Below are 57,671 nucleotides of genomic sequence, written 5' to 3' on the forward strand. Positions count from 1 at the left end.
GCCGAAGCGCCGAAGCGCCGAAGCGCCGAAGCGCCGAAGCGCCGAAGCGCCGAAGAACGAGACACGAAGAGGGCCGGCGGGAGAAGATCCCGCCGGCCCTTGCCGTTGTGCAGAAGTGCGAGGTGCAGCAGTGCGAAGTGGCTACGCCTCCGCCTTGACCAGGGGTGGGGGTTCGATCAGGGGGCGTTCGGCGGGTTCGGGGTTGAAGACGCCGCCGTCGGGGTCCTCGCCTTCGTAGGTGTCGCGGACGACGTCCATCTCCGGGTGCCTGATGTCGCGGATGACGTAGCCGACCAGGACCGCGAGGGTCACCAGGCGCAGGATCGAGGCGAGGACGAACACGCCCTCCGGGAAGACCTGACGACCCGAGGCGCCCATGAGCTCGCCGTAGAACGAGACGAAGTACAAGACCTCGGCCGCTTGCCAGGCGAGGAAGGCACCCCAGCGGGGCCGGGCGAGGACCGCGAGGGGGATGAGCCACAGGACGTACTGCTGCGACCACACCTTGCCGGTGAGCAGGAACGCGGCCACGATCAGGAACGCGAGCTGCGCGAGGCGGGGTGTGGTCGGGGCGGTGAGGCCCAGGACGAGGATGCCAACGCAGCAGATCAGGAAGAGGCCGAGGTAGAGCACGTTGAGGGTGGCGTGCTCAGGATCGGTGTCGAGGTTCTGGAAGTAGGGGAACCCGTACTGGCCGGAGCCGCGCGGGAAGTGCGCGCCGATGTACCAGAGGGTGCCCCAGTCGATGCCCCGCTGGGAGTTGAAGTCCCAGAACTTGATCCAGGAGTCCCAGTAGAGGGCCGCGATGGGCACGTTGACGGCGAGCCAGGTGCCGGCGCCGACGCCGAAGGTGGCGAGGGCCTCCTTCCACTTGCCGGTGCGCAGGCAGAGGACCAGGAGGGCGCCGAGGATCAGGACCGGATAGAACTTCGCGGCCGTCGCCAGGCCGAGGAAGAGACCGGCGAGCAGTGGTCTTCGGCGGGCCCAGCACGCCATGGAGATGGCGGCGAGGCCGACGCAGAAGAGGTCCCAGTTCACGGTCGCGGAGACGAACAGCGCGGGTGCCGCGGCGAACATCGCGGCGTCCCAGGGCCTTCGGCGCCGGACGGCGAGCGTGGCGGCGACCGCGGCGATGCCGAAGGCGCTGAGCACGACCGCGTTGAGGTCGTAGAAGGTCTGGCCGGGGTTGTCGAGCGCCCCCTGCTGGCCGAGGGAGTGCACGGGCAGGCCGAGCACGCCCATGAATGCGCCGGTCAGGACCGGATACTCGACCTGGTGGTCGGCGTAGGGGACCTGGCCCTCGTTGAGGCCCTCGGCGTAGTAGAGGGCCAGCACGTCGGTGTAGCAGAAGTACTTGTACTGCTTCATGTCCGCCCAGGCGCCGTCGCGGCAGGGGGACTTCTGCATCCAGGAGAAGCTGAGCATGGCGCAGATCAGCAGCAGGACCACCCGCGCGGGGGTCCAGAACCGGTTCGGTGTCCGCACGGCGTGACTGCCCAGGGGCCCACCGATCGACTCGGAGAGGCCACCGACGAAGCGGTCGGAGGTGGCGGGCTCGTCATTCAGGCGGTGCTCGGGTCGCACAGTCGGCGGCATCGCATCACCGTACCGTCGCAACCTCCGGGGCGGGTGCACCACCCGACGTGGTTTCCTCGCCGACCCGCCGGATCGGCATCGCGAACAGCAGCACGACGGCGAGCAGGACGTACCAGTTCTCGATGAAGAATCCGAGGACGCCCTCGCCCCACGGGTCGACGGGCAGGCCCTGGTCGTACAGCGACACCATGCCCACACCGACGGTGACAGCGATCAATACGGCGAGCCATCGCCGGCCGGCGTCGAACAGGACGACGATGGCGGGCGCGAACCAGTAGATGTGGTGGATCCAGGTGATCGGGCTGGCCAGGCAGCCGACGAGGCCTGCGATGGTGAGCCCGACGAGCTCGTCGCCGGCGAGCGCGGCGCGGCGGGCCCGCCACAGGCCGACGCCGACGACGGTCAGCACCAGCAGCACCCACAGCCAGCCGGGGGCGTCATACCGGGCGAGCAGCCCGCGCAGCGACTGGTTAGGGATGTACGCCGTCTTGCCGATCCCCTCGCCCTTCCACAGCGTGTCGGTCCAGAAGTCCCACGAGGCGCGGGGCGCGACCGCGGCGGCCAGCAACGTGGCGGCGGCGGCGCTGACGATCGCCGTGATTCCCGCCCGGTACCGGCGGCTGACCAGCAGATACACGATGAAGATCGCCGGGGTGAGCTTGATGGCGGCGGCGAGCCCGATGAGCACACCCGCCCACCGGCTCCGCCGCGGCAGCAGCACCAGCAGGTCGCCGAGGATGAGCACGATCAGCAGCACATTGATCTGGCCGAAGCTGAACGTTTCACGGATCGGCTCGAGCGTGGTGAACACGACGGTCGACAGCACCAGCGCGAAGGTCAGCGACCAGCCGTGCCGGCGGGCCGCCGGGGCGACGAGCCAGTACGTGGTGATCAGCAGGCCGGCGCAGGCGAGGATCGCGTAGACGGTGACGGCGGCGTTCTTCGCCAGCAGCGCGAAGGGGACCAGCACCATCGCGCCGAACGGCGGATAGGTGAAGCCGAGCTCGCCCTGCGTCATGTCGGGTTTGGTGAACGTGTAGAGGTCGTGCCCGTCGAGCCACCAGTCGACGGCCTGCCGGTAGATCTTGAGGTCGTAGAAGTGGTGCCGGATGCCATACCACCAGTGCGCGTAGGCCACCAGCGCTATGAGCAGCGCGAGCAGCCCCCACCGGACGGCCTTCAGCCTGCCCGCTTCCAACGGACACCCCCAAACGACAGCGGCCACGGTCCCGGCGAACATACCGCCGTTACCGTGGCCGCACATCTTCGGCCTACCTTGATCAGCGTCTTCGTGTCGGCGTGGGGAAGATGCCGCCACCGATGCCGCCCGGGCCCGGGCTCTGCGTGTCACCGGGGTTGCCGCCGTTGCCGTTCCCATTGCCGTTGCCGTTCCCCGGACCGCCCGGGAGGCTCGGTTCGACCGGGAGGCTCGGCTGCGGCGAGATGCCGGTGCCGACGTCCTGGTTGCCGACGTGCTTCGGACCCGGGAAGTTGATCTTCGGCTGCTTCATGATGGCCTCGGCCTTGTCCATGAAGTCCTGCCAGATCGGGCCGGGCAGGTTACCGCCGATGACGCCCTTGCCGCTGCTGTCGACGATCTTCTGCTCTTCGGCCTTGTTGCCGACCCACACCGCGGTCGCCAGGCCCGGCGACTTCTTGCCCGGGTCGTAGGCGGTATAGCCGACGAACCACGCGTGCGCGTTGGCGGTGGTGTCGCGCAGCTGCCAGGTGCCGGTCTTGCCGGCGATCTGGCGGCCGTCCTTGAGCTTCAGGTTGTAGTGCTTCGGCACGCCCTGCAGGACGGTGTTGAGGTCGTCGGCCATCTGGTCGGTGAAGCCCGGGATGCGCTTCGGGTTGATCACCTCGCCGTAGGTCTTCTTGCCGTCCTCCCACACCTCCTTCAGGAAGTGGGTCTTCGCCGCGACGCCGCGGGCGGCGAACGTGGCGATGCCGCCGGCGTGCTCCAGCACCGTCACCGGGTACTGACCGAAGGCGACCTCGGTGTTGAAGTACTTCGGGAACACGTCGGAGCCCTTGTTGGCCACGAGGTCGATCTTCTTGGACTTGTTGTCGACGTTGGCCCACATGTCGGTGATGCCGGCCGCGCGGGCGGTGTCGATCACCTTCGCCGGGCCGACCTTCTCGGCGAGCGCGAAGAACGGCACGTTGAGCGACATGACGGTGACCTCTTCCAAGGTGCACCACTTGCCGTCGCCCGACTTGCACTTCGGCGACGAGACCGCGCCCTCACCGGCGTTCTTGACCGGGTTCTTCGCGGTCCGGCCGCTGGCCGGGAACTGCTGCGGCGAGTCGCCGTTCCAGTAGGAGTCGATCGTGTAGCCGGCCATCAGACCGGTGGCGAGGGTGTAGACCTTGAACGTCGAGCCCGGCGGGTGGCCGCCGCAGCAGCTGTCTTCGCCGTTGCTGAGCACCGGGTCGTTGTAGTAGCCGGCGAAGTCGCCACCGTTGCCACTGTCGCCGCCGTAGTAGGCCTTGACCGCGCCGGTGCCCGGCTCGACGGCCACGAGCGCGGCCTGCAGGTTGCCCGGGTACTTGTTGATCCGCGACTCGGGGTTGCGGCTCGCCTCCTGGACCGCGGCCTGCTGCAGCTTCTGGTCGACGGTCGTGACGATCTTCAGACCACCGTTGCGGATCTTGTCGAAGTTCTTGCTGCCGTCGGGGTCGACACCCTCATACAGCGGGGCGTTGGTCTTCGGGTCCTTGAGCGCCGCGACCTCGTCGAGCACGTGGTGCACGATCAGGCCCTCGGGCTTGTCCATGCTGCCCTGCGTCTTGACCGCGTTGGCCCGGGCGACGGCCGGCGCGATGACCGTCGTCGGGTAGGCCATCTTCGTGTCCGCCTCTTCGGGCTTCACGAACTTGAGCGAGAGCATCTGCCCCTTGATGTAGTTGAACCGATCCGTCGCCTGCTGCTTGTCGATGTTCGGATCGAAGGGGCTGCCCTTGGCGTTGTTGCCCTCGGGGTTCTTGATGATGCCGGCCAGGACCATGCCCTCGGCCATGCTCAGTTCCTTCGCGGGCTTGTTGAAGTACGCGATGGATGCCGCCTGGATGCCGTACGCCCCTCGCCCGAAGTAGACGATGTTGAGGTACATCTCCAGGATCTTGTCCTTCTCGAACTCCTGGTTGAGCTTCAGCGCGATGACGGCCTCGCGCAGCTTCCGCGCGTAGGTGACGCCCTCGAGGTCGGCCCAGTGGCGCGCGTACTGCTGGCTGATCGTCGAGGCGCCCTGCCGGTCGCCGCCGGTCACGTTGTTCCACGCCGCGCGGACGACGCCTTTGTAGTCGACGCCGTCGTTGGTGTAGAAGCTGTTGTCCTCGGCCGCGACGACGGCGTGCTGCACGTCGAGCGGGATCTCCGTGATCGGGATGACCGTGCGGTTCTTGTCGCCGATGCGGCCCATCGGGGTGACGCCGTCGGCGTAGTAGATCGTGGTCGACTGCTCCATGGCCAGGTCCTCGGGCAGCCCGACCTGGTCGAAGTAGTAGGTGCCGCTGACCATGCCGATGCCGGCGATCATGATGAACGAGGCGATCGCGGCGATGACGATGTTGCGGCGGCGCCGGCGCTTGGCCTTGGCGCTGCTGCTCCGGCCCCGGCCAGGGCCGCTGCCGCCGGCACCACCGGGGCCGTCGGGGCCACCCGGGCCGCCTGGACCGCCCGGCCCGCCGGGACCGTCGCCGAAGCCCTCGGCACCCATCGACACCGACGCGCGGCCGACGGTGGCCCGGCCGACCGTCGCACGGCCGGCGGAGGAGCCGGGCACCGACGCGGACCCGGACACGGAGGCAGAGCCAGACACCGAGGCGGAGCCGGAGACGGACGCCGACCCGACCGACGCCGACCCGGACGCGCCGGACACCGGCACGGACGCGCGCCCGGTGCGCGGCTCGTCGCCGCCCGGGCGCCCTACGCTGGCGCGGCCGACCGTTGCCCGGCCTGCGGCACCGGCGCTCGGCGCGGGTGGCGGCAGGGCAGGCGGCGGTGGAAGGGGCGGCACGCCGAAGTCGTCACCGTCTGGTCCCGGAAAGGATCCAGGAACCTGCGCCCGGCCCGAGGGGGAGTTGGTCGGGTCACCGTAGTTCATTCGTCCCACCTTGCCGGTTGCGTCGTTGTCGCATGCTCCGTCGCCACCATGTCTGTGAGCTGAGGCACTCGTCGGTCAGGTCTCAAAGTCTGCGGTCCCGGGCGTCAAGCGGCCGTGAGGCCGCGAGGTCACCGCTCGTCAGGGCATCGATGCAAATCGGCCCGCAGCGATCGCGGGCCAGGTTCACTCGGCCGCCCCTCCTCGGGCCCGCGTCGTTGACCGACCGCCGGCTCCATCGTCCGATCCGGCCGTCAGGCCGTCGCGACCCAGAAGATATTGCTCCACGAGGTGGTTCCAGCCGCAGGCGCGACAGACCTCCACCACGTAGACGTGAAACTCACTCAGCGTCATCGCCAGGAGTGGCAGCTCGGTCAGGCGGCGAGCCTGACCCGACGACTGCCGCAGCTCATCCCCATAGATGTAATGCACATGGGTGAGGTTCTCCCGGCGGCACACCGGGCACAGCTCCTCCGTCGGCTCACCGTGGAACTTCGCTGCGCTCTTCAGGTATGGCGACGCGTCGCACACCTCATAGGTGCCGACACGCCCGGAATGCACCTCACGCAGCAGGGCGCGTCTCCGCAAGGAGAAGTCGACCACCTGACGCTGGGTACGCATGCGCCGAGGGTACGCGGTCCCGCGCCGCTCGGCGACATCGGTCACGATCGGTAACCGTCGGATAGACGATCAGAGGTGTGGTCCAGGCCACTTGGTCACGCGCGTTGCATCCGTTCGGCTGGGGGCCTACCGTTGCGATGTATCGGGCCGATACATCGGATCGGGTAAACGGAGGGAGGCCGGGAATGCTCGAACTGGCGATCCTGGGTCTCCTGCACGAGTCCCCGATGCACGGTTACGAGCTGCGTAAGCAGCTCACGACCAAGCTGGGCGCGTTCCGGGCCGCGATCAGCTACGGCTCTCTCTACCCCACACTGCGCCGTCTACAGACGGACGGCTGGATCACCGAAGGTGCCCCGCCGACTGGCATGCCGGCGTCACCCGACGAGGTCCCGTTGCTCACCGGCAAGCGCGGCCGCGTGGTCTACACGATCACCGCCGAGGGCAAGGAGCGCTTCCAGGAGCTGCTCACCGCCGCCGGCCCCGAGACCTATGACAGCGAGGCCGGCTTCGGCGTCCACTTCGCCTTCTTCGCACGCACCGACCCGGCGACCAGGTTGCGGATCCTCGAGGGCCGCCGCCGCCGGGTGGAGGAGCGTCGCGAGGGCATGCGCGACGTGCTGAGCCGGGCCGCGGAGCGGCTCGACGCCTACACCCTGGAGCTGCAACGCCACGGCCTGGACGCGTGCGAGCGCGAGGTCCGCTGGCTCGAAGAGCTCATTGCGAACGAACGCAATGGCACCACCCCTCAGCCGCCTTCGGCAGATCCGGAGCGGTCATCGTGAACAACAAGAAGGAGGCATCCGCGATGGGCTCCGTCCGCGTTGCCATCGTCGGTGTAGGCAACTGCGCCTCGTCCCTGGTCCAGGGCGTGGAGTATTACCGCACCGCCGACCCGAATGACCGGGTACCGGGTCTCATGCACGTCAAGTTCGGCGACTACCACGTCGGTGACGTGCAGTTCGTCGCCGCGTTCGACGTCGACGCGAAGAAGGTCGGCCAGGACCTCGCGGCCGCGATCAGCGCCAGCGAGAACAACACCATCCAGTTCTGCGACGTGCCGCCCACCGGCGTGACCGTCCAGCGCGGACCGACCCTCGACGGCCTCGGCCAGTACTACCGCGAGATGGTCGACGAGTCCGACGAGCAGCCGGTCGACGTGGCCGCCGCGCTGCGCGAGGCTCAGGTCGACGTGCTCGTCTGCTACCTGCCGGTCGGCTCGGAGCAGGCCGCCAAGTACTACGCCCAGGCCGCCATCGACGCGGGCGCCGCCTTCGTCAACGCGCTCCCGGTGTTCATCGCCTCCAACCCGGAGTGGGCGCAGAAGTTCACCGACGCCGGGCTGCCGATCGTCGGCGACGACATCAAGAGCCAGGTCGGCGCCACGATCGTGCACCGCGCCCTCGCGAAGCTGTTCGAGGACCGCGGCGTCGAGCTGCTGCGCACGTACCAGCTCAACTTCGGCGGCAACATGGACTTCATGAACATGCTGGAGCGCACCCGCCTGGTCTCGAAGAAGATCTCGAAGACCCAGTCGGTGACCTCGCAGATCCCGCACGAGATGGCGAAGTCCGACGTCCACATCGGCCCGTCGGACCACGTGCCGTGGCTCGACGACCGCAAGTGGGCCTACATCCGCCTCGAGGGCAAGTCCTTCGGCGACACCCCGCTCAACGCGGAGCTGAAGCTCGAGGTCTGGGACTCGCCCAACTCGGCCGGCGTCATCATCGACGCGCTGCGCGCCGCGAAGATCGCCAAGGACCGCGGCATCGGCGGCCCGATCCTGTCCGCGTCGAGCTACTTCATGAAGTCGCCGCCGGTGCAGTACAACGACCACGACGCGCACCAGTCGGTCGAGCAGTTCATCGCCGGCGAGATCGAGCGCTGAACCACTCCTTATAACTAGGAACGCCCCTCTCCGGACCACCGGAGAGGGGCGTTTCTCATGACAGGCCGAACTCGCGCTCGATGCGGACCTTGGCCTCCAGCTCCAGCAGCACCTTCTTGCGCCAGATGCCGCCGCCGAACCCGACCATCTTCCCGTCGGCGCCGACCACGCGATGGCACGGCACGATGATCGGCAGCGGGTTGCGGTTGCAGGCGACCCCGACCGCCCTGGCCCCGTCCGGCTCGCCGACCGCGGCGGCGATCTGCCCGTACGTGCGCATCTCCGCATACGGGATGGCCCACAGCGCCCGCCAGACGGCCCGCTCGAACTCCGACCCGCCGCGCACCGACAGCGGCACCGTGAACGGCGCCGACTCCCCGCCGAAGTAGCCGGTCAGCTCCTCGATGGCCCGCTCCAGCACCGGATCGCCGGCGGGGGCGAGCGGACCGGCCGCGCCTCCGAAACGCACCGAGCACACACCGGTGTCGTCCACCGCGATTCCGACCGAATCGATCGGCGCCTGCATCTCCGCCCAACGCACGCGTCAATTGTGCCCGAAAACGCGAGTGTCAGATTTGCGTCGGATGGATACCCTGCTAGTTCCAACGGGGAGGGGGCGCGATGGATGTGGTGTTCCTGGTCGTCGGCGGCCTGGGCGTCCTCGTGCTGGCCTTGTCGCTGTTGCTCGGCGACCTTTTCCATTTCGACGTCGACCATCCGGACGCCGGCGGCCTGTTCTCATTGCCGGCGATCGCCGGGTTCATCGGCGCGTTCGGATTCGGCGCGGCGATCGTGTCGGCGCTCGGCGTCCCGGGGGGCTCGGCCGTCGCCGCCCTCTGCGGCATCGCGGCGGCCTTTCCGACGGCCTGGTTCGCGACCCGGCTCGCCCGGATGGCGATGAACATGCGTACCGACGCGACACCGACGCAACGGGACATGATCGGCACCATCGGCGTCGTCGTCACCCCCATCTCCGTGAACGGTTTCGGCGAGGTGCGGATCTCCCTCGGCGGACAGCCCGTGAAGCTCAGCGCCCGCGCGGACCATCCGATCGCGCTCGGCGCGCGGGTCCTCGTGGTGGAGGCGACCAGTTCCACCAGCGTGATCGTCGAAGAAACCCCTTTGTAGGTCGAGTAAACCCTTTTTCAAGAAGGGACGTACATATGAATACGGTCCTGCTCATCGCGATCGGCGGCGGCGTGCTGCTGATCCTCTTCCTGATGCTGTTCATCGTCGCGCGGATCAAGGTCGCCGGCTCCAACGAGGCATTCATCATCACCGGCCGCAAGGGCAAGTCGGTGCAGGCGCTCGACGGGTCGCGCTCCACCGACCTGTCCGGGCAGAAGGTCGTCATGGGCGCCTCGGTGTTCGTGGTGCCGATCGTGCAGAAGCTCCAGGTCCTGGACCTGTCCAGCCGCCGCATCCACGTCGAGATCACCGGCGCGGTCAGCAAGCAGGGCATCCGCGCCAACCTGCAGGGCGTCGCGATCGTCAAGGTCGGCGGCACCGAGGACGCGATCCGCGCCGCCGCCCAGCGGTTCCTCAACCAGCAGCAGGGCATCGACCTGTTCACCAGCGAGGTGCTCGCCGGCGCGCTGCGCTCGATCGTCGGCCGGCTCACCATCGAGGAGATCATCCGGGACCGAACCGCGTTCGCCAGCGCGGTCGCCGAGGAGGCGGAGCACTCGCTGACCAACCAGGGTCTGGTGCTCGACACGTTCCAGCTCCAGGACATCCTCGCCGACGGGTCCTACCTGAAGGACCTCGGCCGCCCGGAGGCCGCCCGCGTGCTGCGGGACGCCGCGATCGCCGAGGCGCACGCCCGCCAGGCGGCCGAGTCGGAGCGGCTCAAGGCGGAGGAGGCCATCGCCGAGGCCAACCGCAACCTGGCGCTCAAGCAGGCCTCCATCCAGGCGGAGATCGACGCCGCGAAGGCCCGGTCCGCCGCGGCCGGCCCTCTCGCCCAGGCCGAGCGCGAGCAGGTCATCCTGGCCGAGCAGCAGAAGGTCGCCGAGCGCAACGCCGAGCTCAAGCAGCGCCAGCTCGACACCGAGGTCCGCAAGCCGGCCGACGCCGAGCGCTACCGGGTGGAGCAGGAGGCGGAGGCGGCGAAGAACGCCGCGATCTTCAAGGCCGACGCGCAGCGGCAGTCCGTCATCGCCGCGGCGCAGGGCTCCGCCGAGCAGGCCCGCCTCACCGGTGAGGGCGAGCGGTCCCGCCGGGCCGCGCTCGCCGAGGCCAACGCGATCGAGGGCGCCAAGGAAGGTGAGGCGGAGCAGCGCCGGCGCGTCGCGATCGCCGAGGCCCTGGAGCGGGAGGGTTCCGCCGAGGCGTCGGCGATCCTGGCCCGCGGCCAGGCCGAGGCCGAGGCGATGAAGCTCAAGGCGGACGCGTTCGCCGCATACGGCGAGGCCGCGATCCTGGACCTGCTGGTGCGGGTGATGCCGGAGGTGGTCAAGGCCGCGAGCGAGCCGATGGCCAACATCGACAAGATGACCGTCATCTCCACCGACGGCGCGTCGTCGCTGACGAAGTCGGTCGCCGGCAACGTCGCCCAGGGCCTGCAGCTCAGCACCGACCTGACCGGCATCGACCTGGCGAAACTGCTCGGCCGTCTCAGCGGCATGGTCGCGGACGAGCCCGCCAACGGCCGCGCCGCGGTCGAGGCGCCGAAGCCCCGGCAGGCCTGACAGACCCCGTCGACGGCCGAGCCGCCGTCGACGCGCCGGAGCCGTGGGTGAGCCCGCCGACCGCGGGCCCGCCCACGGCCGAGGTGCGGTCAAGCCGCCAAAGGGCTGAGCGAGCCGTAGGCTTTTGGCGTGTCCACCGCCACCGCAGCCGCTCATCCACAGTCCCACTTCGTACGGGCGGTCCTGCGGCAACGTGGCTTCCGCCGCCTGCTCGGCGTGCGGATGGTGGCGCAGATCGGCGACGGCCTGTTTCAGGGCGCGCTGGCCGGCACGGTGTTGTTCAACCCGGAGCAGCGCGCCGGCGGCATGGCCATCGCCGCCGGCTTCGCCGTCCTCCTGCTGCCGTATTCGCTGATCGGGCCGTATGTCGGGGTGTTCCTCGACCGGTGGCGGCGGCGCACGATCATCCTGCGGGCCAACCTGCTGCGCGCCGTCCTGGTGCTGCCGATCGCGCTGTACATCTGGCAGGGGCACGAGTCGCCGGTGCCGTTCCTGCTGGCGCTCGTGGTCACCGGGTTGAACCGGTTCTTCCTGGCCGGGCTGTCCGCGGCGACCCCGCATGTCGTCGACGACCACATGCTGGTGACCGCCAACTCGTTCGCCGCGACGCTCGGCTCCCTCAGCTTCTCCCTCGGCATCGGCGTCGGCGCGACACTGATCAAGACGGTGCTGGCCACGTCGTTCCACGGCTATGCGCTGGTCGCCTCGATGGCGGCCGCCTTCTACCTGGCGTCCGCGCTGATCGGCCGGTCGTCGTTCGCCGCCGACGAGCTGGGGCCCGACGCCGCGCAGCAGACCAAGAGCTCGATCCGGCAGGCGGTCGGCGAGGTCAACCGCGGCACCGTCGCCGGGGTCCGCCACCTCGCCGCGAAGCGCGGCGCCGCCTATCTCGTCCTGGTGCAGGCGGTGTTCCGGCTGCTGTACGGCGTGGTCCTGCTGGCCTGCCTGCTGCTGTTCCGCTCCGTGTTCAACACCGGCAGCGAGGTCAGCGACTCCTTCGGTACCATCGCCAACGCCTTCGCCGCAGGCGGCGTCGGGATGCTGCTGGCGTCCTTCGTGACCCCGCCGGTGGCCCGCCGGATGGGCGGCTGGCGCTGGGTGACGGTCGTGCTGGCGGCCACGGGCGCGGCGATCCTCGGCTTCGGGCTGCCCTTCGACCCGGTGCTGCTGCTCGGGGCGGTCTTCGTCACCAGCCTCGCGGCCCAGGCGATCAAGATCGTCACGGACACGTCACTGCAGCACGAGTGCGCGGACGAGTTCCGCGGGCGGGTGTTCAGCATCAACGACACCGCGTTCAACATCATGCTGGTCGCCGGCATGTACATCGGCGCGCTGACCCTGCCCTACACCGGCCAGTCGGCGGTGGTGCTCAGCGGGGTGGCGATCTGCTACGTGCTGACCGCCGTGGGCTACGCGGTGCTCGGCGGCCGGTGGGCCCGCCGGGTCGGCGACGACATCGCACAACCCGGCGGGAAACAGCTCACGTATCCGTAGCCTCAGCTGTCCTTCTTCGCCTGCACCTGGGTCGTCGTGTTCGAGAACGACAGGATGCTGCCGCTGCACGTGTACTTGCTCGGCGTGTCGTCAGCCTCGAACTGCTGCTCCTCGCTGTTGCCCGTGGACGGGACGGCGACCACCATCTTGCCGGTGGCCTGCACGTCCTCGTACACGATGCTGCCGCTGGTGGTGTGCACCGTCGCGGTGACGGTCGCGTTGACCGTGGCCGTGATCGCCACCGTTGTGCCGGAGATCGTCGGGTTGGCCTTGTAGACGCTGTCCTTGTAGGTCTCGGTGTAGGTGCCGTCGGCGTTGAACTTCAGCTTCGAGCCGTTCTTGTCCAGCGTGAGCTTGAGGCCGCCCTCGACACCATCCATCGGCGTTGTCGAGCTGTAGCTGGTGGTCGTCCAGGAGCCGATCAAGCACGAGTCGATCGCCGCGCTCGGCTTGGCGCTCGCCCCGGCGCTCGCACCGGCGGTGGTGGTCTTGCCCGGGTCGGCGACGTTCTTCGGGTCCTCGTCCTTGCCGCGCAGCGCGACCACGGCGACGATCGCGATCACGAGGACCACGACCACGCCGGACAGCGCGATCAGCGGCATCATGAACTTGTTGCGCCGCGGCGGGGTCGGCGACGCGCCGTACTGACCGCCGTAGGTCGCCGGCGGGAACGCCGGCGGTCCGCTGACCTGGCCGGGGTAGGCCGGTCCGCTGACCTGGCCGGGGTAGCCCGGCTGGCCGCTGACCTGGCTGGGATAGCCCGGCCCGCTGACCTGCTGGTCGGGGAACGAGGGTCCGCTGCTTTGGTAGCCGGCATAGGGCGCGCCGTACGAGTCGCCACCGTAGGGCGAGCCGCTCACCGGCGGTTGCGGCGCCTGCGGGACGCCTCGATAGGTGCGGCACTGCGTGCAGTAACCGTTCGTATCAATGCCCATGCCGCCGCAGGTAGGACACGGCTGCATGTCTGCCTCCAGAGTTTTTCAGGGGTGGCCGGGCCCACAACCGTGGGTGCGGCCGAAAAGGGGGGAACGTGTAGCGACGGTAGCTGACCCGGTCTACGTGCAGAACCGGCTGAATCGCCACATGCACGACCCAACCGGGGTCAGAGTTCTGACAGCGTTGAACCTGCCCCGAGTCCTCCAGGAGAATGTGAGCCGTGCCTCAGCCGCTGGTCGTCGTCTTCGCCGGAACGTCGTGGGACGGGGTGACCGGCTCTGACCGGCTGCTCGCCTCGGCGCTCACCTCACATGCTGACATTCTCTGGGTCGATCCGCCGATCTCTGCGGCGACTCCGGACCGATACCGTTACGGCGCCTCCCGCCTGGGCGTCTCCCCGCAGATCCGTCAGGTGTCCGACGGTGTGACGCGGCTGACGCCGCGGGTGCTGCCGCTGCACACCCGCCCCTACATCAAGGTCAGCACCGCGGCGCTGATCCGCTCGCAGACCCGCTGGGCGCTGCGCAAGCTCGACCGCCGGCCGGCCGCGGTGATGGCGTGCAACCTCGTCGACGTCCTGCGCAGCTGGGGTCCCGGGGTGGCCAAGGTGCTCTACGGCACCGATGACTATGTCGCCGGCGCGGAGCTCATGGGGCACGACGCGGCCCGGGTCGCCGAGGACGAGCGACGCCAGCTGGACAACGCCGACCTGGTCGTGGCGGTTTCCACGGTACTGGCGGAGCGCTGGACGGGACTGGGCGCCAAGCGCGTCGAGCTGATCCCGAACGGCGTGCAGACCTCGGCGTACCGGACCCCGGGCGAGCCGGCCGAGCTCCCGAAGCCGCTCACCGGGCCCGTGGCGGGGGTGATCGGCCAGTTCTCCGACCGCACCGACTTCGAGCTCCTCGCCGCCCTGGCCGACGACGGCGTGTCGCTGCTGCTGGTCGGGCCGCACGACGCCCGCTGGGAGCCGGACCGTTTCCCGGCGCTGACCGAGCGGCCCAACGTCGTCTGGGTCGGGCGGCAGCCGTTCGAGTCGCTGCCGACATTCCTGCGGCATATCGACGTGGGCGTCACGCCGTACCGTGACACGCCCTTCAACCGGGCGTCGTTCCCGCTCAAGACGCTGGAGTATCTCGCGGCCGGGAAGCCGCCCGTGAGCACCGACCTGCCGGCGGTGCACTGGCTCGACACCCCCCTCGTGCGGATCGCCGGCACTCCGAAGGCGGTGGTCGCCGCGGTACGGGAGGCGGCGGCCGAGGCGCACGACCCGGCGCTGGTGGCCCGGCGGCAGGCGTTCGCCGAGCAGCACTCGTGGGCGGAACGGGCGAAGGCAATGGCGGTGGCCCTGCCGCTTTGAACCGTTTGTAATCGTATGATCACATAATGTCATCACCTCCACCGCCTTTGTCCGCTTCGCCGCCGGATCCCGATTCCGGGCACGACCCTCGAGGCGCTCGCGACCCTCGCGGCGCTCAGGACCCTCGCGGTCCACGCCGGTTCGAGCTGGAGTCGGGTCCGCCGGCGCGGCCGTCGCTGCCGTCCCGTGCGCACGATCCCGACGCGTACGAGGAGTACGAGTACCGGGAGCCCGTGTACGGGTTCCCGTCCTTGGCGTCGGCCGCCCATCAGCCTTCGTCCGAGCACGAGGTGCCGGACTACGAGCCGCCGCGGCCCGGTGCGCCGCGGCCGCAGGAGCTCGCCGAGCCGTTGCCGCCGTCGGCGCCGGACCCGACCCTCCCCGCGTGGCTGCGGCCGGCGTACACCGCCGATGACGTGCCTGACTTCCATCCACCGGGCGAGTCCCGGCATGGTGCTTCCCGCGGCCCTTCGCAGGGCCCCTCCTTCGATCAGCAGCCACCCGGTCCCGCCGGTCCCGCCGGTCCGGCCGGTTCCGGCCCGGGATCCGGCCCTGCTTCTGGTGGCCCGCCCGGGCAGCGCAAGCGGCGGCGCTGGGTCATCCCCGTCGTCGGCGGGGCCGCCGCGCTGCTGATCCTGAGCGGGGCCGCCACCGTCCTGCTGTACGTACGGGCCAACGACTCGGTCGACACCACCGCCGGTCCGGTCGTCTCCGTGGCGGCGTCGACGGCCGAGACGGGCACCCAGAGCGCACCGAGCGCCGGCGACGGCACGAGTCGCGGTCCCGCGGCCGGACCGAACGGCGCGGCATCCCCGTCGGCTCCCGGTGCGGGCGTGACGTGCACGTACTCGCCCGCGGACCGCGGCGGCGGCGAGCCCCGCCTGGTGGCCACGCCCGCGCCGCGCGCGACGCTCACCGGCAAGCCGAACGCCACGCTGGAGACCAACCTCGGTGCGATCGGGATCCAGCTGTACGCCGACCGGGCGCCCTGCACGGTCAACTCGTTCGTCCACCTGTCCCGCGACGACTTCTACAGCGACACGCCCTGCCACCGGCTCACGACCGAGGGGCTGTGGGTGCTGCAGTGCGGCGACCCGGGCGGCACGGGGACCGGCACGCCCGGCTACCAGTTCGGCGAGGAGAACCTGCCGACGACGCTGCCACCGTACCCGCGGGGCACGCTCGCCATGGCGAACGCCGGGCCGGGCACGAACGGCTCGCAGTTCTTCATCGTCTACAAGGACAGTGCCATCCCGCCGGACTACTCCGTGTTCGGCCAGGTGACGAGCGGTCTGGACCTGCTGGACCGGATCGCCGCCGCCGGCACCACCACGGGGGGTGCCGACGGCGCGCCGAAGCTGGCCGTGAAGATCACGGAGATCAGGGTTTCGTGAGGCCCTCGGCGGCAGCCCAGCGCAGCAGCTCGGCCTCGGCCTCGTCCCGGTCGAGCGGGCCGCGCTCCAGCCGCAGCTCTTTGAGGTGCCGCCAGGCTCGACCCACGAGCGGGCCGGGCGGCACCCCGAGCAGTTCCATGATCGCGTTTCCGTCGAGGTCGGGCCGGACGCGGGCCAGGTCCTCCTCGGCGGCGATCCGGGCGATCCGGGCCTCCAGCGCGTCGTAGTCGGCCGCGAGCTGCGCCGCCTTGCGCCGGTTGCGGGTCGTCACGTCCGACCGGGTCAGGCTGTGCAGGCGCGACAGCAGCGGCCCGGCGTCGGTCACGTAGCGGCGCACCGCCGAGTCGGTCCACTCGCCGCGGCCGTACCCGTAGAAGCGCAGATGCAGCATGACCAGCTCTGAGACGTCCGAGATCACGTCCTTGGGGAACTTGAGCGCCTTCATCCGCTGTTTGGTCAGCCGCGCGCCCACGACCTCGTGGTGGTGGAAGCTGACGCCGCCGTCCGGGCCGACCGCCTTGGTCGCCGGCTTGCCGACGTCGTGCATCAGGGCGGCCATGCGCAGCGTGAAGTCCGGGCCGTCGCTCTCGTGGCCGATGGCGTTGCGCACGACGATCAAGGTGTGCTCGTAGACGTCCTTGTGCTGGGCGTGCTCGTCGATCTCCAGCTTGAGACCGGTCACCTCCGGCAGGAACGTCTCGGCCAGGCCGGTGTCGACCAGCAGCCGCAGGCCCGTGATCGGGTCGGCGCCGCACATGAGCTTGACGAACTCGTCGCGGATCCGCTCGGCCGTGATCCGTGCGAGGTCGCCGGCCATGGCGGTCATCGCCGCGCGCACCTCGGCCGCGACGGTGAACTGCAGCTGCGCGGCGAACCGTGCGGCCCGCAGCATCCGCAGCGGATCGTCGGCGAACGACTCCTCCGGGGCGCCCGGCGTGCGCAGGACACGCTCGGCGAGGTCGGTGAGGCCGCCGTACGGGTCGGTGAACTCGTGCCCCGGCACCGAGACGGCCATCGCGTTGACGGCGAAGTCACGGCGGCGCAGGTCGTCGACCAGGTTGTCGCCGTACTGGACGATCGGGTTGCGGCTGACGCGGTCGTAGGCGTCGGCGCGGAACGTGGTGACCTCGATGCGCAGGCCCTTGCGGGCGAGCCCGATCGTGCCGAACTCCTGGCCGGTCGTCCACACCGCCTCGGCCCAGCCGTCGATGATCCGCAGCGTCTCCTCGGGCCGGGCGTCGGTGGTGAAGTCCAGGTCGTCGCCGAGGCGCCCGAGGAGCGCGTCACGCACCGAACCGCCGACGAGGTGCAGCTCGTGCCCTGCCGCAGCGAACCGGCGGCCGAGCTCGTCGGCGACGGGGGAGACGCGCATCAGCTCGTGCACGGCACGGCGCTGGGCGTCGGTGAGGGCGTGGGTGCTCCCGGCGCGCGCGGCTTCGGCCCGTGCGGCTTCGGCCCGAGCGGCGTCGGTTCGTGTGGTTTCGGACATCGGTCGGTGAGCCTATCGCGAGGGCATGTGCGGTGGGCAAGGAGCGGACACCGAGGGTAGTCGCCGTGTCGGCGACCGGTCGTGTGATTTGTCGGCTCCTCGGTCGAGCGGTGGAAATGTCGGGGGGTGCCACTATGGTCTGTGCTGCGAGCGGAAGCACGGCCGAGTTGGGGTGTGGCGGATGGACCCGGCAGACGACGGGCGCTGGAGCAACGAGCCGACGGCGGTGCTTCGGCCGGTGACCGAGGGCGCTCACCGGGCGCCTGATCCCGTGGATCCCGCCAACGCGCCGACGGTCAGTCTGCCGTTGGTCACCGCGCGACCCGAGGCCCCCCTGGTCGAGGAGTCGGAGCCACCGCAGGGTCCGGGCGACGACGAGAGCACCGGCACGGTCGTGCGCAACAGCAGCACCATGGCGATCCTGAGCCTGGTGAGTCGCGCCACCGGCTTCCTGCGGGCCGCGGCGATCTCGGCCGCGATCGGCGGCTTCGCCGTCGGCGACGACTACACGCTGGCCAACAACCTGCCCAACCAGATCTATGAGCTCCTGCTCGGCGGCGTCCTGGCCAGCGTGCTGATCCCGACGCTCGTGCGGGCGCGCAAGCAGGAGCCCGACCGGGGCGAGGCCTATGCGCAGCGCCTGCTGACCCTGGCGGTGGTCGCGCTCGGCGCGGCGACGCTGGTGGTGGTCCTGGCCGCGCCGCTGCTCACCGCGGTCTACACGGTGGGCAACGACCGGGTCACGGCGACCGACCGCGACCTGATCACGCTGCTGGCGTATCTGCTGCTGCCCGAGATCTTCTTCTACGGGCTGGCCGGCATCTTCGCCGCGATCCTCAACGTGCGGGGGCACTTCGCCGCCCCCATGTGGACACCGATCCTCAACAATTTCGTGATCATCGCCACGGCCGGCATCTTCGTGCTGCTGCCCGGCCCCAACCTGCCGACGCCCGAGTCGATCACGCTGCCGCAGGTCCTGGTGCTCGGCATCGGCACCACGCTCGGCATCGTGATCCAGTCGCTGGGCCTGTGGCCGGCGATGCGCAAGACGGGCTTCCGCTGGAAGTGGCGCTTCGACTTCGGCAAGCTCAACCTCGGCGAGCTGGGCCGCCTCGGCACCTGGATGCTGCTCTACGTCGGGGTCAACCAGATCGGCATCACGGTCGTGATGGTGCTCGCGAAGAACAACTCCCTGCGTGGCGGCGACGGCCCCGCGATCTTCAACAACGCGTTCCTGATCTTCATGATGGCCCACGGCATCGTCGCCGTCTCCGTGATCACCGCGCTGATGCCGCGCATCTCGTCCGCCGCGGCCGACGGCAGGTTCGGCGACGTCACCGACCAGCTCTCCCAGGGCACCCGGCTGGCGTCGGTGATCCTCATCCCGGCCGCCGCCATCTACCTGGTGCTGGGCCAGCCGCTCGCCGTCACGCTGTTCAACTGGGGGCAGTATGACTACGACACCGCCCTTGCGACCGGCTGGGTGGTGAGCGCGGCGGGGCTGGGCCTGCTGCCGTTCGCGCTGAGCCAGATGCAGACCAGCGTCTTCTACGCGATGCGCGACACGCGCACGCCCGCCCTGGTCAACATCGGCGGCGTGGCCGTCCGGCTGCTGCTGGACGTCGCCTTCTACTTCGTCCTGCCGATCGCGGCCGTGACGGCCTCGCTGATGGTGGGCACGGCGCTCTCGTTCGTCGCGGCTCTGGTGATGGGCTACTGGCTGCTGCGCACCCGCCTGGGCCGGCTCGGCCTGGCGAAGGTCGCCGACACCCTGGGGCGGCTCGCGGCCGCCGCGGCCGTCGGCGGTGTCCTCGCCCTCGCCGTCTCCTGGGCCATCGGCAAGATCCTCGACCCGGGCAAGATCACCAGCTTCGTGCAGCTCCTCGTGGGCTGCGCCGTCCTGCTGGCCGCCTACGCGGCGACCGCCCTGGCCCTCCGCGTGCCCGAGGTCCGTCAGTTCGCCGGCTTGATCAAGGGCAAGCTGGGCCGATGACCGTCCTCAACCGGCCGCCCCGGGGCGGAGCTCTACCGGCCGGACCTCCGGAGGCCACCGCGCGAAGTTGTGCGGAAGGTCGCACCGGCGTGCGTCGTTTCCGGGTCCGTCGGGTCGCGCCGTTCCCGCCGGTGGGCGGATCGCGAGACGGGGCGAGCCGGTGAAAGACGGGTGAAAGGTATATGACCGCTATGTCCAGGCATGGGTGATCAATTGGCATCGCCGTGGGTGGTCCGGAGAAGATGACGTGTCGGAACCCTTAGACCTGACCGGTAAGGTCAACCTCGACGCCCCGCCGGAGCGCTTAGGCTTAGTGACTGCGACTCGCGTTACGACGGACGCCCCAGGTGAGCACACGAATCGGAAGGGAGGACGGGTGGCTGAGCTCGACGAAGGGCTGGAGGCCTCGGGAGGAATTCCGCAGGTCCTGACCTTCGGCACCCCATCCGTCGGTGAAATCCTTGCCGAGCGATACCAGCTCGAAGAGCACATCGGCAACGACTCATTGGGCCGTCAGCTGTATCGCGGGATCGACGTGATCCTGCGGCGGCCGGTGGCGGTCGTCCTGCGCTACCCCGGTGGGGAGAGCGCCAAGGAGATGCTGGGCGCGGCCGTGGCCGCCAGCCGGATCGTCCACCCCCACCTGGTCGGCGTCTATGACGCGATCGACGAGGGCAACCGGGCCTATGTGGTCCGGGAGTGGGTCGACGGGATCGCGCTGCGCGAAATCGTGGCGTCGGGTCCGCTGGACGCGGGGCGGTCGGTGGCGATCGCGTGGGCCGTCACGGACGCCGTGGCGTCGCTGCACGGGACGGGGATGGCGCACGGCAACGTGCACCCCGGCACGGTGCTCGTCGCGCACGACGGACGGGTCGTGCTGACCGACGCGCGGGCCGACGACCTGGCGACCCCCGAGACGGACATCCGGGCCATCGGTGCGGTGCTCTACTGCGCGCTGACGGGATACTGGCCGCATCGCGAGGCCGGCACCTATTCGGTGCCGGACGGCGTGCGCGACAGCTCCGGCGCGCTGGCGGCGCCGCGGCAGATGCGGGCCGGCGTGCCGACGCATCTCGACTCACTGGTGACGGACCTGCTCAACCCTGACCTGCCACTGCCGTCGGCGGAGTCGCTCGCCGGGGAGCTCGCCTCGTTCGGGCAGTTCGACGAGAGCGACCTGGCCGAGAGCGGCGCAGAGCGCGGCGGCGAGCAGCTCGACTTCGAGGCGTTCGACGCCGCGTCGCAGTCCACCGCGCCGCCGAAGCCCGCGGGGCGGAAGCTGGCCGTGGGTGTCGTGGGCCTGCTCGTGCTGGCGCTGGCCGGCACGCTCGCCGCGGCGAAGGTCCTCGGCGACCCGGCGACGCCCACTGAGACGCCCCCCTCCGCGGCGGGCAGCAGCGCGCCGCAGCAGGCGAAGCCGCCGGCCGGCCAGCCGACGGTGCTGACGCTCAAGTCGTCCCAGGTCCGGATCGTCGACCCGAAGGGCAACCGGTCCGAGGTCAAGGACGCCGAGAAGACGATCGACGGCATGACCGAGACGACCTGGCGCACGGAGCGATACCCGAAGGCCGACTTCGGTGGCAAGAAAGACGGCATGGGCGTCTGGCTCGACCTCGGCGAGGCGAGGCAGATCGTGTCCGTGGAGGTCAAGCTCGCCACCCCGGGGGCCAGCGGCGAGCTGCGCACCGGCACCACCGACTTCGGTAGCGGCGCCACGCAGGACCAGCAGACCGTCGACCAGTACAAGGTGGTCGAGAACACGGCAAAGGCCGCGATGGACCCCACGAACCTGTACGTGGGTCCGGCGCAGCCGACGCGCTACCTGCTCGTCTGGATCACGAAGCTGCCCAAGGAGAGCAGCGGCAGCGGTTATCGAGTTGCCATCGCTGAGATAACCGTTCGAGTCCAGTAGTCCCACAAGCCGTTCGCGGTCGATAAGGTGCCAGCCGTGGAGGCGGAGCCGGGCGTGCGTCAGACGCCGGATGACACCGCGCTTCTGCATGCCCACGCCGCTGGCGATCCGTACGCGTTCGCGGAGATCGTCCGGCGGCACCGCGACCGGCTGTGGGCGGTCGCCCTGCGGACCCTGGGCGACCGCGAGGAGGCCGCTGACGCGCTCCAGGACGCGCTGCTGTCCGCGTTCCGGGCGGCGGGTAACTTCCGGGGCGACTCGGCGGTCACGACGTGGCTGCACCGCATCGTGGTCAACGCCTGCCTGGACCGGATACGACGCCGGCAGTCGCGCCCGACCGTGCCGCTGCCCGAGACGGACATCACACCCGCCCCGGCGACCGACCGCGACACGGCCATGGACGTGCAGCACGCGCTGCAGCAGCTGGCCGTCGACCAGCGTTCGGCGCTCGTGCTCGTCGACGTGCAGGGATACTCCGTGGCCGAGGCGGCCGTGATCCTGGGCGTCGCGGAGGGCACCATCAAGAGCAGGTGCGCGCGCGGGCGGGCCCGCCTCGCTGTGATGCTCGGCCACCTGCGGAACCCGGTCGGCACCGGCGGCGTCCCATCACCGAGCAGCGCTGAGACAGCGACTGGAGCCGCGGCGATCAGGAAGGAGGGCGGCTCGTGACGATGTTCTCCGACGCCGACTTCGACCTGCTCGCCGACTTCGTCGGTGGCGCGCTGGACGGCACCCCCGAAGCGGACGACGTGCGCCGCCGGGTCAGCACCGACGCGAGCTGGGCCGAGGCGTATGCGGCCCTCGTCACCGCCGAGGTGGCCGTCCGGGACGAGCTGACCGCCCTGGGCGCCGAGACGCCGGCCGTGCCGCCGGACGTCGAGCACAGGCTGAATGCCGCGCTGCAGGCCGCGGTCGTCGCACCGACCTCCGACGCGCCGGTGCTCGATCTCGCCCGGGCCCGCGAGGCGCGCCGGCACCGGCGGCAGCGGTGGGCGGTCGGGCTGGCGACGGCCGCCGCGGTGCTGATCTGCGGCGGGTTCGGCGTGACCCTGGTCGTGAGCGAGCAGACCGTCACCAACAGCCCCGGCATGTCCGCGGCCGACGGCGGCCTGAACAACGGCGCCGCGCCGCAGGCCGGGCCCGCTTCGAGCTCGGGCGGCACCAGGACCTCCACCCGCTCCGACGCCGCCCTCGTGGCATCCGGCCAGGACTACGGGCCCGGCACGGTCGGCCAGCTGGCCCTGGGGTCGCCATCGTCCGCCGCGCAGATGCCCGACGTCGAAGGCAGCCGCGGCACCGACGTGGCCAAGTCGGCGAAGCCGCCGGCCGGCGTGCCCGAGGCGTTGCGGCGGCTCACGGACCCGGTGGCCAGGGCCGCCTGCCTCAACGCCGTGGTCGGGGAATACGGTGGTCAGGTGGCAGTGGTCGACTACGCCCGGTTCGAGGGGAAGCCGGCACTGGTCGTCATCGTCGACGGCACGAGGGTCGGGGCCGGCAAGCGGCTGGTCATCGCGGTCGGGCCGGACTGCGGCATCGGCGGTGCGATCGCCGACGAGCTTTACCGCGGCACTGTCTGACCGTAGTGGTGATGTGGCACACGCGTCACCCCACAACGGGAATCATCGGTTCGTAGGATGACGTTTTGCTGGCACAGGCTTAACTCGAGGAGTCGACCGTGGACGAGGTCCGCAACCTGATCATCGTGGGGTCCGGCCCCGCCGGGTATACGGCTGCCGTCTATGCGGCCCGGGCCAACCTCAAGCCGCTGGTGATCGAAGGCGTCACGTCAGGTGGCGCGCTGATGACGACCACCGAGGTGGAGAACTTCCCCGGTTTTCCCGACGGCATCCTCGGCCCGGAGCTCATGGACAACATGCGCAAGCAGGCCGAGCACTTCGGGGCCGAGTTCGTCACCGACGACGCGACCCGCGTGGCCCTGGAAGGCCCCGTGAAGAGCGTGTGGGTCGGCGAGACCGAATACCAGGCCCGCGCCGTCATCCTGTCGACCGGCTCCGCCTGGCGCCCGCTCTCCGTCCCGGGGGAGCAGGAGCTGCTCGGGCGGGGCGTGTCGTCCTGTGCCACCTGTGATGGTTTCTTCTTCCGTAACGAGGACATCGTGGTCGTCGGCGGCGGTGACTCGGCGATGGAGGAGGCGACGTTCCTCACCCGGTTCGCCAAGTCGGTGACGATCGTGCACCGGCGCGAATCGTTCCGTGCCAGCAAGATCATGGCGGAGCGCGCGCTGGCCAACGAGAAGATCCAGGTCCGGTGGAACAGTGTGGTGACCGAGGTCCTCGACCGCGGCGGCCGCGTCGGCGGCCTGCGCGTGCAGGACGTCAACACCGGCGAGGAGACCGACCTCGAGGTGGCCGGCGTGTTCGTGGCGATCGGCCACGACCCGCGCAGCGAGCTGTTCCGCGGCCAGGTCGAGCTGGACAACGCCGGCTACGTGAAGGTGGCGTCGCCGAGCACCCGCACCAACATCGAGGGCGTGTTCGCCGCCGGTGACCTGGTCGACCACACCTACCGGCAGGCGATCACCGCCTCGGGCACCGGTTGCGCGGCGGCCCTCGACGCCGAGCGCTACATCGCCACGCTGTAACTCAGAACGCGGAGCACGACAGTTCCACAACAGGTAGAGGAGTGCGCATGGGAGCCATCCAGCCGGTCAGCGACAAGACCTTCGAGGCTGACGTCCTCAAATCCGATATTCCGGTTTTGGTGGACTTCTGGGCTGAGTGGTGCCAGCCGTGCCGGAAGATCGAGACGATGCTCAACGAGATCGCCGTGGGCGACCTCGCCGACAAGGTGAAGATCGTCAAGGTCGACATCGACAGCAACCCGGAGACGGCCCGCGCTTACCAGGTGCTGTCCGTCCCGACACTCACCGTGTTCAAGGACGGCGAGCCTTTCCGGTCGGTCGTCGGCGCGAGCCCGAAGAGCGCACTGGTGCGTCTCATCGAGTCTGCGCTCGAGCCAGCCTGAGGCCAGCCACAAGCATTGACGCGCCCCGCCTTCAGGTAAGGCGGGGCGCGTTTTCGTCAAAGGCCGCGTGATGACGCGTCCCTGTGCCGTGAGCGGTACGCTGCGGTGCATTCGCTGGCTTTTTCAGGAGGACCACATGCGGGCAATCCGGCGCGGGGCGCGGGGAGCGGCGGTCGCCGAGATCCGCAGCATTCTTGTCGTGCTGGATCTGCTGGCTGACACCGCACCCCAGACCGATCCCGAGTTCGACGAGGCCACCGAGCGCGCGGTCCGCGCGTTTCAGCAGAGCCACGGCCTGACGGTCGACGGCGCGGTCGGCGACGAGACGTGGCGGTCCCTCGACGCGGCGCGGTGGCGGCTGGGGCAGCGGGCGCTGTTCCACACCGTCGGCGACCCGTACATCGGCGACGACGTCCGTCAGTTGCAGGAGCGCCTGCTGGAGATGGGCTTCAACCCTGGACGCGCCGACGGGATCTACGGCAGCCGCACGGCGCACGCCGTCGCGCAGTTCCAGCGCGAGGTCGGCCTGCGGCCCGACGGCGAGTGCGGGCCGGCCACGGTCGGTGCGCTGCGCCGCCTCGGCCGCAAGGTGATCGGCGGCCGCCCGCAGCTGCTCCGCGAGGCGGAGGCCTTCCGCGCCTCCGGCCCGACCCTGCTCGGCAAGCGCATCGTCATCGACCCGGGCCACGGCGGACCCGACACCGGGCACGTCGTCCCCGACGGTCCGCTCCGGTGGGCGGAGGCGGACCTCGTATATGACCTCGCAGCCCGTCTGGAAGGCCGTCTGGCGGCCGCGGGCATGCGGGTGAACCTCACCAGGGGTCCGCAGCCCACGGCGGCTCTCAGCGACCGTGACCGGGTCCAGCTGGCCAACGAGCTCGGCGCCGACCTTCTCATCTCGATCCACCTCGACGGCTACCGCAACCCCGAGGCCGAGGGCGTCGCCACCTACCACTACGGCACCGTCTCCGGCCCGACGTCGATCGTTGGCGAGCGGCTCGCCAAGCTCGTGCAGCGCGAGATCGTCGTCCGCACCGGGCTCCGCGACTGCCAGACGCACGCGAAGACGTGGGAGCTGCTGCGCCTCAGCCGGATGCCCGCCGTCCGGGTGGACGTGGGCTACCTGACCTCGCCGACCGACCGCGAGCGGCTCATCGACCCGGCGTTCCGCGAGCGGGTCGTCGAGGCGATGATGGCCGCGGTGCAGCGCATGTATCTGCCGGTCGAGATCGACGTGCCGACCGGCTCCATCGACGTCAGCCTGCTGCGGGCGCTGACCAACAACGCCGTCTGAGGCGCCTCCAGCGCCTACCAGGGCCTATCCAGCGCCTACCAGTGCCTCCCAGGCCGCCGTTCAGGCCGGGAGGCACTGTTCGTATTGGGCGGCCCTTCAGGGCCGCGTGGTCCCGGCCCCTCAGGGCTGCATGGTGCGGGTCGCCGGCCGCACCGGCAGCACCGGGCGGAGCAGCGACTCCGGGCTCATCGAGCCGAGCAGCTTCTCCAGCGCATACTCGACGTCCGACTTCCACGACAGCGCAGTGCGCAGCTCCAGCCGCAGCCGCGGGTAGCGGGGGTGCGGCCGCACGGTCTTGAACCCGATCGAGGTGAAGAAGTCCGCCGGCGCGAGGCAGCCCTGCTCGTTGCGGCCGGCCTCGTCGACCTCGCCGAACTTCGCGTCGCCGAACGCCTCGATCGCCTTCACGCCGCGCTTCGTCAGGTCGCGCGCGACGCCCTGGACGAGCATCCGCCCCAGCCCGCCGTCCGCGAACGGCTGCACCACGTGCGCGGTCATCAGCAGCACCGCGTCGGGTGACACCGGCGAGGTCGGGAACGCCATCGACCTCGGCACGTACGCCGGGGGAGCGAACATCACGAACCCCGCCGGCATCCCGTCGACGTACACCAGCTTGCCGCAGGAGCCCCACTCGAGCAGCGTCTGCGACACCCAGGCCTCTTTTTCGAGGCCTGGGTCGCCGTTGGCGCAGGCTCTGTCGGCGGCTACCGGGTCGAGCTCCCAGAAGACGCAGGCACGGCACGATCGAGGTAGATCCTCGAGGGTGTCGAGCGTCAAACTCACGAGACGTCGCGACATTGGCCCATCTCCGCGCGCGCTGCTTACGTACGGTCAACCGTCATGATGGTACGCACCGATCACGGGCCGCGGGAGTCATCCGGCGAGAGTTCCTCAGTCGGCGTCGCCCCTGCGGCTCAGGTGCCTCAGCAGCACCGTGCGCCGCGGCCAGGTCACGGTGCGTCTGGCTCCTTCTTGTCCAGCACCGGCGCCGCGTCTCCTCCTTGGTGGGAAGGCGCCGCCCCCGGCCCTGCTGCCGCCACTGGCCCCGCCGGTTCGCCGGTCGCCGTTGCCGCACCGGACGCCGCCGCGCTGGTGGCCGCTGGACCGGGAGCCGCTGCTCCCGGTGCGGGCGTTGTGGTGCTTCCGGCCGTACCGACGCTGCCACCGCCGACAGAAGGCTCGCTCGCCGCCGCCGGCTCCGGCGGGTCCACGTGAATCCCCGCGTCTCCGAGCGCCGCCTCCTCGCGGAACCGCGCCGGCGCCGTCCAGTTGATCCGCGGCGGCTCGGCGAGGGGTCGCCCGCCGAACTCCGCGAGCCAGGCGGCGACCAGCGCCAGGTTCTCCCGCCACTGGTCTTCCGGGATCGGCGGCAGGATGTCATCCCACAGCGCGAGGAACGTCCCCTGCAGTTGCAGCCGCCCATACGGTCGCGCGAGGAACCACAGGTGCAGGTGCGCGGCGCCGTCGCCCCACCGGTTCACGTGGACTCGCGCCACCCCGTCGAGCGACCGGATCGCCCGCTCCAGCCGCACCGTCATCACGCCGAGCTCGGCGGCGAGCATGTTGGGCAGATCGCCGAGGTCGAGGTGCGACCGCGACTCGAGGATCAGCACGGCCGGCAGCCCGGTGGGCCGGTCGAGGCTGCGCACCCGCCACCGGTCGCTCACCCAGATGTACGCCTCGTCCGGCGCCCCGCACGCCCGGCACTCCGCCGGGTTGTCCCCATGCCGTGGCGGCTCGATCGGCACCGGGTCGAGCAGACGCTTCACCCGGAGGTCACCCTCGAACGGGAACGTGGGCCAGTAGGTAAACGAGGGCAGCTGCGATGGCGTCTCGGACACGAGCCGACCCTAGCCCAATCGCAACCCCGCTGTCCGCACCCTGTGGACAGTGCACCCTAGGGACCTTCGTCCACAGGCACCTAAGCCCTCTACCACGCGGTTTCACGTGAAACGGTGAGCCTGTGGATAACCCCTGTGGATAAAGTTCCCCCAGAACGATCCTGAGGCGAAATCCAAACACCCCAAGATTTCGCCCCCAGCCGTTCTGATTGGCGTTTTCGGCGTTTGTACGACTAGCGCCAGCCCGTCGCCCGTACCAGGCCGCTCCACCGGCACCCTTCGCAGGTCCTTCAGACACACCGCCAAGCGCTGCCACGGTCGGCGCGCCCCTTCACCCACTCGACGGGCCACGACGGCCTCCGGTCGGGCCGCGACCGTTTCGTAGACGCGCCCGCCCGATCGCCGCGACCGCATGCGGGCGGGGGAGCCGACCCTCCACCGACGCGACCGGCATCAGGCAACAGGCCGCACGTTCTTGCTTCTTGCTCGAAGTTCGAAGCCGCGCCCCGTCGTGCCGCGACCGCCGCCGCCTGAGGTCGCGACATCTCAACGGCCTCGGTCTCCCGGGCGAACTTCGCCCAGATACACCGCGGTCCGGGCCGCTGCTCCTTCTGCAGCTGCCCGGACCGTTGGCCGGATCGTTCACCGCGGACGTCGCCGCGGCCGAGAAACTCAGTGCTACTGCTCCCGCTGCTGGCCGCGCTGGTCGACACCGATGATGCCGACGATGCGCTCCAGGTCGTCCACGGTCGCGAACTCGATCGTGATCCGCCCCTTGCGCTGGCCGATGTCGACCTTCACCCGCGTGTCGAACCGGTCCGACAGCCGGTCGGCGAGGTCCGACAGCGCCGGCGCGTGCGGCTTGGCCCTCCGCTGCGGCGCCGCCTTCTTCGCCGTAGCGCCCTCGGACACCGCGAGCGAAACCATCTCCTCGGTCGCCCGGACCGACAGGCCCTCCGCGACGATCCGGTGCGCGAGCGTCTCCTGCTCCTCGGAGTTGTCGAGTCCGAGGAGCGCGCGGGCGTGCCCGGCGGACAGCACGCCAGCGGCCACGCGACGCTGCACCTGAGCGGGCAGGTTCAGAAGCCGGATCGTGTTCGAGATCTGAGGGCGGCTCCGGCCGATGCGCCGCGCCAGTTCCTCGTGGGTCGCGCCGAACTCCTCAAGGAGTTGCTGATACGCGGCCGCCTCTTCCAGAGGGTTGAGGTTGGCGCGGTGGATGTTCTCGAGGAGCGCGTCGCGGAGCATCGCGTCGTCGCGGGTCTCGCGGACGATGGCCGGGATCGCTTCCTTGCCGAGCGCCTGTGCCGCGCGCCAGCGACGCTCGCCCATCACGAGTTCGTACTTCTTCTGCGCGCCCGACTCGTCGTCCGACTCGACCGGCTCGGTGAGCTCGCGGACGACGATCGGCTGCAGGAAGCCGACCTCCTGGATCGAGGTCTTCAGCTCCTCGATCGCATCGTCGTCGAAGACCTGCCGGGGCTGCTTCGGGTTCGGCACGATCGACGTCACCGAGATCTCGGCGAACCGCGCGCCCGGCACCGGAGCGAGCTGCTCCACCGAGGAGTCGGCGGCGGTCACGCCGTTGGTCGGGGCGTCGGTCTCGGCCGGGGGAGTCGCCAGCGCGGTGGCGGTGCCGCCCGTCGCGCTCTCAGCCGTCGGCGCGGCGGTGGGGATGAGGGCACCGAGCCCCCGTCCGAGACCTCCACGTCGGTTCGACTTCATGCCACTCCTCCAACCTGCGCATCGTGCGCACCGCGCAGCGCGATTTCCTGCGCCGCCTCGAAGTAGCTCACCGCACCGCGGGAGCCCGGGTCGTACGTCATCACGGACTGGCTGTAGCTCGGCGCCTCGGACACGCGAACGTTGCGGGGGATGACCGCGTTCAGACACTTCTCGCCGAAGTGGTTCCGGACGTCCTGCTCGACGAGGTCCGCGAGGCGGGTCCGCCGGTCGTACATCGTCAACAGCACCGTCGAGATGTCGAGCTTCGGATTCAGGTGCGACCGCACAAGCTCGATGTTGTTCGTGAGGGCCTGCACGCCTTCCAGGGCGTAGTACTCGCACTGGATCGGGATCAGCACCTCTTCGGCCGCGACGAGCGCGTTGACTGTCAGCAGGCCGAGCGACGGGGGGCAGTCGATGAAGATGTAGTCGTAGTTGCTCCCGCCGGCCTCGATCGCCCGCTTGAGGCGCGACTCGCGGGCGACGACCGAGACCAGCTCGATCTCGGCGCCGGCGAGGTCGATCGTCGCGGGCACGGCCCACAGGTTCGGGATGCCCTCAACCTGCTGGGTCACCGCGTCGAGCGGCGCGCCGTCGATCAGACAGTCGTAAACGTCCGGCACGCCGGAGTGGTGGGGGACGTTCAGACCGGTGGAAGCGTTGCCCTGCGGGTCGAGGTCGATCACCAGGACGCGGTTGCCGTGCAGCGCCAGGGCCACGGCGATGTTGACCGCCGTGGTGGTCTTACCCACGCCGCCCTTCTGGTTCGCCACACACATCGTGCGCCGCCGTGGCGGACGGGGCATCGTAATCTCCCCGCTCGGGTTGAGGATCTCCACGGCGCGCTTTGCCTCCTGAGCCAGCGGGGGGTCTTCGGTTTCACGTGAAACATACGCGTCTGTCATGGCGCCCTCGGTATCCGCGGTGACGACGGACGGGTGTGGCCGGGGGGACGGACTGCTCCGTCGCTCGGACCTCATATCTGCTCTCGTCTCGGCTTTCGCTTCGTCTGCAGCGGATTGTGAATCGGCTCTGGGCACGACCGGTTTTCCGCCCCGGCCGTAAACAGTACCGGTAGATGCGCGATCGACTGGGCCGCTGTCGCGAAAGTCCACCGTGGTGCCGCGTGTCGTTTCGGCCGGGCTGTCGACCCGCGGCTGGGGCACTGGCCGCGCGGGCGGACGAACCCCCCAGCCCTCGATTTCCTGGCCATCGGATCCCTGCGCATTCGCCGCTTGGGCGACCGGTCCAGGACTGTCCGACTGATGGGTCCCGTGCCCGTAGTCCGGGCCGGGAACGCCGGGCTCGCTCACTGCACCGAAACCGGAATGCGCGACGTGCCCTGCGGGCGAGCCGTAGAGGCCTCCGGCGCCGGCGGCCGGTCGCGGACCTATCGGTGTTTCACGTGAAACATGAGAGCTGCCATCGCCGTAGTCCGGACCATCACCGCTGTCGCGCACCATGTCAGTCCCGTCCCGCTCGGAAAGATGTGCACTGCCGGCCGTCAGCGACGTTGTGCCCACCTCCGGCGCACCGCCCGACGCGAGGTCTCGAGTGACTGCGGTGACCGGCGCCGGGAACGCAAGAACGGCGCGCGGCCAGCCTACGGCGCACAGGCGACCAGAGCCATGGCCGATCGGCGAGTCGTTGGTCTTCTCACTCGCATTCGGCCGTAAGAAGACCAGAAAGCCGTCGACTCGGCGTAGGAGACCGCCGAGTCGCTTGGTCGGTGCGGCCGGCCAGCCGCTGTTGCAGTTTCTGATGTCCATCGTCGAACCCCCGCGTTCCCCCGTGTCCGGAGGACGCTTTCGGCCCGCCCCCCGGTTTACCGCCCGCGCTTGCCTTTCCGGCGCTGCGCGACTTCCCGCTCCCGCACGACCTCGACGACCGTCGTCGGCTCGGCGAGGACGGCGTCCCCGCACTGCCGTACCGACGGCGCGCCCGCTCCAAGCCGGCTCAGGACTTCTGCGTGCTCGGCGATCTCCGCCGCGGCAGAGGATCCCTTGAGCGCGAGCAGTCGCCCACCGACGGCGGTGAGGGGAAGACACCATCCGGCAAGCCGGTCCAGCGGTGCGACTGCTCTGGCGGTGACGACATCGGCGAGGGGAAGCTTCCCGACGCACTCCTCGGCCCGCGCCCGGACCACGGTGGTCCGCTCGAGGCCGAGCGCCGTCACCGCTTCGGTCAGGAACGCGGTGCGTCGTGCGAGCGGCTCGACCAACGTGACGAACAGGTCGGGACGAGCCACTGCCAGCACCATACCGGGCAGTCCGGCGCCGGAGCCGACGTCGACGACCGTGGCGTCCGATTGGATGAGTTCGCCGAGGACGGCGCAGTTGAGCATGTGGCGTTCCCAGATGCGCGGCGCCTCGCGAGGGCCGATCAGCCCTCGCACCACCCCGTCGGTGACGAGCAACTGAGCGAACCGCTCAGCCAACGGGAGCCGATCGCCGAACACCTTCTCGGCGGCCGGCAACACCTCGTTCGGAACAGCACCATCCATGCGGTCAAGCAAATCACGCCGCCCCCGCGCGACCGGCCACTGGGGACAGATCGGCGCACGGGGGCGGCGAGAAGAGGGCCGTGTCTTCGTGCGGCCCCGGATGTTTCACGTGAAACGTCGCTCCGCGGCCGTCACGGCGTTGCGGAAGAGCATCGCGACCGTGGTGGGGCCGACCCCGCCGACGCGCGGCGTGATGGCGCCCGCGACCTCCGCGCACGACTCGTCCACGTCGGGCAGGAGCCGCCGGCCGGAGTACCGGACCCCGCCGCCGATAACCGTCGCGCCGGGCTTCACGTGCTCGGGCTGGATGATGCCCGGCACGCCGGCCGCGGCGATGAGGATGTCGGCCCGCTGCGTGTACCGCGGCCAGTCCGCGACACCCGTGTGCACGACCGTCACGGCGGCGTTGGCGGTCGGCCGCTTCTGCGACAGAAGCATCGCCAGCGGACGCCCCAGCGTCGCCCCACGCCCGAGGATGACGACCTCCCTGCCGCTGACCGGAATCTCGTAGTGCGCGAGGAGCGCCTCGATTCCGGCGGGCGTGCAGGGGAGCGGCCCGGGCATGCCCGCGGCAAGACGCCCGAGGTTCAGCGGGTGCATGCCGTCGACGTCCATGTCCGGATCGACCCGCTGCAACGCGACGTCGTAGTCAAGGTGCTGAGGCGTCGGGTACTGAATGAGCAACCCATGCACGTCGGGGTCAGCGTTGAACCGGTCGATGACCGCGTGCAGCGCCTCCTGCGTCGTGTCTGCCGGCAGGTGCTCGTGCGGCGACTCGAACCCGAGCTCCGCCGCCTGCCGCTGCTTGATGCGGATGTACCCCGCGCTCGCGTCGTCATCGCCGACAAGGATGGTCGCCAGCGAGGGCACAACCCCCCGCGCGCGCAACGCCGCCACCCGCGTCGCAACGTCAGCCAGGATCTTCTCGGCGACAGGAGCGCCGGGCAGGAGAACAGCAGTGGTCGTGGACATACGACTCCCCGACGTGAGGACCCAGGCGGTCGACCCTCACAACTCGAGCTCCCCGATGGTCCGTCCCATCCCGGTGCCGCCAGTCGCGTCTGCCACCCATTGTCCCCGATCCCATCCCCTCCCGACCACGCGGGGACGAACCCCAACGAAGGAATGCAGGAACAACACCACCGCCGACACGCCCCACCCAGGACGCCATCACCAGCCCTCCGTGACGCGCCGCCCGCCCCTTGTACGGCCGTCAGCCGCGAGACCGGGCAGACAGGACCGCGCCGACTCCCGCAACGTGCGGACGACGCTTGTGGCGCCGGCCTGCATCGCGCTCGGGACCAGCTGTGTGGATCCGGCGGGCGGCCGGCGCCCTGGCATCCAGCAGCGTGGTGATCGAAGGCCAGCCCTGGTCGCGATGACGGCCAGCACACTCCTTCGATCAAGCTGTCGCTTCCCCGTGGTGCGTCGTGTCCCACGGTGCCCGCGCGCCGCGCTCTGTATTGATGGGAAGATCCCGCACCCTCGTGCCGCATGCCGGGTGTCGCGTCGCGGCCTCGTGCCGCAGGCCCGGTGCGTCTGTGTACGACAACCCGGACGCGAAGGCGGTGGCCGGCCACAGTGCAGTCGGCACGGCGCTCGACTCGACCGAAAGCTACAGCCGGGACGCGGCGCACGGGCGGGAACACAGACGCAGGGGACGGAACGTTCGCCAGGAGACGGGGCACACTCAGCGGCACGCGGCTACGGGCGCAAGCCACGGGTGCGAGGCACGGCCGCAACCAAACGTCGATCGGGCACGGATCGGGGCGAGCAGTCGAAGTGCCGACCCCTGTGCCACCAGAGCCCAGAAGCACGGGGCGCGCGAAGAACAGGGCGCGAGGGCGCGGGGAGCAGCGACCAACTGGTGCGTGGAAGAGCGAGGCCCGTATGCGCCCCGCGAGGTGCGGGGTTGGACGCGGGGGACAAGGCACGGAGACGGAACGTGCGGGGCGTGGGCAAGCAGAGTGGAGGCAGGCGGGTGGGTGGGTGTACGGAGGTGAGCCGCAAACGGAAAAGCGGGGCACCCCGTCATGGGGTGCCCCGCTCGCGGTTGGGCTTGGGTCAGGCGACCGGGCGGACCACGATCCGGCGGGCCGGCTCGACGCCCTCGGACTCGCTCTCCACGCCGGGGAGGGCGTTGATGACGTCGTGGACGCACTTGCGCTCGAAGGCGCTCATCGGCTCCAGGCGGACGGCCTCGCCGTACTCCTTCACCTTCTCCGCGGCGTTCTTGGCGATCGCGCCGAGCTCCTTGCGGCGCAGGGCCCGGTAGCCGCCGACGTCGAGGAGGAGACGGCTGGGGGAGCCCGTCTGCCGGAAGACCGCGAGGCGGCTCAGCTCCTGCAGTGCCTCGAGGGTGGCGCCGCGCTGGCCGACGAGCGCCTGGAGGCGGCGGCCGGAGCCGTCGCCGCCCTCGACGACCTCGACGACGGGGCGGCCGCTGACGACGAGCTCGTCGATGTCGCCGTCGTAGTCGAGGATGTCGAGGAGGCCTTCGACGTAGTCGGCCGCGATCTCGCTCTCCCGGAACAGGTCGGCCGCGGCCCGGCCGTTGCTGCCGCCGGAAGCCTTCGCCGATTCGCCGTCGCTGGAGTCGGCGTCCTCGTCGGCCTCGTCCGTGTCGTCGGCGTCCTCGATCTCGTCGAGGTTGGCGTCCTGATCCGCAGCGTCGTCCTCGGTGCCGCGCGCGTCGAGATCACTGGTGGTGTCGGTCACGAAACTCATCTCCGCTTGTTTGGGGCGCCGAGGCGCCGTCACAGGTCGTCGGTGAGGGGTGGTGGTGCACAGGGAGCGCCGCTCGCCGGCCCGGGAAGGGGTGGGCCGGCGGGGTCGCGTCAACCCGACTGCCGCTTCGCGGCGCCACCCTTCTTCGGGTTGATCGGCTTGGCGCCGGGCTTCGGGGCGAGAGCCTTGCCGTTGGCCTGGGCCTGCTTGGCGGCGGCCGCCGCGGCCTGCTGCGCCGCTGCCTCGTCCTTGGCCTTGCTGAGCATCGAGCGGAGGCCGCCGGCCGGCTTCGCCGCGGGGGCGCCGCCCTTGGTCAGCGAGGGGCCGCCCTTGCTCTTGTACGGGGTCGTGTTGGCGGTCGCGCTCGCCGGCGGCGGGTACTTGTGCAGGACCCAGTACTGCTGGCCGAGGGTGATCGCGTTGTTGGTGACCCAGTAGATGATGACGCCGATGGGGAAGTACCAGCCGGAGGTGAGGGTGAAGAACGGGATGCCGTAGAGCATGAACTTCTGGATCATGCGCTGCTGCGGGTCGCTGTTCCACCCGGTCTTCATAATCATCTGACGCTGGGTCAGGTAGGTCGTCGTGATCATCAGCGCGACAAGGAGCGCGGCCACGATCTTCACGGTGGTCGAGTTGGCCTCGATCTTCGCGAGGTCGGCGGCGCTGCTGCTGAACTTGGCGACGATCGGGGCGTCGAAGAGCCGGGCGTCGACGGCGCCCATGAACTCGGGGATGCTCCAGCCGTACAGCTCCATCTGGTGGTTGGAGGTGCCGGGCTTCAGGTGGCGGAGCACGTGCAGGAGGCCGATGAAGACCGGGATCTGCAGGAACATCGGAAGGCAGCCCATGAGCGGGTTGACCTTCTCCTCCTGGTAGAGCTTCATGACCTCCTTCTGGAGGGTCTCCCGGTCGCCCTTGTGCTTCTCCTGCAGCTCCTTCATCTTCGGCTGGATCGCCTGCATCGCACGCTGCGACTTGATCTGCTTCACGAAGATCGGGAACAGCACGACCCGGACCGTGATCACCAGGAACACGATCGCGAGAACCCATTGCCAGTTGGTGCCGAGCGTGCGGTGGTCAGGCACGACCTTGTCCCACACGGTGTGCCAGAACAGCATCACCTGCGAGATCAGCCAGTAGATCCCGCCCATCAGCTTGCTAATCACGACACTGCTCCAGTCACGTCGACTCGGGCTCGGGCGAGGCTCCCCGGCGCGGAGGCACCGGATCGAACCCACCGGGGTGGAATGGGTGGCAGCGCAGCAGCCGCCAGATCGCGAGACCGATTCCCCGGATCGCGCCGTGAGTGCCGACCGCCTCCAGGGCATAAGCGCTGCACGACGGGTAGAACCGACAACGCGCCGGCAACGCCGGGCTTATCCAACGACGGTACGCGACGATGGGAGCGGCAACGACCCGGGCTCCGACGTTCATCGACGTCCCTCCCGGCTTCTGGGGCGGCGAGCGGCCGCCAGAGCCGCCTCGAGATCGCGGCCCAGGTCTTCGTAGCTTGCTGTCGCCGAGGGAGGTAGCGCCCTGACGACGACCATGGCGGCCGGGGGGAGGTCGGCCAGGTGCGGCCGGACCAGGTGCCGCAGCCGGCGTTTCACCAGGTTGCGGACGACGGCGTTGCCGACCGCCTTGGAGACCACGAACCCGGCCCGCGCCGGCTGAACAGTGCCGCCGGAGCCATCAAGGACGGCGTCAGACACGACGAAGCCGGCGCGCGCAGACGGTTGATCTGCTGGCGCCGGCTCGACAGTCGACTGCAGGAAATGCACCACGAGGGCTCCGCGACCGGCGCGGCGACCGTTGCGAATGGTGGCGGCGAAGTCTTCCCGCCGCCGCAGACGCTGAGCGGCCGCCAGCACGCTGCCTCCCGGAGGACCCGCGTCGGTCAGGCCGACAGGCGGTCGCGCCCCTTGGCGCGGCGCGCCGACAGGATCGCGCGGCCGGCCCGGGTGCGCATGCGCAGCCGGAAACCGTGGGTCTTCGCGCGCCGGCGGTTGTTCGGCTGGAAGGTGCGCTTGCTCACGTCGGGCTCCGTCTTCGTAGCGGCGTAGGGCTGGTCACTGGAGTTTATCAGGGAAAGCTTCCCCAGCCGAACCAGGGTACGCGCGGCCCTACAGACCGTCAACGATGCCACGGATCGGCCCGAAATCCACAGGTTACTTGTGGACAACGGTTGAGTGGTTGTGGACAACGCTGTTAACGTGCCCGGTTGCCGGTAGACACCGCGACGACCGGCGACAGGGCACAAAGGACTTTCCGCCACTAATCGGATGCGCCACAGGGGGCATGGCACCGCATCCAACCTGCAGAACCTCCGCCACGGGACCACGACTGCCGCCAACTCGGCACGGGGCGAGGGGGAATCAGGACGATCCGTCCACGGCACATGACTCGTTGATACACAGGTTGTGGAAAACCTGTGGACAATGGGACCCGGGACGGGCGGAACTTCCGGCGCACGGTCCACTCGCGGTGGGGGGCGACGATGGGGGTGCGCGAACGGTGACTGACACCGACCTCGCAGCTGTATGGCATGCGGCGACGGACGAGCTCGCAGACGAGATCGTCTCGGCGCAGCAGCGTGCCTATCTGCGGCTGACGAGGCTACGGGCCATCGTCGAGGACACCGCGCTGCTCTCCGTGCCTGACGCGTTCACCCGCGACGTCATCGAGTCGCGCCTCCGGCCGGTCATCACCGAGGCGCTGTCGCGGCTGCTCGGCCGGGCCATCCAGGTCGCCGTCACGGTCCGCCCCCCGGAGGACGCGCCGCCGCTGCCGGCCCCGTCCGCCTCGCACTGGTCCAACGGCACCGCCGGCCAGCTGGCGGACACGGCATCGGCATCGGCATCGCACTATCCACAGCCGCAGTACCAGCCGCCGCCGCAGCCGTCCTACGAGCAGGACCGGCTGATCCAGGACCGCATGCTCCCGGACCGGCCGAACCAGGACCGGCCGAGCTATGAGCAGGACCGCCCGGGGTACGAACACGACCGGCCGGGCTACGAGCAGGACCGGCGGGCACACGAGCCGCAGGACCAGCGGCCCCAGAGCGACCGCCTGTTCGATCTCCCGTCCGACACCCCCTCCAAGGGCACGACCGGCTGGTCGCCGGCGGAACGCACGGAGCACTCCGGCACCGCCTTCGAGGCCGCCCGCGACGAACGCCTGCGCCGCTCGCCGCTGCAGGACGAGGAGCCCCTGCCGCCCCGCCCGCCGTCCAACCCCGGCACCGGCCGCGAGGACCGCCGCAGCGCACAGACCCCCGCGGGCGACTCCGCCGGCAACCGGCTCAACCCGAAGTACACGTTCGAGACGTTCGTCATCGGCTCCTCGAACCGCTTCGCCCACGCCGCGTCGGTCGCGGTCGCCGAGTCGCCGGCCAAGGCGTACAACCCGCTGTTCATCTACGGCGGCTCCGGGCTCGGCAAGACGCACCTGCTCCACGCGATCGGCCAGTACGCCACGATGCTCGGCAACGCCCGCTTCGTGCGCTACGTGTCGACGGAGGAGTTCACCAACGACTTCATCAACTCGCTGCGCGACGACAAGACGCAGGCGTTCCAGCGGCGGTACCGCGACGTCGACATCCTCCTGATCGACGACATCCAGTTCCTGGAGACGCGCGAGCGGACGCAGGAGGAGTTCTTCCACACCTTCAACACCCTCCACAACGCCAACAAGCAGATCGTGATCAGCTCCGACCGCTCGCCGCGACAGCTGGCGACGCTCGAGGACCGGCTGCGGACGAGGTTCGAGTGGGGCCTGCTCGCCGACATCCAGCCGCCGGACCTGGAGACCCGGATCGCGATCCTGCAGAAGAAGGCGGCGCAGGAGCGGCTGTTCGCCCCGCCGGACGTGCTGGAGTTCATCGCGTCGCGGGTCGCGTCGTCGATCCGCGAGCTGGAGGGTGCGCTGATCCGCGTCACCGCGTTCGCCAACCTGACCCGCGCGCCCGTCGAGCTCGGCCTCGCCGAGGAGGTGCTGCGCGACTTCATCCCCGACGGCTCCGGGCCTGAGATCACCGCGGACCAGATCATGGCGTCGACCGCGGACTACTTCGGCGTCAGCCTGGAGGACCTGCGCGGGCACAGCCGGTCGCGGGTGCTCGTCAACGCGCGCCAGGTCGCCATGTACCTGTGCCGCGAGCTGACCGATCTCTCCCTGCCACGGATCGGCCAGGCGTTCGGCGGCCGCGACCACACCACCGTCATGCACGCCGACCGCAAGATCCGCCAGCAGATGGCCGAGCGGCGCTCGCTCTACAACCAGATCGCCGAGCTGACCAACCGCATCAAGCAGACGACGTAGGGGCCGACGTCCCGCAGAGGGCCGGATGGGCGCGTGACGGCGCCGGTCCGGCCCTTCTGTTTGCGGTCGCGGCAGGTGTACGACTGCCGCCCGCCGCCCTGTCCGCGACCCGATCGGCAGGGCGGACCGGCTGTGCACAACCGCCGACCTGAGCGGTGCTCACAAACAGCCTGTGGACAACATTGTGAGTTCCCTCGCGATACCGAGTCGATTTGCGAAGAATGCACTGTCCACCGACGTTGCGCACAGCCTGTGGACAACGCGCGTTATCCACTGTTTCCACAGGCCTCCGACCTGGGATCCAGGCGCTTATGGCAATAAGCTGTCCACAGCGTCATCCCCAGGTTGCCCACAGCTTGTGGGCATATACCCCCGAGGGGTTTGCCGGAGTTATCCACACATTTTATCCACAGAACCTGTGGATAACTTCGTTTGTGCCAACTCTTCGCCACACTAGGTAGTCGGGTGCTCACAAGTGACGAGACGGCTACGGAATGCACACAAGCCCCGTCCACAGTCTGTGGATAACTCCTGGGGAGAGTGTGTGGAAGACCTGTGGACACATCCGAAGAGTGATCGAGTCATCGACAGAACGTGAATGCGGCTCGGGACGAGTTATCCCCAGATGGTGGAGGAACCCTGTGGATTCCCGGTGGATAGCCGGTGGACAACGCCTGTGGATGACCGCTTATCCACAATCCACAACTTTGTACACAGAGGGTTATGCACAGCTCATACCCAGAGACATAACCCCGCTGAGCTGCTAAAACGGGGGTTGTCCACAGAATCCACACCACCTATGACTACGAAGTAAATCTCTTTAAAAGAGAGAAAAAAGCAATCATCAGCAAGTGGATAAGTCTCGGGCTGGAATTTTGGTGGGGTCGGTGCACGGCACCGCCGGGGAAGCCCTAAGGTTCGATGCAGCACCACGCTTGAGACGAGACGACGCGGGAGGACCGCGATGAAGTTCCGAGTCGAGCGCGACGCGCTCGCCGATGCCGTCGCCTGGACAGCCAAGAGCCTGCCCAGCCGCCCTTCTGTGCCGGTGCTTGCCGGTGTTCTGCTCAGAGTCGGTGACGGCCGCCTGCAGGTGTCCGGCTTCGACTACGAGGTGTCCAGCCAGGTGACCGTCGAGGTCCAGGCCGACGCCGACGGCGCGACGCTCGTCTCCGGGCGCCTGCTCGCCGAGATCACCAAGTCGCTGCCCGCCAAGCCCGTCGACGTCGCCGCCGTCGGGTCGCACGTCGAGATCACGTGTGGCAGTGCCCGGTTCACGCTGCCGACGATGCCCGTCGAGGACTATCCGACGCTTCCGGAGATGCCCGAGCTGGCCGGCACCGTCGACGCGGCCACCTTCGCCGGTGCCGTCTCGCAGGTGGCGATCGCCGCCGGCCGCGACGACACGCTGCCGATGCTCACCGGCGTGCGGGTCGAGCTCGAGGGCACCAAGCTGACGCTGCTCGCCACCGACCGCTACCGCCTCGCCGTGCGCGAGCTGGAGTGGCGGCCCGACGAGCCCGACGTCAGCCTCGCCGCCCTCGTGCCGGCCCGCACCCTCGACGACACCGCGAAGACCCTCGGGCCGACCGGTGGCTCGGTCTCCGTCGCGCTGTCGCGGGGCAAGATCGGCGAGGGCATGATCGGCTTCGCCGGCGGCACCCGGCGCACCACGTCCCGGCTGCTCGACGGCGACTTCCCGAAGGTGCGGGCGCTGCTGCCCGACACGCACAACGCCCAGGCCCGCATCCGGGTCTCCGCGCTCAACGAGGTGGTCCGGCGCGTCGGCCTGGTCGCCGAGCGGTCCACCCCGGTGCGCCTGTCCTTCAGCGCCGACGGTCTCGTGGTCGAGGCCAGCGGCAGCGAGGACGCGCGGGCCAGCGAGGCGATGGACTGCACCTATGAGGGCGAGCCGATGACCATCGCCTTCAACCACCAATATCTGCTCGACGGCCTCAAGGCGCTCGACGCCCCGATCGCCGTGCTGTCGTTCACTGACCCGAAGAAGCCTGCGGTCATGTCCCCGGCCAAGGATGATGGAGAAATCATCCCTGGATACTGGTACTTGATCATGCCGGTTCGCATCGGCAGCTGAGTTTCGGAGGCACCAGACATGCAGCTCGGTCTCATCGGCTTGGGCAGGATGGGCTTCAACATGCGTGAGCGGCTGCGCGCCGCCGGGCATGAGGTCATCGGTTACGACCACCACCCAGACGTCACCGACGTGTCGTCGCTCAGCGAGCTGGTCGACAAGCTCGCCGCGCCCCGCGTCGTGTGGATCATGGTCCCGGTGCAGTACACGGAGCCGACCATCGACGAGCTCTCCGGTCTGCTGTCTCCCGGTGACATCGTCATCGACGGCGGCAACTCGCGCTTCAGCAACGACCGCCCCCGGGCCGAGCGGCTCGCCACGAAGGGCCTCGGCTACCTCGACGTCGGCGTCTCCGGCGGCGTCTGGGGCCGGACCAATGGCTATGCGCTGATGGTCGGCGGCGACAAGAAGCACGTCGAGCACTGCATGCCGATCTTCGAAGGGCTCAAGCCCGAGGGCGAGTTCGGCTTCGCGCACGCGGGCGGCGTCGGCGCCGGCCACTACGCGAAGATGGTCCACAACGGCATCGAGTACGGCATGATGCACGCCTATGCCGAAGGCTACGAGCTGCTCGAGGCCTCCGAATACGTCGAGAACATCCCCGAGGTGTTCAAGTCGTGGCGGGCCGGCTCGGTCGTGCAGTCGTGGCTGCTGGACCTGATGGACCGGGCCCTCGACGAGGACCCCAACCTCGACGGCCTGCGGGGCTACGCCGACGACACCGGCGAGGGCCGCTGGACGGTCGAGGAGGCCATCCGGCTGGCCGTGCCGATGAACGTGATCGCGGCGTCGCTGTTCGCCCGGTTCGCCTCGCGGCAGGACGACTCGCCGGCCATGAAGGCGGTCGCCGCGCTGCGCAACCAGTTCGGCGGTCACGCGGTCAAGAAGGGCTGAGTTTGTACGTCCGCGGTCTCGAGCTCGTCGACTTCCGCAGTTACGAGCGGGTCGTCGTCGAGTTCGGGCCCGGGGCGTGCGTGCTCGTCGGGCCCAACGGTGTGGGCAAGACCAACCTGGTCGAGGCCCTCGCGTATGTGGCCAGCCTCGAGTCCCACCGGGTCGCGACCGACGCGCCGCTGGTGCGCTTCGGCACGAGCCGCGCGGTGGTCCGCTGTGCCATCGTCCACGAGGAGCGCGAGCTGCTCGTCGAGCTGTCGATCGAGCCCGGCAAGGCCAACAAGGCGCGACTGGGCCGGTCGCCGGTGGCCCGCACCCGCGACATCCTCGGCGCGCTGAAGCTGGTCCTGTTCGCGCCGGAGGATCTGTCGCTGATCCGCGGTGACCCGGGCGAGCGCCGCCGGATGCTGGACGAGCTGCTGGTCACCCGGCAGCCGCGGTTCGCCGGCGTGCGCTCCGACTACGACCGGGTGCTCAAGCAGCGCAACGCGCTGCTGCGCAGCGCCTACCTGGCCCGCAAGACCGGCGGCAGCCGCGGCGGCGACCTGTCGACCCTCGACGTGTGGGACAGCCACCTGGCCCAGCACGGCGCCCAGCTGGTCCGGGCGCGGCTCGACCTCGTCGCCGCGCTCGCGCCGCACGTCGCCAAGGCGTACGCGGCGGTCAGCGCCAGCCGGTCGGACGCCCGCATCGCCTACAGCCCGTCGTTCCCGCTGCCGGTACAGGGGGAAACGGCACAGGGGGAGATCGAGCAGGCGCTGCTGGTGGCGCTAGGGGAGGCCCGCAAGCAGGAGGTCGAGCGGGGCGTGACCCTGGTCGGCCCGCACCGCGACGAGCTGACGCTGACGCTCGGCGACCTGCCGGCGAAGGGGTACGCCAGCCACGGGGAGTCCTGGTCCTACGCCCTCGCGCTGCGGCTGGCGGCCTACGATCTGCTGCGGGACGACGCGGTGGAGCCGGTGCTGGTGCTCGACGACGTGTTCGCCGAGCTCGACGTGGGCCGCCGCGAGCGGCTCGCCGAGCTCGTCAGCGGCGCGAGCCAGGTCATCGTCACGTGTGCCGTCGACGACGACGTGCCCCGCGCGCTCCGAGGCGCGCGCTACGAGGTTGGCGGAGGCGAGGTGCGACGTAGCTGACACCGGTGGCGGCCCGGCCGGAGATCCCCGGACGGGCGCCGGCGACAAGAGCGGGCCGGAGCTGGCCCGGGCGGCGGTCGAGGCGGCCCTCGCCAAGCGGAAGGCGCAGCCGCGGCGCAAGGCCGTGCCCGAGGGCGGCGGCGACTCGCGGCGGCGGCGCGGATACACCGGACCGGGGCCCGACCCGAGGGACCCGCAGTTGTTCGGCGCGCTCCTGGGGCGGGTCGTGAAGGCGCGGGGGTGGCAGCGGCCGGCGGCCGAGGCGACCGTGTTCGGCGAGTGGGAGCGGGTCGTCGGCGCCGACGTGGCGGCCCACTGCCGGCCGATCAAGCTGGAGAACGGGGAGCTGACCGTCGAGGCGGAGTCCACGGCGTGGGCGACGCAGCTACGGATGCTCTCCAAGCGGCTCATCGCCCGCATCGCGGGTGAGGTCGGTCACAACGTCGTGAAGACGCTGCACATCCACGGACCGTCGACGCCTTCGTGGAGCCGCGGGCCGATGCGGGTCCGCGGGCGTGGCCCACGTGACACCTACGGCTGATCGGCCTGCCACGAAACCAGGCCCTTCAGTCCGGCGGGTAACGGGTGTCGGGCCCGCTGCGTCGTACAAATGCCGCAAACGCCATATCTAGAAGTCGGCGTATACGGCGAATCCGCGGTTGGCGCAGCGCCGGTAGAACTTCGCGAGCACGTCCAGCTCGGCGATCGTGTAGCTCCACTGCGGAGCGTCGCCGGTGTCGTCACGTAGCGCGTCGAGACGGCTCTGCAGCCAGCGCAGCTGCTGCTCGGCGAGGCGGGAGCCTTCGAGGGCCCGGCGCAGCACCGTGCTCACCGTCTCGAACGTGATCTCGTCGCCGAACTCCTGATGCCCGTTGACGAAGCGCTCGAGGCCGCCGGCGATCCAGGCGCAGTCGTCCGGGCTGATCACCGGATCCTCGTCCTCGGCGGCCGCGTCGGTGGCGAAAAGCACACCGTTGAGCCCGAAGAGCAGGTCCACCAGCTCCGTATAACCGGTGACGCGCACCGTGCCGGTCTTCGCCACATGGTCCGCCAGTGCCGCGGCCGGCCCCGCGTGCAGCGGCAGCTTCTCTGCCAGCTCGGCGAAGTCGACGAACTCGGCCGGCGCCACCGGGTCGTAGAACCGTCCGGTGCGCGGCCACTGCACGGCGACGTTGTCCAACCCCATCGCGGACCCCTCGCTCTCACACTTGCCCCGCCCCCGCGGCGGGGAACATACGGCACGAACGGCCGCTTGCGCGACCCCCGCAGGTGCCGAACCCGGCGACAGCATCCCAGTGCTCGCCGTGCCGCCCGTCATCGCCCGTTCGGACCCCTCCCGCGTAGGGGGACCTTCGCCCCGTACCGTTCGGGCCGCTACGACGACTACAGGCGCCGTCCCGATGCGAAAATGTCGCAGGGGCACAGTAGGATTGCGGGCAGAGCGAAGGCTCTGAGAACCAGCCGACACATCCCCGCGTGCACGCGTCCGCGGTGTCGGCCCGCCGGTGGTCGCGGCGCCCGTTCGGTGGGGCGCAGGCCACTTGCGTGCCCGCATCCGCGACCGTAGTGCTCGCACGACTCCGCACGAGACCCGGGGCGCCCTCCAGCGTGGCCGGCCAGTGCGAGAAAGCGACCGAGGGTGGTAGCAAACAAGCCCGAAGGCCAATACGACTCCTCCGCGATCACCGTCCTCGAAGGGCTCGAGGCGGTCCGCAAGCGCCCAGGCATGTACATCGGCTCGACCGGCGAGCGCGGCCTGCACCACCTGGTGTGGGAGGTCGTGGACAACGCCGTCGACGAGGCCCTGGCGGGCTTCTGCGACACCATCGAGGTCACGCTGCTCGAGGGCGGCGGGGTCCGGGTCGTGGACAACGGTCGTGGCATCCCGGTCGACATCCACCCGAAGGAGCAGCGCCCGACCGTCGAGGTCGTCCTGACCGTGCTGCACGCCGGCGGGAAGTTCGACGGCAAGGCCTATGCGGTCTCCGGCGGTCTGCACGGCGTCGGCATCTCGGTCGTCAACGCGCTGTCCACGCGCATCGACCTGGAGATCCACAAGGACGGGTTCGTCTGGCGGCAGGTGTACCGCAACTCGGTGCCCGACCCGCTGCAGAAGGGCGAGGCGACCGACCGCACCGGCACCAGCGTGACGTTCTTCCCCGACGGCGCGATCTTCGAGACCCTCGAGTTCAACTACGAGACGGTCTACCGGCGCATCCAGGAGTACGCGTTCCTCAACCGCGGGCTGAAGATCGCGCTGCGCGACGAGCGCACCGACGCGCCCGAGGAGAAGCGGGAGGTCGTCTTCTGCTACGAGAACGGCATCGCCGACTTCGTCCGCCACCTCAACGCGACCAAGACCCCGATCCACCGCTCGGTGGTGGAGTTCGGCTCCGACGGCGAGGGCATCTCCGTCGAGATCGCCATGCAGTGGAACGAGTCGTATGGCGAGAGCGTCTACACGTTCGCCAACACGATCAACACGCATGAGGGCGGCACCCACGAGGAGGGCTTCCGCAGCGCGCTGACCTCCGTCGTCAACAAGTACGGCGCGGACAAGAAGCTGCTCAAGGGCGACGAGAAGCTCACCGGTGAGGACATCCGCGAGGGCCTGGCCGCGATCATCTCGATCAAGCTGACCAACCCGCAGTTCGAGGGCCAGACGAAGACCAAGCTCGGCAACACCGAGGCCCGCAGCTTCGTGCAGAAGGTGTGCAACGAGTGGCTGGTCGACTGGTTCGACCGCAACCCGGCCGAGGTCAAGACCATCATCACGAAGGCGTCCCAGGCCGCCCGGGCGCGACTGGCCGCTTCGCAGGCGCGCAAGCTGGCCCGGCGCAAGTCGCTGCTGGAGTCCGGCTCGATGCCCGGCAAGCTGGCCGACTGCCAGTCCAACGACCCCCGGGTCTCCGAGCTGTTCATCGTCGAGGGTGACTCCGCCGGCGGCTCGGCCAAGCAGGGGCGCGACCCGCGGGTCCAGGCGATCCTGCCGATCCGCGGCAAGATCCTCAACGTCGAGAAGGCGCGCATCGACCGCGTCCTCAAGAACAACGAGGTCCAGGCGCTGATCACGGCGCTGGGCACCGGCATCCACGACGAGTTCGACATCGAGAAGCTGCGCTACCACAAGCTGATCCTGATGGCCGACGCCGACGTCGACGGCCAGCACATCCAGACGCTGCTGCTGACGCTGGTGTTCCGGTTCATGCGCCCGCTGATCGAGCTCGGCCACGTGTATCTCGCGGCGCCCCCGCTGTACAAGATCAAGTGGAACAAGAAGGGCGACGACGCGCAGTACGCGTACACCGATCGTGAGCGCGACGGCCTGATCACGCTGCGCCAGCAGAGCAAGCCCAATGCCAAGCCCGACGACATCCAGCGGTTCAAGGGTCTCGGTGAGATGAACTACCCCGAGCTGTGGGAAACGACGATGAACCCGGCGACCCGCATGCTCCGTCAGGTGACATTGGACGACGCTGCAACCGCGGACGAGCTCTTCAGCGTCCTGATGGGCGAAGACGTGGAAGCACGCCGCTCGTTCATCCAGCGCAACGCTAAAGACGTCCGGTTCCTCGACATCTGACCGTCGACACTGAGAAAAGGGATAAAGAGTGACGGAACCGACTTCCACTCCGGAGACCCCCGACGAGAGTGGTTCAGCGGTCGCGAGCCGGATCGAACCGATCGGCATCGAAGTCGAGATGCAGCGGTCCTACCTCGACTATGCGATGAGCGTCATCGTCGGGCGGGCCCTTCCGGACGTCCGTGACGGCCTCAAGCCAGTCCACCGCAAGATCCTCTACGCCATGTTCGACGGCGGCTACCGGCCCGACCGTGGTTACGTGAAGTGCGCCCGCGTCGTCGGCGACGTGATGGGTAACTACCACCCGCACGGCGACGCCTCGATCTACGACGCCATGGTCCGTATGGCGCAGAACTGGTCGCTGCGCTACCCGCTGATCGACGGCAACGGCAACTTCGGCTCGCCGGGCAACGACCCCGCCGCCGCCATGCGGTACACCGAGGCGCGGCTCGACCCGCTCGCCATGGAGATGCTGCGGGACATCGACGAGGACACCGTCGACTTCGTCCCCAACTACGACGGCCGGGCCCAGGAGCCCACGATCCTGCCGTCGCGCATCCCCAACCTGCTCGTCAACGGCAGCACCGGCATCGCCGTCGGCATGGCGACCAACATCCCGCCGCACAACCTGCGGGAGATCGCCCAGGCCGTCCAGTGGTGCCTGGACAACCCCGACGCCGACGAGGCCGAGACGCTCGACGAGCTGATCAAGATCGTCAAGGGCCCCGACTTCCCGACCAAGGGCCTCATCGTCGGCACGTCGGCCATCATCGACGCGTACCGGACCGGCCGCGGCTCGATCCGGATGCGCGCCGTCGTCGAGGTCGAGGAGGACGCCCGCGGGCGGACCATCCTCGTGGTCACCGAGCTGCCGTATGCGGTCAACCCCGACAACCTGGCCGAGCGCATCGCCGACCTGGTCAAGGAGGGCAAGCTCGCCGGCATCGCCGACATCCGCGAGGAGTCCTCCGGCCGCACCGGCATGCGCCTGGTGATCGTGCTCAAGCGCGACGCCGTCGCCAAGGTCGTGCTCAACAACCTGTACAAGCACACGCAGCTGCAGGAGACGTTCGGCGCCAACATGCTGGCGCTCGTCGACGGCGTGCCCCGCACGCTCAACCTCGCGCAGTTCGTGCGGCACTACGTCACGCACCAGATCGAGGTCATCGTCCGGCGCACCGCGTACCGGTTGCGCAAGGCCGAGGAGCGCGCCCACATCCTGCGCGGCCTGGTCAAGGCCCTCGACATGCTCGACGAGGTCATCGCACTCATCCGGCGCTCGCCGAGCGCCGAGGAGTCGAAGAACGGCCTCATGAACCTCCTGGACATCGACGACATCCAGGCCACCGCCATCCTCGACATGCAGCTGCGCCGGCTCGCCGCTCTGGAGCGCCAGCGCATCTTCGACGAGCTGGCGAAGATCGAGATCGAGATCGCCGACTACAAGGACATCCTGGCCACGCCGGCCCGGCAGCGGCAGATCATCTCCGAGGAGCTCGCCGAGATCGTCTCCCGCCGCGGCGACGACCGGCGGACCCAGATCATCCCGTTCGACGGCGAGGTCTCCATGGAGGACCTCATCGCGCGGGAGGACGTCGTCGTCACCATCACCCGCACCGGGTATGCGAAGCGCACCAAGGTCGACCTGTACCGCTCGCAGAAGCGCGGCGGGAAGGGCGTCTCCGGTGCGACACTGAGGCAGGACGACATCGTCAGCCACTTCTTCGTCTGCTCGACGCACGACTGGATGCTGTTCTTCACCAACAAGGGACGCGTCTACCGGGCGAAGGCATACGAGCTGCCCGAGGCGAGCCGGGTCGCGAAGGGTCAGCACGTCGCCAACCTGCTGGCGTTCCAGCCCGACGAGCACATCGCGCAGGTGATCGAGATCCCGAACTACCAGGTGTCGCCGTACCTGGTCCTGGCCACCAAGGACGGCCTGGTCAAGAAGACCAAGCTGGAGGAGTTCGACTCCAACCGGTCCGGTGGGATCATCGGCATCAACCTGCGCGACGAGGACGAGCTCGTCGGCGCCGCGCTGCTCGGCCCGGAGGACGACCTGCTGCTGGTCAGCAAGCAGGCGCAGGCGATCCGCTTCACCGCAAACGACGACACCTTGCGCCCCATGGGCCGCGCGACGTCGGGGGTGATCGGCATGCGCTTCGCCGAGGGTGATGAACTGCTGGCGATGGAAGTTGTGCGCGAAGGGATGGATCTGGACGTGTTGGTGGCCACCGACGGTGGCTTCGCCAAGCGGACTCCCATCGAGGAATATCCGGTGCAAGGTCGCGGCGGCAAGGGCGTCCTCACCGCTAAAATCACCTCTCGTCGCGGCGGGCTCGTTGGCGCCGCGGTGATCTCTCCGGACGATGAGCTTTTCGCCATCACCTCAAATGGTGGCGTGATCCGGACTCCCGTGAAGCCTGTACGACGTACGCGGGATCGGAACACAATGGGGGTCAAGCTCATGGACCTGCCGGAGGGTGTGACCATCGTCGCGATCGCCCGCAACGCCGATGAGCCCGACGAACAGGACTAGTTGATGACAGACACACAGGCGAAGTCGGGGAGCGCCTCGGCAGCAACCGATGAGGCCAAGCCGGCCGGAGAGGCTGCCATGACGGGATCCGACTCGGGGGCGCCTGCCGCCGGCGGCGACGCCGGCGCGGTCAACGGGACCAGCACGCCCGGCGAGACCACCATCGGCGGCACGCCGAAGTTTCAGCGTGCACCGGGGATGGCCCCGCCACCCGACTCGTTGACGGTGCCGATCCAGTCGCCTTCGGCGGCGATGGGCAAGGCGGGCGTCACGACGCCTCCGCCGGTCACGCTCGGCGCCGGCGGGCCGGCGGCGCCCACCAGCGGCGCGGCGACCGGCACGGCCAGCGTCGCCGTCGCACGCGCCTCCGTGCGCCCGACCAACGCGGGCGCCACGCAGGCGCTGAACACGCCCGCGGCGGCGGTGAGCGGCTCCGCCCGCGTCACCGAGGCCGTCCGTGCCGCCCGCAAGACGGTCAGCTCCGCGGTCGGCCGCGGCCCACGCCGGGCCCGGCTGCACCTCAAGCGCATCGACCCGTGGTCTGTGATGAAGTTCGCGTTCGCGGTCTCGTTCGTCCTGTTCGTCGTCGTGATCGTCGCCACGTCGGTGCTCTACCTGGCCCTCGACGCGATGGACGTCTTCAACAGCGTCAACAAGGCCCTCGCCGACATCGTGAGCTCCACCGGCGGCCAGGCCAACAACACCTTCCGCATCACCGCGAAGGGTGTCATCGGCGGCGCCGCCCTCCTCGGCGTGGTCAACGTGGTCCTCTTCACCGCGCTGGCCACCCTCGGCTCCTTCATCTACAACGTCTGCGCCGACCTGGTCGGCGGCATCGAGCTGACCCTCGCCGAGAAGGACTGACCTGCGTTTTCCCCCGCGGCGGGCGCTTCGACTCGCCGCGGGGGGAACCGGTTTGAGGCTTGGGTGTCGGGTGCGGTAACCTTCATCGTCGCGCTGATACGCCGCTTTTCGCGGGGATCGGTGTAACGGGGCTATAGCTCAGTCGGTTAGAGCGCAGAGCTGATAACTCTGAGGTCGCTGGTTCGATTCCAGCTAGCCCCACATGTGGAAAAAGGTGCTCGTGGTGGTCGCAGTCGTCGGTGCCGCTGCCTATGTCGCCAAGCGCGTGAAGACCGCAAGCGAGGAGCGCGCGCTCTGGCACGAGGCCACCACCGCACCTGACCTGCGCTAGGTCAACACCGAGGGATTCCTCGCTCGGGGGCGTAGCTCAACTGGCAGAGCACCGCCTTTGCAAGGCGGGGGTTAGGGGTTCGAGTCCCCTCGCTTCCACGCAATCCTCGCCTTGAGCTGCCCTTTCTCGGCCGCCTTGATCATCCGGTAAGTCCTGGGTAAGCCTCAGGTTGGATCTTTCTCAGGGCTTGACCGACAAGGCCGCGGGCCTTTGCCCGCTTCGGCCAGTACCCGACGTAGGTCTCCAGGGTCATCGCGAGCGTCTTGTGGCGCATCGCCCGCTGGACGTCCTGTGGTTCGGCGCCGTTGGTGATGAGCACCGTCGCGAAGAAGTGCCGCAGCGCGTGGAACCCGGCGTGTGTGGTGTTCGGCCAGCCGGCCTCTGCGCGCCACTTGCCCCACTCCCTCGACCACGTCCGGTCGGTGAACGGGTTGCCCATCCTCGTCGTGAACAGCAGCTGAGCTGTCCTTCGTGTTGGCTCGCCGCCGGTGATGTCGACGAGGTCGATCCCCACCGGGTCGAACTCCTTGACGTGCGCGGCCAGCTGGTCCGCGACCACGCTCTCCAGGTCGACGGTGCCTTTCGAACCGGACTTCGGCGGGGCCAGGTAGAAGCCGGTCTCGAAGTCCTTCGGCGAGTACCGCAGTTGCTGAACGACGTGCAGCTCGTCGTCTTCGGGTTCGACACAGCGCGGGCCGTCCTCCATGCCGAGCGCCTCACCGAGCCGTAGACCTTGGCCGGCGCCAAGCCAGCCGATCGCCTGGTACCTCTTCGGCATCGCGTCGAGCAGCCGGAGCACCTCGTCTGTGGTGGGCACCCACTTCGGCGCCCGGGACATGCCGGACAGCACGCGGGAGAGCCGCACGCCGTCACACGGGTTGTCGTCGATCAGCTTGTCGGCCTTGGCACCGGCGAGGATGGCGTCGAACAGCTCGAAGTACAGCTTGATGGAGGTCTTCGGCTTGCCCTCCGCGAGTTGCCGAACGAGCCATTCGAGCACCTCGGTCAGCGTGATGTCGCCCATCAGCGAGTTGCCGAACACCGGGAGCAGATGCACGCGCAGGTTCGACTCCACGCGTCGCCGGGTCTCGACCACCCAACCGGCCTCGCGGGACAGGCGCCACCTCGGGGCGTAGTCGCCGAACAGGGCGCTCTTCGGCTCGGCCGCTGGAGTCTGCGGCGCTTCGGATCGGGGTTCGCGGTCGTACGCTTCCGCGTCGGTCTTGCGCTCGAACGACTTGGTCGTGCCGTCCGGGAGCGCGACCCGCCACCGCTTGCCCCGACCGTGCCGCTTCGTGGGGACGCGCTTCTTGTCGTCGCCCGGAACGCTGGAGAACCACAGGTCGTAGACGGTCATCCTCAGGCCGCCTTGTCGTCGCGGAGCCATGCCTGCACGGCCGCCTCGTCGTAGCGCAGGTGACGGCCGACCCGGCGCGCCGGCGGACCCTTCCGGCGGTGCCGCCACTGGTACAACGTGCCCTTTGGAACCCGAAGCAGCTCTGCTACCTCGTCGATCGAGAGCAGGTCGCCCATTCAGCCTCGTTCCTCCCCGTTGTTGGTTCTGTTCCTTGCCGCGTTGATGGCGTTGCGCCACTGCATGCGTTGCGCGAGCGTTCTTAGGAGCCGATGTCGCATCGGTGGCATGTCCGGGTCGTTGGGTTTCGCCAGCTCCCACGCGACCGCGGACGGCGTGCCCGGTTCCGCGTCGGGCGGCGGGACCTGGTCGATGCCGTCGGCGACGCCGAGGAGTGCTTTGACCCAGGCGCGGGCGTCGTGGCGGTGGTCGGCGAGGGTCTTGCCGGACCAGTCGCGGGACACGAGGATGCGCCGGCCGCCGATGCCCAGGGTGGCGCGTTGGTGGACCTTGCCCTTGCAGTTGCCGGGGCGGAGCTTGCCGTGCGCCTTCTTCGGCTGGATGCCGTACAGCAGCCAGTTCGCGCAGCGCTCCGAGCACGGTGTCACCTGCAGCTCCTGCCAGAGGCGTTCGAGATGCGCCCGCTGCCGATCGGTGGTCACGGTGTGGCAGTCGGCAGCGGACTTGGTGATGTACTTCGTGATGTAGCCGACCGTGCGGTCGATGTCCTTGCTGTCGGCCGCGACTCCACGTGCGTCGACGTGCTTGCCGAACCGGATCACGTGCGCCGGTTCGGCGTCCGGGTCTTCGTCGATCGCGTCGAGCGCCTCGTCCCACGTCGGCAGTTGGGCGCCGGTGTCCGGGTCGCACCACGCTTCAGCCTCGGCGTCCCAGAGCGGACGGCACGTGGGCTTGTCGACGCGCGGCCACCACACCTGGTGGTAGGTGGCCGCCGCTACCTCCCGCAGGACCGTGCGCGGGATGGTGCCGCGGATGGCGAAGTGCGCGTGTGGGGCGAGGCGACGTTGTGGCTCGACGCAGCCGGCGTACTGGACGTTCCAGCCGACGCAACGGCGCAGGTTCTGCCAGAACCGGTCCAGCAGCCGCGGGAACGTGATCGCGTCCCAGGCCGCGCGCCGGTAGTCGTAGCGAGACGGGTCGAGCGGCGAACCGTCCTCACGTACGGGACCGTACGAGTCGAGGGTCATCGTCAGCCACATCGACGGCCGGTGCTCGGTGCCGTCCGGCGCGGTGTAGACGCGGCCGACCGTGCGCGGCTGGACCTTCTGACGCGGCAGCGCGGGAGCGTCCTGGCGCCGGCGGGTGGAGCGCTGCCGCTTCGGTTCCTCGGGCTTGTCGTGCGACGGGGCCACGGTGCCGCGGAGGCCTTCCGCTGCGATGGCCTCCTCCACCTCGCGGATCGCTTCGTCGACCTCGCCGACCTCGTCCCACTTCGACTCCCGGACCGCCTGATCCCGGAAGTACTCGAGGTGTGCCCGGAGGCTGATCAGCGACCGCTGCTCCTCCGTCACCGGGTTCGGCGCCGGGGCCGGCTCGTCGACGCGATGCCAGCCCTCCCGGATCTGCGTCTTGCGCAGGCGTCGCGCCCGCTTTGCGCAGGGGCTGCACTTGTCCTCGCGGGTGGCGCCGCACGGGACGTCGATGATCTCCGTCTGGCCGGTGGTGAGGTCGGTGCGGCGCAGGCCGACCGGACGGAGGCAGACGCCGTACTCGGCGGCCATCTCCTTCACGACGTCCGCGGCGAGGGGCATCAGCAGGCGGGCAGCGCGGGAGCCGGGGCGCGGCCCGACCTCTGTTTCGAGGCCGGGCAGCGCTTCGGTGGTGACGGTCAAGGTTGTCTGGGTCTCCTTCACTTGACGACGCCAGAGGGGATGACGCCGTTCACGCGGGCGAGCGGTTCAGGGACGACCACCGGCCTTACCGGCGGGATGTGCTCGACCGGCCTCACGCTCTCCACGGGCGTCGGACCGGTCGGCTTGACCGGCTCCGGGACGGTGGTGGCCGGCTTGGTCGAGAGCACCAGCTTCACGAGCGCCATGAACGCCAGCGCCGGGACTGCGGCGAGGAGGCCACCAGAGAAGCCCGGCTTGGCGACCGCGAGCTGAGCGGCCAGGGACAGCGCCACCGCGGACAACAGGACGGTGAACGGGTACAGCACCGACTCACCGGTCCGGCGTCGGCGGCGGATGACGAGTGCGCAGGCGATCGGGACGAGCTCGGAGATGACGGCGTTTGCCCAGCCGAACCAGCCCGGGGTGCCGGCGGGTGAGTTGGCCATCGTCCAGTCGTGGACGTGGGTGAACGAGGCCGCGCCGGCGACGGCCGCGACGACGAGCAGGATCAGCACCAGGACGGCATTTTCGGCGTGCCGCATCAGAACTGGTCCTCTGCGGCGAGCCGCGTGTGGAGCCGCCGGGCGGTGTTGACGATGTCGGCCTGGTCGCCGGTGCAGTACGGGCAGGGCAGGTGCGTCGAGCGGTGGGAGAGGTCGAGGCAGCCGCGCCGGTTGGGGCGAGGACGTCGGGTTCGCATGGTGTCGGGTCCTCTCGCTATCGGCGTGCGGGGTTGATGGGGACGCGGATCCAGTCCGGTGGCTTGCCGGTGGAGGCGACCGCTTCGGACAGGCACCGCCAGAGCGCCCAGGCCTCGGCGGGGGTGAGGTACATCCGCCGGCGGCCCGCACCCACGGCGAGGTAGAGGTCTTCGCCGTCGGTGACCCGGACGGTCACGGCGGATGATCCGGCCGTGATGTGGGGTGCGCGGAGCCGGTAGAACCGGCGGTCGTCGGTCATGCCGGGTCCTCGTCGAGCAGGCCGGCGAGGCTGTCGGGCAGCAGCGGCCCCGTGGTGCGCTTCTGCTTGTTGGTGTGGCGTCCCTGGCGCGGGATCGGCGTCGGTTTCGGCTTCACGACCTCGGGTGCGGCGTAGGTGGTGGCCATGTCGCGGATCTCGTCGTCGGTGACGTACGCGAACCGAACCCGTTCCGGTTCGGGCCGGTCGTCGAGGACGACGTATCCGATGCCGCGCATGGACGGCCGCGCCGACAGCTGGTCGCAGAGCGCGCCGCGGGCGCGGGAGCCTTGGCCGAGGACGAGGTCGACGTGGTTGGGTTCGTTGAGCCGCAGCGCGATCCGGGTCGGGAAGAAGTCGCGTAGTTCGACGACCTCTTTGCGCGGGTCCTGGGTCGCGCCGATGACCAGCACACCGAGGCCGGCCCCTTGCGTGAGCAGCATGGCGAGGGCGGCTTTGGCCCGGGTGCGGAGGTCGACGTCTTGCAGGAGCGCGACGAGCGCGAGGATTTCGTCGACCATGAGCACGTACAGCGGTTCGTCGAGGGTGGGCGTGTGTGCGCGGGTCTTGCCCTGCATGCGGGCCTGCCGGTCGCGCATCACCTGGACCAGTTCTTCCAGCATGGCGACCATCGGCGGAACGGTGGCGTACTCGTACCGGCTGAACAGCTCCCGGCCGAGGGACAGCTCCACGCCGCCCTTGGGGTCGATGCCCCACAGCCGCACCAACCCCGACCGGATCGCCGGGGCGAGCGCCCGGATCAGCGACCACTGCACCGAGCCCTTGCCCGCGCGGGTCGCGCCGACGATCAGGACGTGGGTTGCGAGGAGCCGCAGGACGTACCGGACGAGGTCCTCACGCAGGCCGAGCGGCAGCGCCTCCAGATCGGTGGTCTCCGGTACATCGAACGCCGGGACGGTGCGGCGCAGCGGATCGCGGCGGACGAACACGAGCCAGACGAGCCGGGGGCGGTCCCGGTAGCGGACCTGGTCGACCAACCGCAGCAGCCACGACCACCGGCCGCGCCGGGTCGGTGGGTTGTCGCGCCGGCCGGAGTAGACGCGGCAGATGCGGGCGTTGAACGAGTACGCCAGGTTCGCCGCCGCCGCGTGATAGTCGTCCGGGTTCTGGCCGCGCGGCATCCGCAGCACCACTTCGTCCGTGGCGTACGTGCAGCGCACGCGCAGCAGCCGCGGCACGTTCAGCTTGCCGTCGAACCGTTCCGCGAGGCGGCAGACGGTCATGGCCTCGCGCCAGTGCAGCTGGTACACGAACAGCCGCTGCCACCAGGACAGCACCGGCAGCACGACGAACCGTTCACACCACGGCCGCCAGCGCCACCACCACACACCGACCGTGGCGCCGGCGACCCCGGCAACCAGCGTCAGGATCTCCCAGCCCTGCTCGTGCCAGAGCCACAGCGCCGCGGTCAGCAGCACGAGTGATGTGCGGTTGCGCCACAGCACCGGCATCAGCCGGACCGCGGCCGTTGCGACGTGCCACAGCAGGAACGGCACGACGAACCACATGACCAACCACCACGGCATCGGCAGCGACAGCCGGCGGAAGTTGACCAGCGGGACGTTTGTCTTCAAGGTTCGACCCTCCCCAGAGACGCTGCTCAACCGACCGCCGCCAGGCACGCGAACCGACCGCGGTGGTCGCGGCGGAAGGCGAGGAGCTGGAACGGCATGCCGGTGAACAGGCGTGTGAATCGACCGCGCGCATCGCGCGCAACAGGCATGAGCAGCTGTGTCTGGCCGGGGCAGGGTTGGCGACGCCAACCCGATCTGGGCATGATGAAACCCGCCTTCCACACCTCAGCAATGGGCTTGGTTGGCAGCGGGGCGGTCCGGCTTCCTACGGCTTACAGACCGCCCCGCGCTGTCTTCCTGGTCAGGCGGCCTTCCGCGCCTGAGCCGACGAGCGGAAGCCCGTCGCGCGGTACGAGTACGCGAGCCGCCCGGTCGGACCGACGTACGGGGTGACCGTCATCCCCTCGAACTCCACCGGCGCGAACGGCGCCCCGTTGTCCGGGACCGGCTGCACCGCGGCGGAGATCTTCACCGCCACCTCCCGCGACCGGCCCGCAAGGTCGGGGTCCATGTCCACGACCCGGACCGTCCATACCCGCGCGCCGGTCAGCTTGTCCAGCGCGGGCGTGCGGGCCTTCGTCACCTCGTTGTAGTCCTGCGCCTCCACGATCGAGTCCGGCACAAGCACGCATCCAGCAGGGAAAACGTCCTCGAACCGGATCGAGAACCGGCTACCACCCTTGAGCGCCACGGAGTTCCTCTCTGACAACCGCTTAACTTGTTATGTGTGACTCGAGTGTAGCGATGAAACCTAGCTTGTTAAGTGTTAGGACTGAGAAATTCGGTCGATGGCTCACATTCGAGTAATGCGAGCCATCGACCTAAGCAATCGAGAACGAGTCCTCGAACTCGTGCCGGGATGGCGGCACCGCGATGTCCAGCGCGAAGGCAGGCCGGCCGCCCCGGGCGTACACGGCGAACAACGCCGTGAGCAGCCAACCGTCAGGGTCGACGTCGAGGAGGTCGGCTTCCTCGTCCGTGGCCGGGCGAGCCGAGATGCGCTCCGTGATGTGGTCGAAGTGCATGCCCTTGCGGACTGCCAGGTGCTGGAGGACGCCTTCGGCGAGCGGCGTGGTGGAGCCGATGCCAGTGCCCTTGGCGAGGTCGAGCGGCACGTACACCGTGCCCAGCTCCACCGGCCCCAGCCCGTCGACGCTGACCAGTCGGCGACGGACCACTACTAGGTCGCCCTCGTCGAGGTCGAGCGCGGATGAGGCGCGGGCGGGGGCAGGAAGTTCGCCGACGTCGAGAACCCTGAGCCGGCCCTCCACCTCACTGGCGAGCAGGGATGCCGCATGTGCCGGCAGCGACCTCGGTTCGGCAGGCTTGGACCGCACGAATCGGCCCTTGCCCTGCTGCGTGTCGATCCAGCCGGCCTGCCGCAGGATCTCCAACGAGCGCACGACGGTGGGCCGCGACGTGTCGAACTCACCCATGAGCGCCGTCTCGCTGGGCAGCATCTCACCGGACGCGTACGTGCCGTCCTCGATGCGGGCCTGCAACGCGTTGACGATGGTTATGTACTTGGGAGGTCTGTACTCGATCGGCACGGAGACCCGCCATTCGAAGACGACAACATAGCTTGTCAAGACCTTA

At 69.6% G+C, this 57,671-nt stretch carries 50 protein-coding genes, 2 tRNA genes and 1 pseudogene; 25 read left to right on the forward strand and 28 right to left on the reverse strand.

Annotated elements, in window-relative coordinates:
* Positions 1-141: 141 nt before the first annotated feature.
* From AB0I21_RS42250 to AB0I21_RS42265, 4 genes are all read right to left on the reverse strand, one after another.
* Positions 142-1,596, reverse strand: coding sequence for a glycosyltransferase 87 family protein (locus AB0I21_RS42250; RefSeq protein ID WP_360569309.1), 1,455 nt, complete (start codon positions 1,594-1,596; stop codon positions 142-144).
* A 4-nt stretch (positions 1,597-1,600) separates the two neighbouring features.
* The gene (locus AB0I21_RS42255) at positions 1,601-2,794 is read right to left on the reverse strand and encodes a glycosyltransferase 87 family protein (protein WP_360569310.1); all 1,194 of its coding nucleotides are present in this window, start codon (positions 2,792-2,794) and stop codon (positions 1,601-1,603) included.
* 82 nt (positions 2,795-2,876) lie between these two features.
* A complete protein-coding gene (locus AB0I21_RS42260; RefSeq protein ID WP_360569311.1) occupies positions 2,877-5,402 on the reverse strand; it encodes a transglycosylase domain-containing protein in 2,526 nt (841 codons plus the stop codon).
* 486 nt (positions 5,403-5,888) lie between these two features.
* Entirely contained in the window at positions 5,889-6,323 is a 435-nt protein-coding gene (locus AB0I21_RS42265) for a DUF5318 domain-containing protein (protein ID WP_360569312.1), read from the reverse strand.
* Between the two features lie 185 nt (positions 6,324-6,508).
* Between AB0I21_RS42265 and AB0I21_RS42270 the strand changes: the two genes are divergently transcribed.
* Complete coding sequence (locus AB0I21_RS42270) at positions 6,509-7,108, forward strand: PadR family transcriptional regulator (RefSeq protein WP_344508541.1); 600 nt, start codon at positions 6,509-6,511, stop codon at positions 7,106-7,108.
* Between the two features lie 23 nt (positions 7,109-7,131).
* Positions 7,132-8,211, forward strand: a complete 1,080-nt coding sequence (locus AB0I21_RS42275) for an inositol-3-phosphate synthase (RefSeq protein WP_360569349.1) — start codon at positions 7,132-7,134, stop codon at positions 8,209-8,211.
* Positions 8,212-8,266: 55 nt separating this feature from the next.
* Here the strand turns inward: AB0I21_RS42275 and AB0I21_RS42280 are convergent, their stop codons facing one another.
* Entirely contained in the window at positions 8,267-8,680 is a 414-nt protein-coding gene (locus AB0I21_RS42280; RefSeq protein ID WP_360569313.1) for a methylated-DNA--[protein]-cysteine S-methyltransferase, read from the reverse strand.
* Between the two features lie 152 nt (positions 8,681-8,832).
* On the opposite strand from AB0I21_RS42280, the gene AB0I21_RS42285 reads away from it, so the two are divergent.
* From AB0I21_RS42285 to AB0I21_RS42295, 3 genes are all read left to right on the forward strand, one after another.
* Positions 8,833-9,339 (forward strand): NfeD family protein, encoded by a 507-nt coding sequence (locus AB0I21_RS42285; protein ID WP_360569314.1) that lies wholly within the window; start codon positions 8,833-8,835, stop codon positions 9,337-9,339.
* Positions 9,340-9,374: 35 nt separating this feature from the next.
* On the forward strand, positions 9,375-10,901 hold the full coding sequence (locus tag AB0I21_RS42290; RefSeq protein WP_360569315.1) for an SPFH domain-containing protein: 1,527 nt from the start codon (positions 9,375-9,377) through the stop codon (positions 10,899-10,901).
* 129 nt (positions 10,902-11,030) lie between these two features.
* Positions 11,031-12,395: an MFS transporter gene (locus AB0I21_RS42295; RefSeq protein WP_360569316.1), complete on the forward strand. Its 1,365-nt coding sequence runs from the start codon at positions 11,031-11,033 to the stop codon at positions 12,393-12,395.
* Between the two features lie 2 nt (positions 12,396-12,397).
* On the opposite strand, the gene AB0I21_RS42300 is transcribed toward AB0I21_RS42295, so the two are convergent.
* A complete protein-coding gene (locus AB0I21_RS42300) occupies positions 12,398-13,330 on the reverse strand; it encodes a hypothetical protein (RefSeq protein WP_360569317.1) in 933 nt (310 codons plus the stop codon).
* Between the two features lie 221 nt (positions 13,331-13,551).
* Between AB0I21_RS42300 and AB0I21_RS42305 the strand changes: the two genes are divergently transcribed.
* Together AB0I21_RS42305 and AB0I21_RS42310 are read left to right on the forward strand one after the other, a co-directional pair.
* Complete coding sequence (locus AB0I21_RS42305; protein WP_360569318.1) at positions 13,552-14,691, forward strand: glycosyltransferase; 1,140 nt, start codon at positions 13,552-13,554, stop codon at positions 14,689-14,691.
* A 233-nt stretch (positions 14,692-14,924) separates the two neighbouring features.
* Complete coding sequence (locus tag AB0I21_RS42310) at positions 14,925-16,085, forward strand: peptidylprolyl isomerase (protein WP_360569319.1); 1,161 nt, start codon at positions 14,925-14,927, stop codon at positions 16,083-16,085.
* Here the strand turns inward: AB0I21_RS42310 and AB0I21_RS42315 are convergent.
* Positions 16,072-17,574 carry a CCA tRNA nucleotidyltransferase gene (locus AB0I21_RS42315; RefSeq protein WP_360569320.1) on the reverse strand — a complete coding sequence of 501 codons (1,503 nt, stop codon included), beginning with the start codon at positions 17,572-17,574 and terminating at the stop codon, positions 16,072-16,074. The genes AB0I21_RS42310 and AB0I21_RS42315 overlap by 14 nt on opposite strands.
* A gap of 181 nt (positions 17,575-17,755) precedes the next feature.
* Between AB0I21_RS42315 and murJ the strand changes: the two genes are divergently transcribed.
* From murJ to AB0I21_RS42350, 7 genes are all read left to right on the forward strand, one after another.
* On the forward strand, positions 17,756-19,567 hold the full coding sequence (murJ, locus tag AB0I21_RS42320; protein ID WP_360569321.1) for a murein biosynthesis integral membrane protein MurJ: 1,812 nt from the start codon (positions 17,756-17,758) through the stop codon (positions 19,565-19,567).
* Between the two features lie 376 nt (positions 19,568-19,943).
* Positions 19,944-21,479, forward strand: a complete 1,536-nt coding sequence (locus tag AB0I21_RS42325; protein WP_360569322.1) for a protein kinase family protein — start codon at positions 19,944-19,946, stop codon at positions 21,477-21,479.
* A 36-nt stretch (positions 21,480-21,515) separates the two neighbouring features.
* Positions 21,516-22,148, forward strand: coding sequence for an RNA polymerase sigma factor SigM (gene sigM, locus AB0I21_RS42330; RefSeq protein WP_360569323.1), 633 nt, complete (start codon positions 21,516-21,518; stop codon positions 22,146-22,148).
* Positions 22,145-23,056 carry a hypothetical protein gene (locus AB0I21_RS42335; RefSeq protein WP_360569324.1) on the forward strand — a complete coding sequence of 304 codons (912 nt, stop codon included), beginning with the start codon at positions 22,145-22,147 and terminating at the stop codon, positions 23,054-23,056. Before sigM ends, AB0I21_RS42335 begins: the two co-directional genes overlap by 4 nt.
* A 98-nt stretch (positions 23,057-23,154) precedes the next feature.
* Positions 23,155-24,081 (forward strand): thioredoxin-disulfide reductase, encoded by a 927-nt coding sequence (gene trxB, locus AB0I21_RS42340; RefSeq protein WP_360569325.1) that lies wholly within the window; start codon positions 23,155-23,157, stop codon positions 24,079-24,081.
* Between the two features lie 47 nt (positions 24,082-24,128).
* Positions 24,129-24,464 (forward strand): thioredoxin, encoded by a 336-nt coding sequence (trxA, locus tag AB0I21_RS42345; protein WP_033359929.1) that lies wholly within the window; start codon positions 24,129-24,131, stop codon positions 24,462-24,464.
* Between the two features lie 136 nt (positions 24,465-24,600).
* A complete protein-coding gene (locus tag AB0I21_RS42350) occupies positions 24,601-25,758 on the forward strand; it encodes an N-acetylmuramoyl-L-alanine amidase (RefSeq protein ID WP_344508511.1) in 1,158 nt (385 codons plus the stop codon).
* Positions 25,759-25,878: 120 nt separating this feature from the next.
* Here AB0I21_RS42350 and AB0I21_RS42355 read toward each other — a convergent pair whose 3' ends face one another.
* The 11 genes and pseudogenes from AB0I21_RS42355 to rpmH all read right to left on the reverse strand — a co-directional run bounded on the left by AB0I21_RS42355 (position 25,879) and on the right by rpmH (position 36,592).
* Positions 25,879-26,556, reverse strand: coding sequence for a GNAT family N-acetyltransferase (locus AB0I21_RS42355; protein WP_344508509.1), 678 nt, complete (start codon positions 26,554-26,556; stop codon positions 25,879-25,881).
* A 152-nt stretch (positions 26,557-26,708) separates the two neighbouring features.
* Positions 26,709-27,578 carry a hypothetical protein gene (locus tag AB0I21_RS42360; protein WP_360569350.1) on the reverse strand — a complete coding sequence of 290 codons (870 nt, stop codon included), beginning with the start codon at positions 27,576-27,578 and terminating at the stop codon, positions 26,709-26,711.
* 699 nt (positions 27,579-28,277) lie between these two features.
* Complete coding sequence (locus tag AB0I21_RS42365; protein ID WP_360569326.1) at positions 28,278-29,324, reverse strand: ParB/RepB/Spo0J family partition protein; 1,047 nt, start codon at positions 29,322-29,324, stop codon at positions 28,278-28,280.
* Entirely contained in the window at positions 29,321-30,304 is a 984-nt protein-coding gene (locus AB0I21_RS42370) for a ParA family protein (protein ID WP_344508616.1), read from the reverse strand. The genes AB0I21_RS42365 and AB0I21_RS42370 overlap by 4 nt, the downstream gene beginning before the upstream one ends.
* A gap of 845 nt (positions 30,305-31,149) precedes the next feature.
* On the reverse strand, positions 31,150-31,827 hold the full coding sequence (rsmG, locus tag AB0I21_RS42375; protein ID WP_360569327.1) for a 16S rRNA (guanine(527)-N(7))-methyltransferase RsmG: 678 nt from the start codon (positions 31,825-31,827) through the stop codon (positions 31,150-31,152).
* A gap of 105 nt (positions 31,828-31,932) precedes the next feature.
* Positions 31,933-32,799, reverse strand: coding sequence for a tetrahydrofolate dehydrogenase/cyclohydrolase catalytic domain-containing protein (locus tag AB0I21_RS42380; protein WP_354889668.1), 867 nt, complete (start codon positions 32,797-32,799; stop codon positions 31,933-31,935).
* Positions 32,800-33,891: 1,092 nt separating this feature from the next.
* Positions 33,892-34,554 carry a R3H domain-containing nucleic acid-binding protein gene (locus tag AB0I21_RS42385; protein ID WP_344508501.1) on the reverse strand — a complete coding sequence of 221 codons (663 nt, stop codon included), beginning with the start codon at positions 34,552-34,554 and terminating at the stop codon, positions 33,892-33,894.
* 110 nt (positions 34,555-34,664) lie between these two features.
* On the reverse strand, positions 34,665-35,708 hold the full coding sequence (gene yidC, locus AB0I21_RS42390; protein ID WP_360569351.1) for a membrane protein insertase YidC: 1,044 nt from the start codon (positions 35,706-35,708) through the stop codon (positions 34,665-34,667).
* A gap of 11 nt (positions 35,709-35,719) precedes the next feature.
* Positions 35,720-35,991 (reverse strand): annotated as a pseudogene (gene yidD / locus AB0I21_RS42395) (membrane protein insertion efficiency factor YidD).
* Positions 35,988-36,428, reverse strand: a complete 441-nt coding sequence (rnpA, locus tag AB0I21_RS42400) for a ribonuclease P protein component (RefSeq protein WP_360569328.1) — start codon at positions 36,426-36,428, stop codon at positions 35,988-35,990. Before rnpA ends, yidD begins: the two are co-directional and overlap by 4 nt.
* A 26-nt stretch (positions 36,429-36,454) precedes the next feature.
* Complete coding sequence (gene rpmH / locus AB0I21_RS42405; RefSeq protein WP_033360019.1) at positions 36,455-36,592, reverse strand: 50S ribosomal protein L34; 138 nt, start codon at positions 36,590-36,592, stop codon at positions 36,455-36,457.
* Between the two features lie 479 nt (positions 36,593-37,071).
* Here rpmH and dnaA point away from each other — a divergent pair, with 479 nt between their 5' ends.
* From dnaA to AB0I21_RS42430, 5 genes are all read left to right on the forward strand, one after another.
* Complete coding sequence (gene dnaA, locus AB0I21_RS42410) at positions 37,072-38,877, forward strand: chromosomal replication initiator protein DnaA (protein WP_360569329.1); 1,806 nt, start codon at positions 37,072-37,074, stop codon at positions 38,875-38,877.
* 964 nt (positions 38,878-39,841) lie between these two features.
* Positions 39,842-40,972, forward strand: coding sequence for a DNA polymerase III subunit beta (gene dnaN, locus AB0I21_RS42415; protein WP_344508495.1), 1,131 nt, complete (start codon positions 39,842-39,844; stop codon positions 40,970-40,972).
* An 18-nt stretch (positions 40,973-40,990) separates the two neighbouring features.
* On the forward strand, positions 40,991-41,863 hold the full coding sequence (gene gnd / locus AB0I21_RS42420; protein ID WP_360569330.1) for a phosphogluconate dehydrogenase (NAD(+)-dependent, decarboxylating): 873 nt from the start codon (positions 40,991-40,993) through the stop codon (positions 41,861-41,863).
* Between the two features lie 2 nt (positions 41,864-41,865).
* Positions 41,866-42,999 (forward strand): DNA replication/repair protein RecF, encoded by a 1,134-nt coding sequence (gene recF, locus AB0I21_RS42425; RefSeq protein ID WP_360569331.1) that lies wholly within the window; start codon positions 41,866-41,868, stop codon positions 42,997-42,999.
* A gap of 61 nt (positions 43,000-43,060) precedes the next feature.
* Entirely contained in the window at positions 43,061-43,540 is a 480-nt protein-coding gene (locus AB0I21_RS42430) for a DciA family protein (RefSeq protein ID WP_360569352.1), read from the forward strand.
* Between the two features lie 87 nt (positions 43,541-43,627).
* Here the strand turns inward: AB0I21_RS42430 and AB0I21_RS42435 are convergent, their stop codons facing one another.
* The gene (locus AB0I21_RS42435; protein WP_344508487.1) at positions 43,628-44,185 is read right to left on the reverse strand and encodes a hypothetical protein; all 558 of its coding nucleotides are present in this window, start codon (positions 44,183-44,185) and stop codon (positions 43,628-43,630) included.
* A 453-nt stretch (positions 44,186-44,638) separates the two neighbouring features.
* Between AB0I21_RS42435 and gyrB the strand changes: the two genes are divergently transcribed.
* The 6 genes from gyrB to AB0I21_RS42465 all read left to right on the forward strand — a co-directional run bounded on the left by gyrB (position 44,639) and on the right by AB0I21_RS42465 (position 50,414).
* A complete protein-coding gene (gene gyrB, locus AB0I21_RS42440; protein WP_360569332.1) occupies positions 44,639-46,582 on the forward strand; it encodes a DNA topoisomerase (ATP-hydrolyzing) subunit B in 1,944 nt (647 codons plus the stop codon).
* 28 nt (positions 46,583-46,610) lie between these two features.
* On the forward strand, positions 46,611-49,121 hold the full coding sequence (gyrA, locus tag AB0I21_RS42445; RefSeq protein ID WP_344508483.1) for a DNA gyrase subunit A: 2,511 nt from the start codon (positions 46,611-46,613) through the stop codon (positions 49,119-49,121).
* A 3-nt stretch (positions 49,122-49,124) separates the two neighbouring features.
* Complete coding sequence (locus tag AB0I21_RS42450) at positions 49,125-49,985, forward strand: DUF3566 domain-containing protein (RefSeq protein WP_360569333.1); 861 nt, start codon at positions 49,125-49,127, stop codon at positions 49,983-49,985.
* 127 nt (positions 49,986-50,112) lie between these two features.
* Positions 50,113-50,186: transfer RNA gene (locus tag AB0I21_RS42455), tRNA-Ile, on the forward strand.
* A gap of 1 nt (position 50,187) precedes the next feature.
* Entirely contained in the window at positions 50,188-50,316 is a 129-nt protein-coding gene (locus tag AB0I21_RS42460) for a DLW-39 family protein (protein ID WP_344508479.1), read from the forward strand.
* 25 nt (positions 50,317-50,341) lie between these two features.
* Positions 50,342-50,414 (forward strand) — tRNA-Ala (locus AB0I21_RS42465).
* 41 nt (positions 50,415-50,455) lie between these two features.
* On the opposite strand, the gene AB0I21_RS42470 is transcribed toward AB0I21_RS42465, so the two are convergent.
* The 9 genes from AB0I21_RS42470 to AB0I21_RS42510 form a co-directional block, all read right to left on the reverse strand.
* Positions 50,456-51,673: a site-specific integrase gene (locus tag AB0I21_RS42470; RefSeq protein WP_360569334.1), complete on the reverse strand. Its 1,218-nt coding sequence runs from the start codon at positions 51,671-51,673 to the stop codon at positions 50,456-50,458.
* A gap of 2 nt (positions 51,674-51,675) precedes the next feature.
* A complete protein-coding gene (locus tag AB0I21_RS42475; protein ID WP_360569335.1) occupies positions 51,676-51,849 on the reverse strand; it encodes a helix-turn-helix domain-containing protein in 174 nt (57 codons plus the stop codon).
* Positions 51,850-53,442, reverse strand: coding sequence for a replication initiator (locus AB0I21_RS42480; protein WP_360569353.1), 1,593 nt, complete (start codon positions 53,440-53,442; stop codon positions 51,850-51,852).
* Positions 53,443-53,540: 98 nt separating this feature from the next.
* Positions 53,541-54,065, reverse strand: a complete 525-nt coding sequence (locus AB0I21_RS42485; protein ID WP_360569336.1) for a DUF2637 domain-containing protein — start codon at positions 54,063-54,065, stop codon at positions 53,541-53,543.
* Positions 54,065-54,223: a hypothetical protein gene (locus AB0I21_RS42490; protein ID WP_360569337.1), complete on the reverse strand. Its 159-nt coding sequence runs from the start codon at positions 54,221-54,223 to the stop codon at positions 54,065-54,067. The genes AB0I21_RS42485 and AB0I21_RS42490 overlap by 1 nt, the downstream gene beginning before the upstream one ends.
* Positions 54,224-54,240: 17 nt before the next feature.
* Entirely contained in the window at positions 54,241-54,483 is a 243-nt protein-coding gene (locus tag AB0I21_RS42495) for a spread protein (RefSeq protein ID WP_360569338.1), read from the reverse strand.
* Complete coding sequence (locus AB0I21_RS42500) at positions 54,480-56,075, reverse strand: FtsK/SpoIIIE domain-containing protein (protein WP_360569339.1); 1,596 nt, start codon at positions 56,073-56,075, stop codon at positions 54,480-54,482. Before AB0I21_RS42500 ends, AB0I21_RS42495 begins: the two co-directional genes overlap by 4 nt.
* 301 nt (positions 56,076-56,376) lie before the next feature.
* On the reverse strand, positions 56,377-56,766 hold the full coding sequence (locus AB0I21_RS42505) for a transcriptional regulator (RefSeq protein WP_360569354.1): 390 nt from the start codon (positions 56,764-56,766) through the stop codon (positions 56,377-56,379).
* Between the two features lie 130 nt (positions 56,767-56,896).
* Positions 56,897-57,664, reverse strand: coding sequence for a GntR family transcriptional regulator (locus AB0I21_RS42510; RefSeq protein WP_360569340.1), 768 nt, complete (start codon positions 57,662-57,664; stop codon positions 56,897-56,899).
* Positions 57,665-57,671: the final 7 nt, after the last annotated feature.

This window comes from Dactylosporangium sp. NPDC050588 (assembly GCF_040654975.1).
In the GTDB taxonomy this organism is placed as follows: Bacteria; Actinomycetota; Actinomycetes; order Mycobacteriales; family Micromonosporaceae; genus Dactylosporangium; species Dactylosporangium maewongense.

What these genes read in the sequence shown, in the direction of transcription:
- AB0I21_RS42250 (WP_360569309.1), bottom strand. Translation starts at nt 1,596, where the DNA reads ATGCCGCCGACTGTGCGACCCGAGCACCGCCTGAATGACGAGCCCGCC.
- AB0I21_RS42265 (WP_360569312.1), bottom strand. Translation starts at nt 6,323, where the DNA reads ATGCGTACCCAGCGTCAGGTGGTCGACTTCTCCTTGCGGAGACGCGCC.
- AB0I21_RS42270 (WP_344508541.1), top strand. Translation starts at nt 6,509, where the DNA reads ATGCTCGAACTGGCGATCCTGGGTCTCCTGCACGAGTCCCCGATGCAC.
- AB0I21_RS42275 (WP_360569349.1), top strand. Translation starts at nt 7,132, where the DNA reads ATGGGCTCCGTCCGCGTTGCCATCGTCGGTGTAGGCAACTGCGCCTCG.
- AB0I21_RS42285 (WP_360569314.1), top strand. Translation starts at nt 8,833, where the DNA reads ATGGATGTGGTGTTCCTGGTCGTCGGCGGCCTGGGCGTCCTCGTGCTG.
- AB0I21_RS42290 (WP_360569315.1), top strand. Translation starts at nt 9,375, where the DNA reads ATGAATACGGTCCTGCTCATCGCGATCGGCGGCGGCGTGCTGCTGATC.
- AB0I21_RS42300 (WP_360569317.1), bottom strand. Translation starts at nt 13,330, where the DNA reads ATGGGCATTGATACGAACGGTTACTGCACGCAGTGCCGCACCTATCGA.
- AB0I21_RS42315 (WP_360569320.1), bottom strand. Translation starts at nt 17,574, where the DNA reads ATGTCCGAAACCACACGAACCGACGCCGCTCGGGCCGAAGCCGCACGG.
- murJ (WP_360569321.1), top strand. Translation starts at nt 17,756, where the DNA reads ATGGACCCGGCAGACGACGGGCGCTGGAGCAACGAGCCGACGGCGGTG.
- trxA (WP_033359929.1), top strand. Translation starts at nt 24,129, where the DNA reads ATGGGAGCCATCCAGCCGGTCAGCGACAAGACCTTCGAGGCTGACGTC.
- AB0I21_RS42350 (WP_344508511.1), top strand. Translation starts at nt 24,601, where the DNA reads ATGCGGGCAATCCGGCGCGGGGCGCGGGGAGCGGCGGTCGCCGAGATC.
- AB0I21_RS42355 (WP_344508509.1), bottom strand. Translation starts at nt 26,556, where the DNA reads ATGTCGCGACGTCTCGTGAGTTTGACGCTCGACACCCTCGAGGATCTA.
- AB0I21_RS42365 (WP_360569326.1), bottom strand. Translation starts at nt 29,324, where the DNA reads ATGAAGTCGAACCGACGTGGAGGTCTCGGACGGGGGCTCGGTGCCCTC.
- AB0I21_RS42370 (WP_344508616.1), bottom strand. Translation starts at nt 30,304, where the DNA reads ATGAGGTCCGAGCGACGGAGCAGTCCGTCCCCCCGGCCACACCCGTCC.
- rsmG (WP_360569327.1), bottom strand. Translation starts at nt 31,827, where the DNA reads ATGGATGGTGCTGTTCCGAACGAGGTGTTGCCGGCCGCCGAGAAGGTG.
- AB0I21_RS42380 (WP_354889668.1), bottom strand. Translation starts at nt 32,799, where the DNA reads ATGTCCACGACCACTGCTGTTCTCCTGCCCGGCGCTCCTGTCGCCGAG.
- AB0I21_RS42385 (WP_344508501.1), bottom strand. Translation starts at nt 34,554, where the DNA reads ATGAGTTTCGTGACCGACACCACCAGTGATCTCGACGCGCGCGGCACC.
- yidC (WP_360569351.1), bottom strand. Translation starts at nt 35,708, where the DNA reads ATGGGCGGGATCTACTGGCTGATCTCGCAGGTGATGCTGTTCTGGCAC.
- dnaN (WP_344508495.1), top strand. Translation starts at nt 39,842, where the DNA reads ATGAAGTTCCGAGTCGAGCGCGACGCGCTCGCCGATGCCGTCGCCTGG.
- gnd (WP_360569330.1), top strand. Translation starts at nt 40,991, where the DNA reads ATGCAGCTCGGTCTCATCGGCTTGGGCAGGATGGGCTTCAACATGCGT.
- AB0I21_RS42435 (WP_344508487.1), bottom strand. Translation starts at nt 44,185, where the DNA reads ATGGGGTTGGACAACGTCGCCGTGCAGTGGCCGCGCACCGGACGGTTC.
- AB0I21_RS42450 (WP_360569333.1), top strand. Translation starts at nt 49,125, where the DNA reads ATGACAGACACACAGGCGAAGTCGGGGAGCGCCTCGGCAGCAACCGAT.
- AB0I21_RS42460 (WP_344508479.1), top strand. Translation starts at nt 50,188, where the DNA reads ATGTGGAAAAAGGTGCTCGTGGTGGTCGCAGTCGTCGGTGCCGCTGCC.
- AB0I21_RS42470 (WP_360569334.1), bottom strand. Translation starts at nt 51,673, where the DNA reads ATGACCGTCTACGACCTGTGGTTCTCCAGCGTTCCGGGCGACGACAAG.
- AB0I21_RS42475 (WP_360569335.1), bottom strand. Translation starts at nt 51,849, where the DNA reads ATGGGCGACCTGCTCTCGATCGACGAGGTAGCAGAGCTGCTTCGGGTT.
- AB0I21_RS42480 (WP_360569353.1), bottom strand. Translation starts at nt 53,442, where the DNA reads ATGCCCCTCGCCGCGGACGTCGTGAAGGAGATGGCCGCCGAGTACGGC.
- AB0I21_RS42485 (WP_360569336.1), bottom strand. Translation starts at nt 54,065, where the DNA reads ATGCGGCACGCCGAAAATGCCGTCCTGGTGCTGATCCTGCTCGTCGTC.
- AB0I21_RS42490 (WP_360569337.1), bottom strand. Translation starts at nt 54,223, where the DNA reads ATGCGAACCCGACGTCCTCGCCCCAACCGGCGCGGCTGCCTCGACCTC.
- AB0I21_RS42495 (WP_360569338.1), bottom strand. Translation starts at nt 54,483, where the DNA reads ATGACCGACGACCGCCGGTTCTACCGGCTCCGCGCACCCCACATCACG.